The organism is Mucilaginibacter sp. 320_HR (assembly GCF_059691875.1).
Map to the genome: position 1 here is coordinate 288,357 of NZ_JCAWAI010000002.1, position 57,671 is coordinate 346,027.

Sequence of the window (57,671 nt, forward strand, 5' to 3'; positions counted from 1 at the left end):
TACAAAGGCCTTCAACGGCGGGGCATTATGGCGAATAAAAAGAATACGGTTACGATTCATAAAGTACTCCTTAAAAGGACTTTTCTTACCCACCGTCATCGATTCTTTATGATACACCACGGCGTCCCCGCGCACCCAGGCCTGGTAGCCCGCCCTGTTGATACGTTCGCCCCAATCCACCTCTTCATAGTAGATAAAGAAATTGTCGGCCATTAAGCCAGCCTTATCGCATGTTTCCCGTTTAACCATCATAGCACCGCCATGGCAGTAGCCGGTTTGGCCTAAAAAGCTATCGTACTGGCCAACATCTTTCTGATTTTTTCCGATAGCCTGATTACGGCAGGTGTAATAATCAATTAAGGTAAAACCCATATATTGAATTATGCTTCGGTCGAAGTCATACACCAGTTTTGGCGATATGATACCCACCTGTGGGTTTGCGTCTAGTACCTCAACAAGTTTTTGCACCAGCCCTGGTGTAAACTCGGTATCGTTGTTCACCAGGAAATAGTAATCGCCGGTGGCTTTTGCAATACCAATATTATTCCCTCCGGAGAAACCTAAGTTAAGTTCTGAACGTATAAAGGTCACATCAGGGTACTTTGGCAGCCATTTAGGGAGTGGATTTACGGTGCTTCCATTATCAACAACAATAATCTCTATGTTTTCATAGGTGTTTGTTGCGGCAATGGAGTCTAAAAGCTCCTCGGTTATTGTATCCTGGTTAAAATTGATGGTGACTACGGAAACTTTTTTCATGTAATAATATTGATTACTGTTCTACGCTAAAATATAACAAAAGTTGGGGATTTTATCAGCAAATACAACATTGAAGAGTAAACAGGTTAATGACGAGGCAGCCTTACTTGAACTTAAGGCAGATGAATTGGTTAGTTTACTGCAGAAAGGCGTGGTAGATGTAGCGCGTGTGAAAGCCATACAACAAAGAGTTATTATTGCGCTGGACGAGGCATCGTTACCGAAAAAAATTGAAGCTTTTAAAGAAATAGACACCAACGCTGACCGGTTGGATATGCTGAATAGTTTTGAGCAACTACTTTCTCAGCACCAGTTGGATACCGCTGTGTCAAAAAAATATATCACCCGCGAACGGGTAAAAAAAGCCCTGATTGTGGTTATAGGTATTATCATGATAACGCTTGGCATGGCCATGATAATTATGCCGGCTCCGCCATACTTTGAAATGTTTACCATATTCTACTTCAACGATAATGACGGCGTTACAATAATGGATATTATATCGTTGCTTATCGTATTTACGGGCGTATATTTGTTCTTAAGCGCTGTGTTAAAAAAGCAGACGGCTTAACTGAACCTTAATGGCGCAATCCAAAAAAATTTTATTGGTTGACGATAACCCGCTTGTGCTGGAAATGATGGGCAGGGCTTTGTTTAAGGAAGGTTTTGAGTGTATGAAGGCCAACTCCGCAAGCGACGCGCTGAAATTGCTGAAGAATGACAGGCCCGACATTATTTTGTCCGACTATCACATGCCGGAAATAAATGGATTCGAGTTTCGGCAAACGCTTTTATCCTCTCCGGATCTTAGCGACATTCCATTTATGTTCTTAACCAGTGAGGTAGATAATGAGGTAATGCTGGAAGGCATAAACCTGGATGCAGTAGATTATATTTTAAAAGATACGCCTGTAAAGGTGATTGTCACCAAAATAGATAACTTTCTGGCCTCCGTTCGTGAAGAACACGAGCGTACACTTCAGGAACTTAGCAGGCAGGCAATTGCCCTTGGTTTGCGTTCGGTGCCACGGCAAGCGCCAAATATCACCAGTATAGAAGTTGATATCTGGCATAAATCTTTTCAGAATTATCCTGGTGGAGATTTTATTGATTTCATTACCGTTGATGAACAATACACGTTTGCGGTTTTGGGGGATGTGATGGGAAAGAAGTGGGGTGCGTGGTACTTTTCATTCGGATTCTTAAGCTACATACGTGCTGCTGTACGTATCTGCATCGCCGAAGGAAACTTTTCTACCAGGAGCATAATGCAAAAGATCAACTCCGTTGTTTATCATGATCCTGTTGTAAATGATGTGCTTTCGAGCTTATCAATGCTATTGATAGATGCTGTGAATGGCTTAGTAAGATATTCAGGAGCAGGAGACCTGCCTATGCTTTGGTACAATAAGCAGAGCGATACGGTTACCCGCGTGCAGTCGGCCGGGTTGTTGCTGGGTTTGATGCCTGATGGTGATTACGATGAAATTGAAATAAAGTTAAACACCGGCGATCAGTTGTTTGTACTAACAGACGGGTTGATAGACAGTGAGACGGTGGAAGGAAAAAAGACAGACTACAAGTCGTTTGAAAAAGCTGTGCAACCCTTTTGGAGCAGTACGTTTGCAGAATTTAAAAATAGCACATTCCTGAAAGACAAGGCAAACAATCAGGTTGATGATTGCAGCCTCATATACTTAAAAAAAATTAGCTGATGATAGTACAAACAGAAGTTCGAGAATCCGCCACAGTTGCAACCATTTTAGTGAAAGAAGCCAACCTGATGGTTTGTGATCAGTTTAAACAGGAGGTAACGCTATTGCTTGATGGCGGTCAAAAGTATCTGGTAGTTAGTTTTGAAAATGTGATATACGTAGACAGCTCCTTTTTGGGTGCGTTGGTTGCTGCTTTAAAGCACGCCATAGCCCACAAGGCAGATGTGGTTCTGGCCAATCTTAACAAAGATGTCCTGGGATTATTTCAGCTGATAAGGCTTGATAAAGCTTTCAAGATTTACCCATCGGTTGACGACGCACTGGCAGCACAAGTTAAATAATCATCAACTTGGCTTTACATCATTATACCTTTAATAACAAGGCAGAAGAACTGTACCCGCTGGTAACCGAAGTGGAGCAACTTTTGCAGTCGGTGGCTCATGCAAGCAGCGTGGCGGTTTTCCGTGCGAAAGCAGCACTTACCGAACTGCTCACCAATGCTATTAAGCACGCCGGAGATGCAGAGACCACCATCGAAGTTATAGTTGATGATCAGGCTATCCTCATCAAAAAGCTGGACAGGGGAGAACCCCTGGTATTAACTAGTGATGGGTTAAAATACGTATGGCCCTTACCCGGTGTGCATCAGGGAAAAACCATTACTATATACGGCGATGACGAGTTGGTGCTTAAGGCACGGTTCATCAATAACACTGAAATAACTTTTTATACTGAAGAGTTGCTAAACTTACACCCCGACGCCGGCCACCTGCCGGAACACTTCGGATTGATGATAATTGCCAGGGCATGCCTGCACTTTAATTATCAGTTTGACATCGACACCTGTACTAATATCTTCATGGTAAGCATACCTACGGAATAGATTGAAGTAACAGCATATAGGCCCCAGCTAATTCTAATCTGTACTTGCTTTATCAGGGGCAAATTCTTTATTTTTAGCTTCCTTATAAAACACGTGGTCATTACTTTTTTTAACAAACATCGTCAGGTTATTGTATATGGCGCAGCGTTGGCTTTGCTGCTCTTTGTGATGAAGTGGCTCGAATGGCGCTTCCTGATACTTGACCATGCTTTTGAAATATACGCCGGATTGATTGCCCTGATGTTTACAGGCCTGGGCATTTGGCTGGCATTAAAACTTACTACGCCAAAGGTGACCACTATTGTTGTTGAAAAGGAAGTAATAGTAAACAGCCCCGAATTTGTGTTCAACAGGCAGGAACTTGAACGGGTTGGTATAAGCCAGCGCGAACTGGAGGTGCTGCAATTAATGGCCGATGGCTTGAGCAATGCCCAAATTGCTGACAAACTATTTGTATCGCTCAATACCGTTAAAACACATTCGTCAAAAGTTTTTGAAAAGCTGGAAGTGCAAAGGCGTACGCAAGCTGTCGAAAAGGCAAAGCAGATAGGCCTTATACCTCGGTAAACATGGTACTTTCGGGGAATAAAGGCTGTTTATTAAAAATCACCCTAAAGTATGAGCTTGGAAACTTATGTCGTCAGCAACTTTGAGCCATAAACATTAACAAAAAGGTATGAAAAGAAATGTAATTGTGTTTGGGCTGATAAGCGGCTTGCTGATTTCCGCTTTTACGGTTTGTACTATGGCAATGTGCTATAATTCTGGCACGTTGGAAAGCAGCATGGTCATTGGCTTCTCGGCCATGATATTGGCGTTATCGTTGATATTTGTGGCTGTAAAAAACTACCGCGATAAGTATAACGGTGGCGTAGTGACTTTTGGCAAGGCTTTCCAGATTGGATTATTGATCTCGCTTATAGCGTCTACTATGTACACCCTGTCATGGGCCATAGAATACCACGTATTTATACCAGATTGGTTTGATAAATACACTGCCCATGCGTTACGTGACCTTCGTAACAGCGGCAAGGGCGCAACCGAAATAGCAGCCAAAACCCGCGAGCTCAATGAAATGAAAGTAGCTTATCAAAACCCCTTGATATTTGCAGCTTATACCTACTTAGAGATTTTCCCTGTAGGCGTTATTGTGTCCTTAATAGCTGCATTAATATTAAAGAGAAGACAAAGGCCGGCACACTTTGCAACCGCATAACTTAAACATCTATGAAAATAACCATAACAAGCGTGTTGGTTGACAACCAGGACAAAGCACTTAAGTTTTATACTGAAAAACTTGGTTTTGCCATAAAACATAATGTTGATATGGGCGAGTTTAAGTGGCTTACGGTAATATCTCCTGAAGGGCACGACGATGTAGAACTCCTGCTTGAACCAAATGCCAACCCTGCATCAAAAGACTTTCAGGCAGCGCTGTTTCAGCAAGGTATCCCGGCTACTATGTTTAACGTTGAAGACACTAATGCCGAATATGAGCGGCTTAGATTGCTCGGTGTAGAATTTAAGATGCCGCCAACCCAGGCAGGCCCGGTTAAGATTGCGATACTGAATGATACCTGCGGTAACTGGATACAAATTTATCAGCAGTAGTAATAATACTTAGTAAAAGGCGTGTACACCCAACTTATACAAGCGGGGAAGTACACGCCTTTTTTATTGATTTGTGGCACTCAGGCAACCTAAAGCAAGCTAATTATTTGTAATCTTGCACCGCCAATTTACATCCTGTTATGGATTTTACTACCGTTATAAGAAAAGCCTGGGAAGGCTACGATGCTTCAAAAACCATCAGCAAGATTGAGGAGATCAGCGCAATGGTATCTACCAATCATGTATTCCGCATTACCTTTGATGATGACGATATTATCATTGCCAAGCTGTCCAACTTTGGCACTTTTGAGCATTTTAAAGAAGATCACCGGATAATACACTCGCTAAGCAATAACCTGCTTTACCCTTTCGAGAACGTATTAGCCAAGTCGTTGCTGAAGAACAACCGGGTATACATCTATCATTATAAGCAGGGCAGAAGCGATGCCTGGGTTGTTTTTTATAATCCGACCCGTATACTCGACCGCCTCCCGCGCCGGTTGGACGATGAACTGATTAAGCGCCTGGGCCAGCAGATGGGCAAGTTCCATAAGGCATGTTCCAAAATTCGTAATGTGCTGCCAAAGTCATCTAAAACGCTGCGTACAGACATCTACGCGTTACAGCAGCAGCTGGAGAAGAACGAGAAGGATTTTGGTTCTGCCATGCAGGTGGACTTTTTAAAATACCATTGCGACCTGTTCCTGCGCAACCGCTCTAAGTACAACATGAGCTCGTTTGACATTATTCCGGTTTTTATCGATTGGAACATCGGCAATTTTTCGGTAACGCCAAGTTATGAGCTATATTCACGCTGGGATTACGACTGGTTCAGGATGAGCTACCGTGTGCTTGATTTTTATTTCCTGAGCAGGGTAGTGTCAGACGTGGGCGACCGCACAGTATTTAGCTATGTGATCACTACAATGATGGAAGACCGCTTTATCCTCTTTTTGCAAGAGTACCATAAAGTGTACCCGCTTACAGCCGATGAGATCCGTTTTATGAAAGAGGCTTACCGGTTTTTTATCCTCAATTATGTTATCAAGGACGGTAAGCACTTCTTTAGCGAGCAGTACGCTAAGAAGCTGCAGGCGGAGGCCTTTAACGTTTATCTGCCATCAGTAGACCGCGACTTTGACGTTGAAAAAATAGTGGCTGCGCTTGGTTTGAAATAGTCTGCGAAAGGAAAAGTATATTGCTGTTCATATCATTTAAATCATCTCTACCATAGTTACATATGAGGCGCATAGAAGATTTTAGGGAAATAATTGATAATTATGAGGTGGTGTTCTTTGACGCCTTTGGCGTTATAAAAAATTACGGCGGCCTTGTACCCGGTATAGAAAAAACATTTGATTACCTGGAAGAGGTGGGCAAGGAGTATTACATTGTTACCAACGATGCATCCAGGAGCCCTGCGCAACTGGCCGAATCTTACCATAAAAAAGGGCTAACTGCAATAGCTGCCGACAGGGTAATATCCTCGGGTATGCTCACCAAGGAGTACCTGGACCTTAAGGTTGATGAAGGTATAGTAGCTTACCTGGGTACCGAAGATTCTGCGCATTACATTGACAGCTCCGGCCTGCATACCTTACCGGTAAGCGCCATTAACGACGATAATATAGACAGTGTTAACGCGCTGGTGTTTTTGGATGACGAAGGCTTTGACTGGTTTTCAGACCTGAATAGAGCAGTGAACATTTTACGCAGGCGAAACATACCTGCTATCGTCGCAAATACTGATAAGGCATATCCATTATCAGTAAAAGACGTTTCTATAGCGATAGGTGGGCTTGCCGGAATGGTAGAGAACATCGTTGGCAAAAAATTCATTCGCTTTGGTAAGCCTGACTCGCAGATGTTTATGTTTGCTTATGACCTTATACGCGATTACCGGCCCATCAATAAAACTGAAATTGTGATGGTAGGAGATACACTGCAAACCGACATACTGGGAGGTAATAAATTTGGCCTGGATACAGTACTGGTTTTAAGCGGAAACACGCTGCCTGCCGATGCCCACACAAGGATGACCAGCACCGGCATTGTACCCACTTATGTATGCGATACGGCAGTTATTAAATAGAATAATTGTACCTTAGACATCAATCCACCCGGACTAATCAATTATCATTTATATTATGCAAAACATTCTAAAAAACTCAACTTTGTCGTTGGCACTTGCGGGCAGCCTTTTAACTGCGGCTTGTAATCAAAATGCCTCCAAAAGCACAGCTACCATGACAGACAGTACTTCTTCTACAACGGCGGCCGCCACGTTGCCAGCAGCTTCCGGTTTTGAAAAAACTATAGATGGCAAGCAAACTCATTACTTTTTGCTAAGCAACAAAAACGGCTTGAAGGCAGCGGTTACAGATTACGGTGCTCACCTGGTGGGTTTACTTGTTCCGGATAAAGTGGGTAAACTAACCGACGTTGTGCTTGGTTTTGATGATATATCCGGCTTCCAGAAAGCTAAAAGCGCTTACTACGGTGCAACAATAGGCCGTTATGGCAACCGTATTGCCAATGGTAAATTTAAGCTGGATGGCAAGGAGTATACCTTATTTAAAAATAACGGTCCGAATACATTGCACGGCGGTAAGGATGGTTTCGACAGCAAAATTTGGGATGCCAAGCAGATCGACAGCAGCAGCGTGGAGCTTACCTATACCTCAAAGGATATGGAAGAAGGTTTTCCGGGCAACCTTAAAGTAAAAGTGGTGTACACACTTACTGACGACAATGGTATTAAAATCACATATGAAGCTACTACTGATAAGAACACGGTTGTTAATTTAACCAACCACACGTACTTTAATCTTAACGGTGCCGGTAGTGGTACAAACCAGGATCACATTGTACAGATTGCTGCAGACGGCTACACTCCTGTAGACAGCACGTTAATACCGACCGGTAAAATAGAGCCGGTAAAAGGTACACCGTTTGACTTTACAAACGCGACATCCATAGGTAGCCGGATAGGAAATGATGACCAGCAGCTGAAATTTGGCAAGGGATATGATCATAACTACGTGCTGAACAAACACGACATGAATACACCTATTGCAACTGTTATTGGTGACAAAAGCGGTATCCAGATGCAGGTATTCACCGAAGAGCCCGGGCTGCAGTTTTACACTGGTAACTTTATGGATGGCAGCAACACTTTGTTCGGCGGCAAAAAAGACGAGCATCGTACGGCATTTGCTATGGAAACGCAGCACTTCCCTGATTCTCCAAATCAGCCAAACTTTCCAACCACGGTGTTAAAGCCGGGTGCAGTTTACAAAACGCAAACCATTTACAAATTCTCAGTTAAATAATAACAAGAAGGGCTGTTCCGAAAAGAACAGCCCTTCTTGTTTAAAGACAGGTTACTTTCAACCTATTGTGTTCAGCTTAACTCCAAACAGCAATTAACTATCTGCACCGGCAGTTAACAGTTGTTCCACTATTTCGGTATAACCTCGCTCGCTGGCAAAATGCAGCGCGCTGTGGCTGTCATTATCCACTGCATTAACATCTGCTTGGTGTTCTATTAGCAGCGCTGTAAAGTCGTTAAATCCACATTGTGCGGCAACTATGAGCGGTGTTTCACTGTAGCTGTTACGGGAGTTTATTTCAGCTCCGCTATTAATTAATAACTTACCCAAATGATGCTTGCCTATCCCGGCAGCAAAATGCAGTGCGGAATTGCCATTGATCAGATGAAGGTTTACGTCGGCACCGTTTTTAAGCAGAAGCTCTGCCAGGTGTATATTAGAGTTGTTTACCGCCAATATAAGCGGCGTTACACCATCATTATTCAGTTCGTTTACATCTGTATTGCCCTGCTTCAGCAACGCTATAACAGTTTCACTACGATTGTTGTAAACTGCCTGATGTAGGGGCGTATTCCCATGATCATCTTTTTGGGGAGTATCGCTGCCTGGCAGTACCGTAACTAAATCACGGAGGCCGTTTGCTGTTGCATGGTCCAGTATGTTATAGCCGTTATTGTCTTTAACAGTTGTATCTGCACCCAGCGAAATAAGGTAAATCGCCGTCTCGGTCTTATAAGCCAGCACCGCGTAAAATATTGGTGTTTGGCCAATGTTGTTGCTGGTGTTTATATCTGCCCCGGCATCGGTAAGCATCTTTATTATTTCTTTGTTGCCGTTGCGTGCAGCGCAATGGAGTGGCGTTTCGCTCATGTTATTGGCCAGGTTCACATCCGCCCCGGCGTCAATCAGCATCTTTACAATATCCTTGGCACCTTTAGTGCAAACGTAGTACAAAGGAGTATTCCCCATACTGTCGCGTTTGTCTACATTAATGCCTCCTTTTTTTAAGAAAGCCTGTACAACACCTTTTTGGGCACCTTTACAAGCATTTAAAAACATATTATCCATAGCGCATCCGGTTGTATGTTAAGCCGCAGCTTCAATTAATTTCTTTACTACTGCTTCGTTATCTTTTAGCACAGCAATATCCAGCGCAGTTTGTCCGGCATTGTTAATCCGGTCAACCGATGATGGGTCCTTATCCAAAATCAATGATACTATTTTACTCGCAGACATTTTATCCGTGTTGCCTGCCGCGTACATTAAAGCCGTATTGCCGCTGCTGTCAATGTAATTCGCATCAGCATTATTATCCAGCAACAACTCTGCAATGTTGTATTTAGGTTCAATCCCGCGCTCTGCAAAATTTATAAGCGGTGTTTTTCCAAAGGCATTCGGCTTGTTAATGTTGCAACCCGCTTCAATCAGCTCTTCTGCAAGTTTAGTGTTTAAATCGGCAAGGTAACCAGCCATGCATACCGTAGTCAGCGCTGTATTGTTGTCGTTGTCTACAACTGCATCTACATCCAAACCTTGCCGGGTCATTACACGCAACATAGAAATGATGTCCTTTAGATCTTTACTCATTCCCCGGCCGAAGTTGCTTACCGCTTTTGTAAGTAAGTAGTGTACAGCAGTCTCGCCATTGCCGGACCGGAAATTTATATCTGCTCCCCCTTTGGCCAGTAACTCCACCATTGGTAATGATGGATATTCGCATGCCAGCATTAGTGGTGTACGGCGATATTGGTCAGAAACCTCGTTGAGGTCGGCCCCTGCTTTTATAATTGCTTCTACTGCCTCAACATCTCTGTTAAGTACGGCTTCATGTATGGTCATGCCGCCCGTTGCCACATCGCTTTCGTCGCCGGAGAGCAGTGCCGCAATCTCTTTTGCCCCGCTTCGCTGCGCGTAGGTTAAAGGTGTGGTATTAAAAATGTCTTTATCTTCAATGTCAATACCGCCTTTTTCTATCAGGATGCGGACGGTTTGTGTAGCTGCTTCTATAGCGCCGGATATTGTTTTACGGTGAACCAGCTTATCGCATATGGTATGCAAGAGGTTCTTACCTTCTTCCATCGTCGCATCCATCTTTACGTTAGCATCAGCCATGGCTTTAATAAACGGATACATATAAAACAAGCCGGCCTCAAAGTAGGCCAGCTTACCCGAGTCGTTCTTCTTTTTTGGACTAACACCTAACTTTAGCAACTCCTGCGCTGTGTTGTAAATTTTTTCTGACTTGACTTCCAGGTCCGGGCTGCCGAGGTCGAATTTTGTAGTTGCAAGCGCATGTAAAGCGGTGTTGCCGTACTTGTCGCTCGCTGGTTTCAGTCCCGCATTATTCAAAAAAGCAATTCCTTCTACATCAGTAAATCTTGCTGCAAGGTGGTAAAGGTTTTCCTCGCTCTCGTTGATGATGTTGATGTCAGGCAAGGCTTTATAAAGCTCCTGCAGATCAATCCTATCGGCACCGGTGGCAAACATGTTGCGGTAGTAAGCATCCCGTATCTTGTTGTAATCGGCGTTCATAAAGTTATTTTGATCGGGCCGTTGCTAAAGCTTCGGCTATGTTCCTGTAATTTTTATTAGCGATGGGGGTAGCAACTTCAATAACTTTCGCCCAATTGCCAAGCTGTACCCAGCAATCCGTTTTAAGCCTTACAATGTTATCTTTTACCTGCGGGTTGAATTCCGACACATATTTATCTGAAACAGCCTTAAGATGATCATGGGTTTGGTTTTGCTGAGTACGGAGCGCATCGTAAACATAGTCCACCTGAACACTACGATTAGCCGGTTGGGGCGCCAACCCGGCGAAGGCTTTATCGAGACAGGTAACCGCATCATTGTAATTACCAATTTGATAAAAACAAAGCGCCAGATTATACTGTGTGGAAGTTTCGTGTTGTGGCTCTCTTTTTAAAAGAAGGTAAGCTTCAGCATAACGCTGTTGCCCTATAAGCTCGCTTATAAACGCCCCCTGTCGGGCATGTATTTCGGGTGATTTGGTTGATCCTAACAGCATATAAAGTTGTCCTGGTGTCCACGTTTAAAAGCAGAATACCTGAAATTTGTTTGAGCAACCGAAATTGAATTTTACTAAAACCCGTTAGTGCAGCCACATTTACAAGCCATTACAAACATTGCTTTTCCTGCTTCGATGCAGTACTTTTAAGGCGGTTGTTTTAAGAAGTAATAAATTATTAAGTTCCAAATTTTTGTGAAATTAGGCTGTTGAAAACGTGCGGTTTTTAAAGGTAGTTGCATGGTTTTTGGTACGAAAACCTGCTTAACAGTGCTTTTTTAGCGGTTTTTATGAAAATGTAAACAGGTGTTCAAAAACGCAGATAAAGTGATGGATACGAAAAAAGCTGAACACTTTTGAACACCTGAGCTAATTGCGGGCACCTGTATTGTGCCTTATCTTTACCACTGCCCGACAAACTTTGGTGCCAAACGAGGTGTTATCTGCTATATTTACATCACTTTGCTTTTAGATAATCACGGAAGACCGATAAATTACCTCAGGCTTGCTGTAACAGACAGGTGCAACCTGCGCTGCTTCTACTGCATGCCCGAGCATGGCCTGAATTGGCTTAGCCGCGCGGAGCTGATGTCCTACGAGGAGATGCTGCGTACCTGCCGGGTAATGGTGGGTATGGGTATAAATAAAATTCGAATAACGGGTGGCGAGCCGTTCGTCCGTAAGGACATCATGAAGTTGATGGCTGCGATCTCCAACCTCCAAGGCCTGAACGAGTTAACCCTCACCACTAACGGAGTGCTAACTGCACCTTACGTACCGGACCTGAAAAGGATTGGAGTAAGGTCCGTCAATCTGAGCCTGGATACGCTGGATGCCGCCAGGTTTTTTACCATTACGCTTCGTGATGAATTTGCCAGCGTAATGCACACGATGCAAGAGCTGCTAAAGCACGGCATAGATGTTAAGATTAACACAGTTGTGATGGCCGGCAAGAACACACAGGATATCATTTCGCTGGTAAACCTGACCAAAGAACTACCTGTAAGTGTGCGCTTTATTGAAGAAATGCCTTTTAATGGTGATGGCCATGTCTACAGCGGTATGACCTGGGACTACGTTAAAATATTCGAAGAGATCAGAAGTGTTTTTCCGGATATACAAAAACTACCAGACCCGGCTTACTCCACATCATACAACTACAATATTCCCGGGCACAAAGGGTCAATTGGCATAATTGCTGCTTATTCGCGTACTTTTTGCGGTACATGCAACCGCATACGTGTAACCCCGCAGGGTACGCTTAAAACTTGTTTATATGATGACGGCGTACTAAATTTAAAAGACCTGATGCGCAGCGGCGCCGATGATACAATCCTACAAGGTGAATTGCTTAAGGCAATGAGCAACCGGGAAAAGGACGGCTGGATGGCGGAACTTAAAAGTATGCAGAAGCCGGGCAAGAGAGAGTCAATGGCCTCAATAGGAGGGTAATAAAATGATAACGGTAGAACAAGCCGACAGGATTATATTATGTAAGCTTCGTAATTATGGTACTGAACTGGTGCCATTTGAGGAGGCGCTCGGGCGTGTTCTGGCGCAGAATATAGTTGCTGACCGTGACCTGCCACCTTTTAACCGCGCAACTATGGACGGTATCGCCATTAGCTTTGAAGCTTTTTCTAATGGCCTGCGAACGTTCGAAATAGCTGGAACACAAGCTGCAGGTGATACACCTATAGGCATACAACATAGTACTGAATGTGTAGAGATCATGACTGGTGCAGCCCTGTCATCTACTGTTGACACTGTGATACGCTATGAGGATCTCGAGATTACTGGAAGTAAGGCTGTGATTACTGTCAACAATATCAGCAAAGGTCAAAACATCCATTTAAAAGGGAAAGATAAAAAGAAGGATGACGTAGTTGCATCGGCAGGGCAAAAAGTAACTCCCGCAATAGTTGGCCTTGCCACATCTGTTGGAGCGGTAGAACTGCTCGTAAAAAAGTTACCGAAGGTTTTGATTATATCCTCCGGGGATGAGTTGGTAGATGTAAGTGATACGCCAACTGATTATCAGATCCGCAGATCTAACAGCTACACCGTTAAAGCAGCGGTAAGCACGATTGGCTTACAGGTAGATATCCTGCATGTTCCGGATAGTCCTGTTATCATCAAACAACAATTACTTTACTGCCTGCAGTCTTATGATGTGTTGTTGTTGAGCGGCGGGGTAAGCATGGGTAAGTTCGACTATATACCCAAGGCACTCGAAGAATTGGAAGTAACCCAGTTGTTCCACAAAGTGCAGCAGCGGCCGGGTAAACCTTTTTGGTTCGGTAATCATACTGATGGCGCCCTTGTATTTGCTTTTCCGGGTAACCCGGTAGCTACTTTCATGTGCTTGTACCGCTATTTTTTTAACTGGTTAAATGCCACACTCGGGCTGCCTGCTGCAAAGCCGGTTTATGCCTCTTTGGATCGGGATGTCAACTTTTTGCCAACTTTGACTTATTTTCTGCAGGTGAAATTATCATTTTCCGAGGATGGAAGAACACTTGCAACACCCCTTGAAGGCAACGGCTCAGGTGATTTTGCTAACTTAGCAGATACGGATGCTTTTATGGAATTGCCTGCTGAAAGAAATGAATTCAAAGCAGGAGAGGTGTTTCGTTTGTGGAGGTTTTAACAAATCTTCTTAGATCAATCAAACTACAATGCTCAGTCATATAGACGATAAAAATAACCCTACTATGGTTGATGTCTCTGCTAAGCAGATGACGCACCGTACAGCCACTGCGCAAAGCATAGTTGTGCTGCCTGATGCAGTCATGCAATTGATAGAAGGCGAGGAGTTGCAATCAAAAAAGGGTCCGGTGTTTCAAACTGCAATAATAGCCGGCATTATGGCAGCCAAAAAAACCGGCGACTTGATCCCCTTATGCCATCCGCTGGGAATGGAAAACTGTAGCATCAGCATAAAACTACATACAGATAACCAGGTAATTATAGAATGCACTGCAAGCATCACGGCAAAAACAGGTGTGGAGATGGAAGCCCTGGTAGGCGCCTCCCTGGCAGCGCTAACAATTTATGATATGTGCAAAGCAATGAGCCACGACATCATTATAAAAGAAACAAAACTGATAAGTAAAACAGGGGGTAAACGTGACTTCAACCGGGCATAACAAACACGTTGCAATTACAAGACCGGCGTTAGGCAATTTCGCACTTAACGAGTGGGCGATTGTAGGAGGTCCATGCACGGTAATAAAGCTGATTGCTGATAACGTGATCACCAGCCTGACTGCTGATTACAAGTGTGCTTATGCAGATACCTCCCATAATGACGATATTATTGTTGCGCCTGGCAGGCTGGCTAACGGTGCTGCAATGGAGTATACAGATCAATTGAATTATTCTCAGATTAACATCAACTCGAAACTTAGCCCTTTTAAACAGCGGTTCTTATTTGCAGAAATGGACTTAGTGCTGGTAAATGGCAACCATCAGCAGGCAAAAGCGCAGGTAGTGATTATCGATATAAATAAATGCGCTTCTCTCCAAAAAAGAATAGGTGAGCTTACCAATGTTGAATTGATATTATTGGCCGACAATGCTGATGAAGTGTTTGATTTTGTGCAGGAGGCCGTGCCTCTATGGAGGCAACTACCAACGTTTAAAGTTAACGACACTGCAGCAATATCGGATTTTTTCAGATCAAGATTACAACAACGGCAACCAGTCCTTAATGGACTAGTATTAGCCGGCGGGAAAAGCGTTCGGATGGGCCAGGATAAAGGAGCTGTAACCTGGTATGGTAAAGAGCAGCGTTACCATATGGCAGACCTATTGAAAAGCTTCTGTAATGAGGTTTACATATCCTGTAGAGATGCTGTACAGCAGCAGGAGATAGATGAAACTTATAACACCATTACTGATACGTTTACAGATTTGGGTCCATTTGGAGCCATATTATCGGCATTCAGGCAGCAGCCCAACTCAGCCTGGCTGGTTGTTGCCTGCGATATGCCGTTGATAGATGAAGGTATACTACAACACCTAACATTAAACCGCCAGGTCAAAGCCGTCGCAACAACCTATCAAAGCGAAACGACCAATTTTCCGGAACCACTAATTACTATTTGGGAGCCGAAGGCTTATCCTGTACTGTTGCAGTTCCTGGCGCAGGGCTATTCTTGTCCGCGCAAGGTGCTTATCAATGCCAACGTTGCTGTTTTAGATGTACCAGATCAGGAGGCGCTTTCTAATGTAAATACACCCGAAGAAATGGACAGGGTTAGGCATGTTATCGAACAGATATCAAAAAGGCCAAATGGATAAAGATTTATTAAGGTACAGCTGTCAAATGGCTTTGCCGGGCTTCGGCGAATCTGCTCAACGGCTGTTGCAAGCTGCCCGGGTACTTATAGTTGGTGCTGGCGGACTAGGCTGCCCGGCAGCTCAATACCTTGCAGCCTGTGGGGTAGGAACAATTGGAATAGCAGATTATGATGTAGTATCAATTAGTAACCTACACCGGCAAATATTGTATGATCCGGATGATGCAGGTAAAAACAAAGCTATTATTGCTTGTGAGCGTTTGTTACGACAGAATCCCGAGATCCGCCTAGTGCCGCATGTAGATAAGATCACCTCAGCAAATGTGTTGCAAATAACTGACAACTATGATGTTATTGTAGATTGTACCGACAACTTCGACACACGTTATCTTCTTAATGACGCAGGGGTGCTAGGTGACAAGCCCGTTGTCTATGGTGCCATTTACCAGTACGAGGGCCAGGTTGCTGTATGGAATGTAGTTAACCCTGACGGCACCCGCTCGCCTAATTACCGTGATCTTTTCCCGAAAGTTGACGCAAGCCAGGTACCGAATTGTTCGGTGGGCGGGGTTATCCCTACACTGGCGGGGATAATAGGTTGTATGCAGGCTAATGAGGTAATAAAGTACATCACAGGGTCGCCAGATGTCCTTGTGGGGAAAGTACTTGTATTTGATGCGCAAAGCATGCAAAGCAGGATCATTAAAATAGGGGCGACTACCAAAATGAGCATAAAGGAACTTATACAAACTGTTGATGTACAAACGATTTCACCTTTGGAGTTAAAGCGCAGCATTGCAGAAATACAATTAATAGACGTACGTACCTACCAGGAGCGGGATCTGGAGGATATTGGTGGAGAGCACATCCCGTTGGATGCGTTAGAGCAGAATCTTGACAAATTAAGTACCGACAAAAAAGTAGTGTTTTATTGCGCCACAGGCAAACGAAGCACTGAGGCAGTAAAAATAGTAAAGGATAAAATGCAGGCAGTAGATGCGTTTTCTCTACAGGATGGACTCGCAGGCTGGTCGGGATTAGAAGAGCACTGATTAACTGCTAGGGGTGGGCTGCTACCCAGGTTTCACCGTCTTCAAACACTTCTTTTTTCCAGATTGGTACGGTTTGTTTAAGTGTGTCTATTATGTACCGGCAAGACTCGAAAGCAGCATCGCGGTGAGGAGATGATACTGCAATTATTACCGGCACTTCGCCCACCTCCAGAACCCCGGTACGATGATGGACAACTACTTTCAGTAACGGCCATTTTGCAAAAGCTTGCTCAGCTATCTTGATCATCTCCTTAACAGCCATTTGTTCGTAAGCTTCAAACTCGAGTCTTACTACGGCTTTGCCCTTTGTGGCATTGCGCACGGTACCAATAAAAACATCTATGCCACCAGCTTTGGGAGACATTACCTTTTCGATACAGGCAGAGGCGTCTAAAGGTGTTGAATGCAGTTCTACGTTGATGTCCATTTTAACCTCCGCTAACAGGTGGTATAATTGCTACCTCATCACTCATGGTTAAAGCGAGCGTATTGTTAGCATACTCGTTGTTAACAGCAACCATATAGCTGGAAAGCTGCTTCAAACGTGGGTAACGATCTTCCAGTATATTCTTAAGCGCCGCAACATCTGTATTCTCATTAAGGTCGACAGAAATAGTATTGCTGCCGAAGATGTCCTTTGCAATGCCGAATGCCAATATTGTTATCGTCATAGATAAGCAAAGATGCAACAATCCGGCGATACTTGGCAGTATCAGCACTATCTACCTGCGGTTCTCATAGACTTTTAGAAGCTCTTCTACGAGTATACCATTTATTTGCATGCCTGCAATGGTGCAGCCGGATATACTTACGCCGCTAAGGTCACAGTTGGTTAAAGTACTGTTGTTTAAGTCGCAGTTTTCGAACTTTAACGGACGTTGTTTGGCATTAGGGTCATAAAAAGGATGGCCTTCTGGTGGCATACCTATATTGTGGATAAACGCGCCACCTAGTTGAGCACCTTCAATCTCCAGGTCGCTTAGGTTTGCATTGGTGATCTTCACACCCACCAGCGCTACATCCTCAAAGCGGGCATTGTTGAGGCAGGCCATTGTGAACGACGATCCTGCAAGGTTTACTTCAGTTGCCGTTATCTTTTTTTCAGCTTGTGTAATTTCCAGGGTTTCCATTGGTTTTAGATTTCTCAAAGATCACAAGAATTTTCATTATTAATCAGGGGGTAATAGCGACGAAGGAGCATGCTTTTAGCGACTAAATCAGTGTGCCGAAACATAGACAAGGAAGAAAGCTGCTGCTTACACTTGTTAAATGTAGTGCATTAAACCTCTTTAGCTAAGCTCCCCAAGCGGTAATTACGAGCCGCCGCTCGCCGCCATGATCACGGTGTTCGCACAGGTAAACGCCCTGCCATGTACCCAGTGCAAGCCGGCCATTGCGTATCGGTATGGTAACCGAACTGCCAAGCACTGCAGCTTTTAAATGGGCCGGCATGTCATCCGGGCCTTCATAGTTGTGCAGGTAATCCGGATCATTTTCCGGTACTGCTTTATTAAAGTACATTTCAAAATCCTGCCGTACCGTAGGGTCAGCATTTTCGTTAATGCAAAGCGAGGCAGAGGTATGCTGAATAAAAACCTGGCATATACCAGCAGTGATTTGTCCTAACTGCGGAATTGCCGAAACTACTTCTGATGTAATAACGTGAAAACCACGCCTGCGTGCCCTTAGAGAAATACTGTTTTGATAGATGTTCATGATACAGGAACAAACTTAGAGCAAAGAAGTTGGTGTTTCACCCCGTAACGAGTACAATTACCTTTTATAGATCCAACATCCGGGTGGAATACTTAAGAAAACAGCCGACCAACCAGTATTTCAAATTCACTCACTTAACTTACGTTGATACGCCCGGCCAGGCGCGCTCTGCCCACCACTTAACTTATGGACAGAAACCGGCTGTTTAAGTACCATGACGGACGTTTTGGTGTAACTGATACACCCGGATGAAAATAAATTTTTGACTTTTAGGGCAACTATAATTGCTATGGAGGTTACGAACCTTGTATCCTATGGCTTATTGTTTATTTGCAAATCTTGAGAGCTTAAAATTTCTGAAGAGTATTACATAAAACTGACTGCTATAATTAACTCAGATTAGCTAATTACTTTATTTTTGCAGCATAAACTATGGCTGAAAAATCACTCGCGCGCCGCCTGGGGCTTGCACAGGCAACAGCCATAAACATGACCGATATGGTAGGCATAGGCCCCTTCATTACCTTGCCTATGGTAATAGGCATGATGAACGGCCCCTGGTTCTTGTACGCCTGGCTGGCCGGCGCTATTCTTTCCTTTATTGATGCCATGGTTTGGAGCGAGCTTGGTGCCGCTTTCCCGATGGCCGGCGGCTCATACAATTTTTTAAAAGAAACTTACGGCAAAACAAAGCTGGGCAGGCTCATGAGCTTTCTGTTCGTTTGGCAAACTATGATACAGGCACCGCTGGTTATAGCTTCGGCAGCAATTGGGTTTTCTTACTACTTTTCTTTTCTGACGCCACTTACCGGATGGGAATCTAAACTGATGAGCGGAGGGGTAGTTGTGGCTATTGTTGCCTTGCTATACCGAAGAATAGAATCCATCGGGAAAATAAGTGTTGTGCTTTGGGTAGGGGTGCTGGTGACCATGTTCTGGATAATAGGCGGCGGCATAGCCCACGGCAACTTTATGGCGCCAATTAAACACATTAATGATGGTTTAAAAGTTAATTACGCCTTTGTTGCAGCTATAGGTTTTGCCAGTGTCAAAAGCGTTTACAGCTATTTGGGTTATTATAACGTGTGCCATTTGGGCGGCGAGATCATCAATCCTTCTAAGAACATTCCGCGCAGCATGTTCTTATCCATAGCAGGCATAGCACTATTATACCTGTTGATGAACATCAGCGTGGTAAGCGTTATACCATGGCAGCAGGCAAAAGATAGCAAGTTTGTGATAAGTGAGTTTATGCAGTACCTGGCCGGTGACACCGCTGCAAAGGTTGTTACCTGTTTAATTTTACTTGTTGCTTTTTCCTCGGTATTTTCGGCAACTCTTGGTTATAGCCGTATACCATATGCTGCAGCTGCCGACGGTGCTTTTTTTAAGGTATTTGCCAAATTGCACCCTAAAGGCAATTTCCCTTATGTCTCCTTATTGGTGTTAGGTGCCATAGCATTTGTTTTTAGCCTGCTCTTCAAGCTAAGCGATGTGATCAGCGCTATATTGGCCATGCGTATACTAGTGCAGTTTATAGCGCAGGCAATTGGTTTGCTGTTGCTACGTAAGTCCCGAAAAACAAGTCTGTTTCCTTATAAGATGCCATTCTTTCCCGTTCCGGTAATACTTGCCGTTCTCATTTGGCTGGGTATACTCATCTCTACAGGGTTGCACATGGTGGCCGGCGGATTGATAGCTATAGCTGCAGGCACGGTAGTCTACTTTGTAAAAGCAAAGATGAACCAGGAATGGCCTTATCAACCTAAAAACATTGCGGAATAAAAACTCTTAGCATAAAGTTATTTAGCTTACCTGCTGACGAATATTCTTCCTGAAGTTTGATGGGTTTACTCCAACCAATTTCTTGAATAGCTTATTAAAATAAGAGAGGCTTTCAAAGCCAACATCGTAGCAGGTTTCCGTAATGTTCTTGTCTTGCATCAACAGGTTTTTAGCAATATCTATACGGTACTGGTTCACAAAGTCGGTAAAGGTCATCTTGGTCTGCCGTTTAAAATACCGGCAGAAAGCAGCTGTTGTGAGGTTTACCTTAGCTGCCACCATATTCACGTCCGGCTTGCGGTTGTAATTAGCATCTATATACTCGTATATCGCACCCATCCTGATCTTGTCCTTCAGGAAAAATTGCATGCTGATATCATCTTCATTTAATATTAGGTACTCGTTTGATTTTGCTAGCACATTGAATATACGCACGAGCTCTATTAACTGCTCAAATGAGTTCATCTCCTTTAGGTTTTTCAGCCGGGAAGCTATGGTTGCCCTCGTTTCACCGTAAAATGCTATTCCCCCTTTGGCTTTTTTAAACAGCTGATCTATAAGTGCCATTTCCGGTGCCGTACCAATAGCTTTGCCCAAAAAATTTTCCCGTAGCTGAACAACTATCTGGTGGTAATCGCTGCGCAGGCGATAATCAAAATTGAGGTGCGGGATGTTACTGCCAATTAGCACCAGGTCGCTTTGCGTATAGCTGGAGATGTGTGCTCCCACGTGCCTTATGCCGGCATCCGCTTCAACATACACCAGTTCAAACTCAGGGTGGTAATGCCATAAAAAAGTATTTCTCAGCCGCGGAGAAAACAGCTTGAATGACTTGCCCGGTTCGAAGTCTACTTTTTCTAACTGTATTTCGTTCATCTATTATTGATTACAATCTCCAGTTAAAGATAGAATATTGGTCAATACAGAGCAAGTTTCTGTCATTGTAAAGAATATTGAAGGGTAAGGCCAGCTTTACATTTGTATCACAAACCACATTAAACATTATGACTGAGCAAAAAACAATGGCGACAATGACAATGGCCGCCGGACCGAAAAATGCCCATAAGGAAATACCCGGCAATCCGTCTACTGCAAAATCAAGCACGCTTAATCTTAATGACCGCAGTTCCGGAAAGCCACTACACGTGTTAAGTGAAGATGACTGGAAGTTTTGGATAGAAAATGGTTACGTAATAATAAAGAACGCCGTACCTCGCGAACAGGCAGAAAAGCTTGCGGCTTATTTATGGGAATATGAAGATAAAGATGCCAATAATATTAACACCTGGTATAAACGGCCAAACGCACAAATGCAGATGGCTGAATTAAATAATACGGGCATGGTTGAGATATATAATCATCAACTCATGTGGGACAACCGCCAAACACCGAAAGTTCATCAATCCTTTGCTGATGTATGGGGTACGGAAAAGCTTTGGGTTACGATAGACCGTGCCAATCTTAATTTTCCACTGCGGCCAGGGTTTGAGTATAAAGGCTTTATCCATTGGGATTATGATCCGGAAACAAAGCCGCAAAACGTGCAAGGCGTATTGGCACTGGCCGACCAGACTGATGAAGCTATGGGGGGCTTTCAGTGCATGCCTGAATTATACCGCACATACGACACCTGGAAGCTTACACAACCTGCAGACCGCGACCATTACAAACCCGATACTACCGGTTTTGAATTGGTGAAGGTTAAACTGGAGGCTGGTGATCTGTTGATTTTTAATAGCTTGCTGCCACACGGCATACGTGCAAATACAAGCGGTAATAAAGTGCGTATTGCACAGTATATTGCTATGATGCCAGCTCAAGAGGATGACGAGGACCTTGTTAACTGGCGTATAAATAGCTGGAAAAGCCGCGAAGCTATGCAGGGTTATGCGTTCCCCGGCGATCCGCTCGAACGCGAAAAGAAAAACCCGGTAGCTGAGCTTACCGAACTCGGGGAGAAGTTGCTGGGCGTACGCAAGTGGTAAATGCCGATAAGTAAAACAACTAAAGGGAAGGAATAACGCTTCCCTTTAGTTATACTTCATTTATCCACCTTTCGGCGTCGTGGTAATCTGTAAAGAATTGTACAGTAACATTGCCTATACTTACATCCGCACTTTTTTCCGCAGCAAGCCTGGCGAACGCGCTGGGCGAGTAGATCCATGCAAAATACCGTAGCCCGGCTGCCTCCATCATCGGAAACCATTCCTGAGCTGCCCAGTCAGATGCCTCAGACCAATTACCAATAACGTGAGTATTATCGTTAAGTACCCTGCTCACTTTATTATGTTTTAACATGCGCAGCATACGCATTCCGCCAGCCTTTACGCTTTCCAGGTCCTGAAATCCCGTCCAGTCTACATCCAACCGCCTGGCTGCTTCGTTGTAAGTTACGGTAATGGTTTTATCCTTGTAAAACACATCATCCTGATCAATTATTTCTACAGGTTCGTCATTCTGCAATGGAAGGCGGAAGAAGAAGGTGGTGCCCTGTCCTTGACGGCTTTCTATCCAAAAGGTGCCATGGTGGCGTTTTAATATTTCCGAGGAGATGAACAGGCCCAAACCAAGGCCCTCAAAACGCATAGCGGTGTTATCTACGCGGTAATAACGGTCGAAAAGTTTGTCCAGGTGTTCTTCGTCTATTCCAATACCAAAGTCTTCAACGGACACTACCACGCCATTGTCCTGCACCCTGGAGTTGATAAGGATACGCCCACCGTTTGGTGAGTATTTAACAGCGTTGGTTAAAAAGTTGTTCATCACCTGTTCCAGCCTGAGCCTGTCGCCCGTGTAAGTAAGCTCATCTGCACTTTCCAGTATTATCTGATGGTTATCTGCTTTTAACTGCACACTTTCTATCGAGTCGGACAGCATTTGGGTAAAATTAAATGGTTGCAACTCGTAGGTCATTTTGCCGGCGTTTATGCGGGTTACGTCCAGCAAATCACATATTAGTTTTTCCAATCGAAAAATATGGTCAGCCGATTTGCCAATAAATCCATTCAACTTTTCGGGATCTTTTGTGCGCTGCATCAGCTGATTAAAAGCTTTAATGCTGGTTAGCGGCGTTTTTAGCTCGTGACTGGCAATGGATAAAAACTCATCCTTTTTATGCTCATTAGCTTTCTGCAGGTCAATGTTGGTGTTTGTTCCTAGCCATAATGTAACTACGCCGTTTTCCCGGAATGGTACCGCCCTGGCCAGGTGCCAAATGTAGCTGCCATCCTTCATTTTTAAGCGAAACTCGGTTAAGTATGGCGACTCTGTTGTAAGTGCGGCTCGCCATGCATGCATACATCCAGGCAAATCATCGGGATGGATAAATTGCTGCCAGCCATAGCCAACAACTTCGTGCCCCGCAAAGCCGAAATCGTTTGCAACTACATCATTTACATAATCAAGAGCGCCGTCAGGCCTTGCGGTCCAAACCTGCTGTGGTATAGCGTTCAGCATAAAACGGAACCGCTCTTCACTTTGCTCAAGTTTGCGCCGGGCTTCTACCTGCTCAGTCACGTCCTGGCATAGCACCATAACACCGGTTACTGTACCATCAGTTTCGTGATAGGGTTGGTAAGCCAGGTTTAAAAAGCCTTCTATTGTTTTGTCGTCGTTGTATACAAAATAAGGCTGGTCATACAGGTAAAGGGTTTCACCGCTATCGCGCACGCGTTCAATTATAGGGCGGAAGGTTGCTTCGGCTTCCGGGATAATGCTAAACAGCGCCTTGCCCTGCAGTTCATCGGTTGTCCGACCAATGAGATTGCCGTAAATTTTATTTACTACGTCAACCTTAAAGTCTTTTCCCGTAACCAGTATAATACCTATAGTAGCATCGTTAACCAGGTTGCTAAGCCGTTGCTGGGTTGCTGTTAAACCGGCTAATGTTTCGCGGAGGTGCTGCTGCGTTATATTAAGTTCTTCGTTTGTTGCCGCAAGTTCTTCATTGGCAGCCAGCATCTCTTCATTGGCGGCTCTTATTTCTTCATTTAAACCCTGCTGCTCTTCTATGCTTTCTTCCAGTTGTTTTGTACGTTCGGCAACACGGTCTTCAAGCTGGGTGTTTAGTTCTCGTAAGCTGTACTGCGCTTTTTGCAGATCTTCGTTGGTTGAGGTAAGTTCCTCATTTGATGCCTGTAGCTCTTCGTGGATTGCTTGTAGTTCCCCGTAAGCAGCCTTAAGTTGTTCGTTCGCTTCGGATAACTTCTGCTCGTTTAACTCCAGGGTTTTCCTGGCGAGTACATGTTCTGTAATTTCGTATTTAAAGCTAAGCAGCGCATCTATTTCGCCTTTGTCGTTCCTAAGTGGCTGGTAGACACTATTGAAATAATGGTCTATCAGTTTGCCGCCTTTATAAGCTGCCAATGGCACGTAAAGTTCATTTTCGATGTGGGGTTCACCCGTCGAGTAAACTTGATGTAAAACGTCTATTATAGGTTGATTATTCAGTTCGGGTAAAGCAGCCAGTAAAGGCAGGCCTAGTATGTCTCTCCCCGGAAACAACTCCTGCTGATACTGAGGATTTACATAATCAAAAACCATATCCTCTCCGCGAAAAATTGCTATTTGTGCAGGTATATCGTGAAAAAGGCGCTCCATCTGCTCGGCTAGAACCTTCGCCTTTATTGCAGACTTATGCTCATCTTCAAGCGCGTCCTTCAATCTGTTTTCACGCAGCACCTGCTCTGTAACCTCTTTTGTAAGATGGATGATATACTTAAGGTTCCCGTTGGCACCTTTAACGGGTTTATTGGTTGTTTTCCAATATCGCTCTTTTAAGCTGGCAGCTCCCACAGTTTCCGGTGTGTCAAACCGTGTGACAGGCAACTCATGTGCTTCACCGGTGCTGATCACTTTACGGAGAGATTGTTCAATACCCTGATCAATGTTTGGCAGCCATTGTGCATAGGTGGGGAATACATCAAACAGATGCTGTCCGCTCATATCTGTTCGGGTCTTGTGCGTAGTAGTAAGGTAAGCATCGCTTGCCTCTATAATTATCAAGTCCGGAGATAGCAAAAGAATGTTTTGCGGTAAGTTCTTGAAAATTAAAAGTTCTTCCGGATTAAGGTCGTTAGTAAAATTCGGCTGCATCAGACGTTTAGATAGCTTCTTCAGAGTGCAAGGATACTAAACCAATACAACTTGATTAATAAAAAGTTTGCCGGTACAAAAAAATGTGTTTGTTGCAGTGCCTGCTTGTTTCAAATCAAAATAGCTACTTTAGCTTATGATGAACAAGGATGGGAAGAAAAAGATATTCGTGCTGGATACATCTGTGATTCTGTACGATCATAATGCCTTCGAGAACTTTCAGGAACACGATGTTGCCATACCTATTCAGGTGCTGGAAGAATTGGATAATATGAAGAGCGGTAACGACACCAGGAACTTTGAAGCGCGCAGCTTTATCAGACTGATGGACAGGTTTTCTCAAAACTCGCTTATCAACCAGTGGACTCCACTTGACGGAAAAACCAAAGGCAGCTTTAAGGTTATAATGGACGTAAAGAACGCCAGCGCTGATGCTGAAGCTGTTTTTGGTTCCGAAAAGATAGATCACCGGATATTGAATGCGGCGCTGGGCGTACAGTTCGAGCACCCTGATAAAAAGGTCATTCTTGTCTCCAAGGATATTTGCCTGCGACTAAAGGCGAAAGCCCTGAATATTCATGCCGAGGACTATGAAACAGGTAAAGTAAAAAACCTTGATGAGCTCTACAGTGGTAAAACCGTACTTAGTAAAGTAACCGAAAAGCTGCTGGGTAAGCTGAACAAGAGCGACAGCTTGCCGGCCGAGGAATTCAGCATTAAACCAAATGCAGGGAATCACTTTTATATACTCAACAGCAAAAACGGTAACGGCGCAACCGGCTTTTACAACGCAACTACAAAGCAGGTAGAAAAGGTAACAGAGCAACCTGTGCTTAACATTCATCCGCGTAATACCGAGCAAGCGCTGGCGATACATGCGCTGCTGCATCCGGATATAAAGCTGGTTACTATCCAGGGAAATGCCGGTACCGGCAAAACGCTGCTTGCCCTGGCCAGCGCGCTGGAACAACGCAAGTACTATCGCCAGATATTTGTTACCCGGCCCATAGTGCCGCTGAGCAATAAAGACATCGGCTTTTTACCGGGTGATGTAAAGTCAAAGATCGACCCGTATATGGCACCGATATGGGACAACCTTAAGTTTATTAAAGACCAGTTTGCCGACGACGAAAAGATGCGCGCAAAGATAGACGAGCTGGTAACCAACGACAAGATATCCATCACACCGCTGGCCTTCATACGCGGGCGTACGCTGAGCAAGATATTCTTTATTGTCGACGAAGCACAGAACCTTACACCACATGAGGTGAAAACCATCATCTCCCGTGCGGGTGAAAACAGCAAATTTGTGTTCACAGGCGACATTTACCAGATAGATACGCCGTACCTGGATGCGGAAAGTAACGGATTATCCTACCTTATTGACAAAGCTAAGGGTCATCCATTGTACGCGCATATTACCCTGCAAAAAGGGGAGAGGAGCGAACTGGCTAACCTTGCAACTGAGCTGCTGTAGATTAACGAAGGATATTTTCTGTCACTTTGGAAATATCGACGGCTATTTTGTTGATGAAGCCAAGCTGTTCTTTCATGAGCTCATCGTCAATGGAAAGCGGTACAGGCGTCTCCGGTGATTTTGGCGGAGCAGGTTTTTGTATGGTCGGCGCTGGTTCTTCACCGCTTAATTTCTTGCTTGTTTCCTTTAATACGGCAATGCTTCTTTTAACAAGCTTTAACATTTCAGCATGCGGCTTTTGCCTGCCTGTGCGTATCAGTGCAGATGCTATGTTTGCAGTATAAGATGCGAGAATGTGGCTCAGCACAACAAACTTGTGAATGTCTTTTATATGTATCTGCTTGCTTTTAGGCTCCGAGGTCATCCGCTCGAACGTTGCCGACAAGTTGGCTGAGTGTACAAATACATCTTTGCGGGCCAGCTTATATTCGGTAAGCTCAACCATTTCACCGCTAAGACTGTCCCGAACCTTACGCAGGTAATTTGTATTGGCGTTAATCACCGCTTTAAGGTTTTCCTGCACCAACTGGAACTCCCATGTAGGGAAAATAAGGTAGCTGGCGAGAAAGGCGATGGTAGATCCTATTATGGTATCCACAATACGCTCCTGCGCAACATCTATCAAACCTACACCCAAAAACTTGAACAGGATAAGTACATATGGCGTCATGAAGATAACGCTCACTACATAATTGAGGCGCAGGAAGCTGTAAGTACCTACCATAAATACAATAAAGAAGACGAACTGGACCGTGGTATTAGGTATAAAGTTCAGGATGAGTATACCGATAACGCCGCCTGCTATGGTACCAATAAGCCTTTGATAGTTGCGCTGTTTGGACAGGCTGAACCCCGGTTTCAGGATTACAATAATGGTAAGCAGTACCCAGTAGCTATGCCCACCTAACGACACATTTTTTGCCGTGACAAAACCGACTAAACATACCAGCGCTACCCGCAACGCGTGTTTAAACGTTGCGGAATTGAGACTGATGTTGTCCCAAAATATGTGCGGTGCAAAATCCTGGTGGGTAACAAATTTAGAATACTCCACCTCTTTGTCGCTGTTGATCAGCAGTTCCGAAGCCTTTGAGTGGTAGTATTTATAAATGTTTGATATGCTCTTACTGACGTCTCGCAGGTTAATCAAGATCTTCTTCAGAACAAGGTTGCTGGTCTCCCGGTCATCAGCGCCTACAGCATCTATCTTAACTTTTAATTGCTCCAGCCGTTCGTTCAGGCTGCTCAATTTTCGCGGCCGGGTATTGATGAGTACAGCGTAGCCAATGTTGTCCAGATCGTCCGCTACTACATGCAAAAAGCTGGCTATCTCTTCCAGTACGCCTGTGTCTTTAAACTTCTCACGAATGTGCTGGTAATCATAGTGTGTAGCCATAATCTGCTCAAACATATCTACCAGATCGTTAAAGGTTAAAACCAATATCCTGCTGGCACCTGTCGATTCTTTAACCATCAGCCTGCTTTGAAAGAGCATCTCCCGTACGGCATCCTGGTGGTTACTTACCGATATTTGCTGAATCACAAGGCGCTTGTAGTTCTCATCAAAATCGGTGTCAGGCAAATAAAAGTCGGCTTTAATGCGCAGAAAACGGGCAACGTCCGCCACGTTCTCGCCAAGGGTTTGCTGTGCGGCGCGGTATGGCCTTATGCCAAAGAATACCAGGCTGAACACCATATACCAAACACCGCCGGCAAGTATTTCCAGGCAAAATACAGGGAGTTGGGGCGGGGGTATTGCCTTATCCATCATGAATATCATGATGAGTAAAGAGGATGTACCTACTGCCGCCGCCCTGTTGCCATATACAGTCAGCATACTGAACAAAAACGAGAGTAAGGTTATCTCCAGCCCCAGCGTGAACACATTTAGCCTGGCGTAACCGGTAATAAGCGCCACCAAAAACAACAGCAGGTTGCCGGCAGCCATAGCATTGCGTTTGTGCAATACGGGGCCCGGGCTGTCAATAGCGCAAATACAAAGTGCACCCAGCGAGAGGGTTAGCCCAAGATCAAACTTGCCAAATTGCATAGCAACTAACGACGGTATTAATATCCCTGCCGAGATACGTAATCCGTCCGAAAAATACTGGCTGTAAAAAAAGCTCGTTATCTCCCGTTTGTGGTTTTGCATGCAGTTTATCTATATGAATTTAGTACGCTGCAAATTTAAACAAATAAAAGGCGCAAGAGTTGTAATAAGCATTATTGCATTAAAACGGGTTATCTGTTATTAATTATTCATATATTAACATAATTTAGTTTTAGATACCTAAATTCACGCCATCATATACCGGGTAACTGGAGTATGTATTTTACAAAACTGTTTGTTATGCCATCAACCCAAAGGCTCAGCCAGCGCGAAGCTACCTTTAATCACGAAGTTGTAACCCGATTTGACCTGTACAACAGCCTCTTTCAAACGCTGCCGTTTTACCAGGTAAAGGAAATAGGTATTTTGCTGCCGTTCTTTAGCGCGCATTGCGAAAAGGGCGCTGCAACCCAGCTGTCGCCAAAGGAGATCATCGAGTCGTTTTTCGAGAAATATGTTCCTGGTATAGATCACCGCGAGCAGCTAAACCGTCTGTTCCGTTTTATACAATATATAGAGCGGCAAGTGGTATTATTTGATGCTATTGAAGATTCATCGTTTGGTACCCTCGGCCGGTCTGACGATACCGGCCCTTTGCAAAGCATGGTGCAACAGGCAACCTCCAACGAGCAGGCACGGCGCGACATCAGCAAACAGCTTAACGATTTTTCGCTCCGCCTGGTGCTTACCGCGCATCCTACCCAGTTTTACCCGGGTACGGTGCTGGGGATCATGACAGACCTGATAGAGGCGTTGAAAACAAATGATATCCCCAGCATAAACGTGCTGCTGCAGCAGCTGGGTAAAACGCCTTTCTTTAACAAAACTTCGCCAACACCGGTAGATGAGGCGGTTAGCCTGGTATGGTTCCTGGAGAATATATTTTACCATGCGCTCTCCGGCATACAAAGTAAACTGGAAGAAGAATTTGAGATAGATAACGCCCACCAGGTACTGGAGATGGGCTTTTGGCCGGGCGGCGATCGCGATGGTAATCCAAACGTTACTACGGAGACTACCAAATCTGTTTCGTCTCTGCTACGGCAGGTAATCTTCCGCTGCTACTACCGCGATTTTCGCAACCTGAAGCGCCGTATCACCTTCCGCGGCTTTGGCGATAACCTCGGCAAGCTGGAAACCATGTTGTATGATAACGCGTTCAATCCACAGGAAAACGCTAAGGACCTGCAGCCGGAAATGCTAGCCTTGCTGGTAAGCATCCGCGAAACCCTGGTGGCCGATCATGACAGCCTTTTTGTTGATGTAGTAGATAACCTTATTCAAAAAGTAAAACTCTTTGGATCTTACTTCGCTACGTTGGACATAAGGCAGGACAGCCGCATATTGCGGGATGTGTTTGAGTACGGCACACGCAAGATATATACCGGTGTGCCAAAAGGATACGCCGAAATGGATGAGGCTGCCAAGTTAAAGGTGCTGCCTTTTACCGAAGCCGACTTCGTTTGCCCGGATGATGCGGATGAAATGACCAAGGACACGCTGAACACCATTCGCCTGATGCAGCAGATACAAAAGAGCAATGGCGTAAAAGGCTGCCAGCGGTTCATTATCAGTAACTGTCAGCAGGCGACAGACATTCTGCAATTGATAGACCTCTTCTTGTGGAGCGGCTGGAAAAAAGATAAGTTAACTATTGATTTTATGCCGCTGTTTGAGACCGTGAACGATCTTAAACATGCCAGCGGGGTGATGGAGACCTTGTACAATCACCCTTTCTATAAAAAGCACCTTAAGAACCGCGGCAACAAGCAAACCATTATGCTTGGCTTTAGCGACAGTACTAAGGATGGCGGTTATTTAATGGCCAATTGGTCTATCTACAAAGCCAAGATAGAGCTCACAGCCATGGCGCGTAAGTACGGTATCAACCTGGCGTTCTTTGATGGCAGGGGAGGCCCACCTGCACGTGGCGGTGGCAAAACGCACCGTTTCTATGCATCTATGGGCAGCGAGATAGCCAATAATAATATACAGCTTACCATACAAGGGCAAACAGTAAGTTCGCAGTATGGCTCTATCGAAACTGCGCGTTTTAATACGGAGCAGCTTATCAACGCAGGTATTATATCAGCGTTGCACCCCAACCATAAAGACCTGTTGGACGACCGGCACAAGACCTTAATAGCTGATATGGCCGAAGAAAGCCATAAGCTGTTTATGGCTATGCGCCACCACCCGCTGTTTATGGAGTACCTGGAGAAGTTTAGTCCGTTAAAGCTGCTGTCGCAGACAAATATCAGCAGCAGGCCAATGAAACGTAACGCGTCTGCAAAGCTTAAATTGGAAGATTTACGTGCCATTAGTTTTGTAACATCATGGAGCCAGCTTAAGCAAAGCATTCCTGGCTTTTATGGCGTAGGGACGGCGCTTAAGAAAATGAAGGATGAAGGACATTGGAAAGAAGTTTGCGAGTTGTACCAAAACTCAGGTTTCTTTAAAACCATGCTGGATAATTGCATGATGTCCATGTCCAAATCCGACTTTAGGGTTACGGCTCATTTGGCTAACGACAAAAAGTTTGGCGCATTTTGGAAAGGACTGAAAGACGAGTTTGAACTGACAAAAGCATTGCTGCTGGAACTGACCGGTACCACTATGCTGATGGAAGAATCGCCGGTAGAACGCCGCTCGATAGCTTTGCGTGAGCGTATTGTTTTGCCGCTGGTAATTGTACAGCATTATGCTTTGCAATGCCTCAACAAAGAGCATGACGAAGAGCTTACGAGCATCTACAATAAGTTGATCATCCGCACGGTATACGGCATTGTAAACGCGGGAAGAAATTTGGCGTAGAACTTAACCGGGTAACAGGCTCGGCACAATAATAAGTGTCGAGCCTGTTATGTTATTCAACTCCCTTCACCTTCATTTTTAGGGTATAAATAGCTTTGGAGGCTGTAATAAAGAGCAAATCCCTGTTTTTACCACCAAAGCAAACATTTGCGCTCCATGGCTCAGGAATGTCAATATGGGCTATTTGTACCCCTTCAGGATTATAAACCGTGATTCCATTACCCGCCAGGTACAAATTGCCTCGCTCGTCCAGCGTCATACCGTCTGCACCTTTGTTGATAAATACTACTTTACCGCTGAGGCTGCCATCCTTGTTGATAGCATATTTATAGATCTTATTGTCGCCTATATCTGCCACGTAAAGCAGCTTACCATCGGGTGAACCGACGATGCCATTTGGTCGCTTATAATCAGCATCTATCATAACTGCTTCAGATTTGCCCTTTGGTAAGTAGTAGACTTTTTGTCCATCCTGATCTGGCTGCGTGCGTGTCCACCAGGGGCGCTGGTAATACGGATCGGTGAAGTAGATATTGCCATTTGGGTGCACCCAAAGATCATTCGGGCCATTAAGCAACTTGCCTTTGTAGTTAACCATCAGTACCTTCACCTTACCATTAGGTGCTACCTGCCACAGCTGATTGTGTTCATCTGCACAAACTATAAGATTTCCTTTTTTGTCGAAGTAAGTGCCATTTCCACGCCCGGCGCTGTCCATAAATATGGAAAGCTTACCATCTGTGTCATACTTCCATATTTTGTTATTTGGCTGATCGGTAAAAAAAACATTACCCTTTTTATCAACTGCAGGCCCTTCTGTAAACGCGAACTGGTTAGATATCATTACCGGCTTAGCAGTAGTATCGTACAGGTAGGTGCTCTGCGCATTGGCGTAACTGCTTATAAAAAGCGTGCAGCAAACTGCTATCAAAAACAAAGAGGACTGCTTCATAGGTTTCATATTAGATGTTGCTAAAATAGAGTTTTGAGATCTTTCGAGCGCATCTTGAAAAAATTAGTCGGTAAAGCTGATTTCTTTTTATGTTTAAGCCGGAAAGCGCAGTGACTGGAAAATATGTACAGCAAAGAACAGGCATCACAATTAAGGCAGGAGTTTTGGACAACCTTTGGGCAGTATATGAGGCCTGTGTTGTCTGCAGAGGGGCTACGCATCAACTGGATAAATTATAAAACGGGTGTGCGCAACATTGCGTTCAAAATGGATGCTGATAACAAGCTTGCAAGCGTAGCGATAGAGCTAAACCACGCCGACCCGGAGTTGCAGGAGCTATACTTTGAGGAACTGAAAAATTTCAGGACGTTGCTGCATAATACGCTGGAAGAGGAGTGGGACTGGGTGCTCCATACCTCGGATGACTCTGGCAGAACCGTTACGCGCATCTTTACAGAAATACAGTCGGTAAGTATTTACCAAAAGGAAGACTGGCCAAAACTCATCTCCTTCTTTAAACCCCGGATGATTGCCCTGGACGATTTTTGGAGCAATGCTAAACCAGCATTTGAAGCGTAGGAAATTGTTTGAGGGTGTCCCGCTTGACTTCGTTTTTAACTGTCCCGCCATTTGTATCAAATTTGTTTAATTTAGGTATATAGCTTTGTTATACAGTAATTTATACCATTATTGTTAAAGTTTTTGTACTGTCCCGGGGTGTCCCGCTCTGTTGATGTAACTAATTGTTATATAGTTAATTGCAGTTTGTAGGTGTCCCGGGTGTCCCGCTCTCAAAGCGGGACACTTTAAAACAATATAGCTGGTTAGGCATTGTAAAAAGTGGGGGCATTTTGTTTAAGTTTGTCGCCTCAATTGCATCGCCTTGAAAGAACATAAACGGATTATTCTGATATCGCTTGTCACCGGCGCGGTGCTGATGGTGCTTAAGTTTACAGCATACTTTCTCACCAATTCTAACTTTGTACTTACCGATGCTGCGGAAAGCATTGTAAATGTTGTAGCCAGCGCTTTTGCCTTTTACAGCATTTATCTGGCTGCACTCCCCCGCGACGAAAACCATCCATACGGGCATGGTAAAGTGGAGTTCTTTTCGGTGTTCCTGGAAGGCTCGCTCATCGGCATCGCCGGCCTAATTATTATCCTTAAATCGGCTTATAGCTTTTTCTATCCGGAGGTAATTCACGACTTATTAACCGGTGCCATTATTATCGGTGCTACTGGTATTATAAACGGCGCTCTGGGGTATTATATGATCCGAAGGGGTAAAGCTTTGCCATCAATTACCATAGAGGCCGATGGCCGGCATTTGCTTACCGATACGGTAACCAGCACCGGCCTGGTTATAGGTTTGCTGTTGATTTACTTTACAGGTATTTTATGGCTGGATAGTGCGTTATCCATTGCTGTTGGGCTATATATCCTTTTTACAGGTTACAAACTCATCCGCCGATCCGTAGCAGGCCTTATGGACGAAACGGATTTTGGTATTGTAAGCGATGTGGTAAAGGTACTCGGCGAACAGCGCCGGGACGAGTGGATAGATATTCATAACCTTCGTGCTCAAAAGTATGGCAACGAATTACACATCGACTGTCATCTAACGCTTCCAAATTATTTTGACCTAAACCGCGTGCATGAGGAAGTAAAACTTGTAGATAAGTTGGTGAATAAGGAAGCTGGTATCACAACGGAATTTTTTATACATACTGATCCATGCCTGCCGTACTGCTGTCATTACTGCAGTATGCCCAATTGCCCCATTCGGTCTGAGCCAAAGCGGGAGGAAATTGAATGGACAATGGACAAGGTAATGCGTAACAAGAAACACTATGAACAGTAAGCAATTTTTTAACGTGCGCGTTTATGGCTTGCTAATAAACGACAATAACGAAGTACTTATCAGCGACGAGCAGGAGTATGGTATGCAGTTTACTAAGTTTCCGGGCGGCGGGCTGGAGTACGGCGAGGGCCTTACGGATGGCTTAAAGCGCGAGTTTATGGAAGAGTGTGAGCTGGAAGTAGAAGTGCTGAGTCATTTCTATACCACCGATTTCTTTGTGAAATCAGCGTTCAATGATTCGCAGATCATTAGTGTTTACTATATGGTAAAGGCACTCACCGAGCCGAAATTCGCAATTAAAACAAAGGTGTTTGATTTCGAAGGTGAGGGAGATCTGCTGCAATCGTTCCGTTGGGTGAAAGTGACCGACTTGTTACCAGAGCACCTTACTTTTCCTACGGATCAGCACGTTGGTAAACTACTAAATGCACAATCATGACATTATCTGAACGCGATCTTCAGGTTATATGGCACCCTTATACACAGATGCAAACCGCTGCCGCACCAATAGGCATTGTAAGGGGCGAAGGTGCTTGTGTATACGCAGAAGATGGAACTAAGTATATAGATGCGGTATCCAGTTGGTGGGTAAACATCCACGGGCACGCGCATCCGTACATTGCACAAAAAGTCGCCGAACAGCTAATGAAGCTGGAACATGTAATCTTTGCGGGGTTTACTCACCAGGGTGCTGTAGAACTAGCCGAAAGGTTATTGGCGATACTTCCGTCAAATCAAAAGAAAGCATTTTATAGCGATAACGGTTCTACAGCTGTAGAAGTAGCCATAAAGATGTGCCTGCAATACTGGCATAACAAAGGAGAGCAACGCACGAAGATAGTCGCCTTCAAAAATGCCTACCATGGAGATACTTTCGGCGCCATGTCGGTAAGTGGAAGGAGCGCTTTTACAGCAGCGTTCGATAGTTTGCTGTTCGAAGTAGAATTCATTGATCTGCCGGATGCATCAAATATAGCAGAGCTTAAAGCACATATATCAAGCCTCAAATCACAAATTTCCTCCTTCATATTCGAGCCGCTGGTTCAGGGCTCTGCAGGTATGGTAATGTATGAGGCCGCTTATCTCGACCAACTTCTAGCGCATTGCAAAAGCGAGGGTGTACTGATTATTGCAGACGAGGTATTTACGGGCTTTGGCCGTACAGGTAAAAACTTTGCTTGTGACCACCTGCAAACGCAGCCTGATATTATGTGCTTCTCAAAGGGGCTTACCGGTGGCACAATGGCTTTCGGTTTAACTACCTGCACTCAAGGTATCTACAACGCTTTTTTATCTGAAGATAAACTGAAAACACTGTTTCACGGTCATTCATACACCGCAAATCCCGTTGCCTGCGCTGCTGCATTAGCCAGTTTAGACTTGTTTCTGCATCCATCGGTACAAGAGAATATTGACAGGATAGTGGCCGCACATCAAGCTTTTGCCGTTAGAATAAACGGGCACCGTTCAGTTCGTTCTACTCGTCAAACGGGAACGATAATCGCCATAGAATGGGAAACGGGCGACAATACATCGTACTTCAGCAGCCTGCGCGACAAGCTTTACCACTACTTTCTAGAGGCGGGTATAATTCTTCGTCCGTTAGGTAACATCGTTTATATTTTACCACCATATTGCATAACCAACGAGGAGCTAAACTATATTTACAGCAAAATTGAGCAGGCTCTCAACGAGATATAGATCATGGAACTAAGTACTATTCTACCTAAGATAATTGCAGACAACAATCTACATGCTAAGTGGCTAAATACATTATCGCTGATGGAGAACACCGGCGCACGTAAAATATCTGCCAGTGAGGATCCTGCAACGGTTACATACATTATCCTCAAACACGCCGCTGAGGAACATCGCCACGCGTTCTACCTAAAGAAACAGATAGAAAAAACAGGCGTGGATTGTCCAACTTATACAGGTGACTACCTGCTTGCTCCGGCATTTAGCAAGTACTATTTAAACCAGCTGGATATAGATGTTTCTAGGTATTTAAAATACGGGCTGGGCTTGAGTGGTAAAGAACTACGCTTTGCTGCTTATCTACTTGTAACTTATGCTATAGAAGTTCGTGCTGACGAACTGTATCCTATCTATCAGGACGCCCTTGATAATGCATTGAGTAGGGTGAATGTAAAATCTATAATTCTTGAAGAAGAAGGGCATTTGGAGGAGATGATCAACCAGCTTCAACATTTTTCACCTGATTGGGAGCTGCATGCAAAAAAAGCAGTAGACTTTGAAACGGCGTTGTTTAATGGTTGGGTTAACAACTTAGCGTCTTCATTAAACTAAAGCAATCGATAAAAAAGAAGCCCGGGTACCATTGGTTATCCGGGCTTTTATATTTAAGTGTTACCTGGTAATCTAATTAGTTACCGCCGCCACCTAATGATTTCAGATCGTCCATGCTGATCTTTTCAAAATCAGCAGGTACGCTGAATGTTCCGGCAGGTACTTTTTGCTCAACAATGCTCTTGATAGTTACTTCAGAAGCCTGGCCATTTTGGAATGTGGTGTACTGAATAGGGAAGCCGCCTGCACCAGCATATAGTTTAGTAGCTGATGTCTCAGGGATTGACACGTCTTTAGTAACCCAAATGTCGTAAGTTTTGCCTGCTTTTGCATCAGTAGCAACAACTTTTGTACAGTTAAAGCCGTTGATGACCTTTGTTTCTGTGCCTGGTTTAAAAGTAAGTACCGGGAATTTAGAACGCTGTTCTTCAATCTCGGCAGGTGTAGCAATAGCTGCTTTTTTAATTGATGCTACCGGCACGTCAACTAAAATAGCCATGTAGGTGCCTTTGCTGTCAGAAAGTACTTTGATATCAGCAGGGCCTGCGTTGAAAGCCACAGAAGATGAATCGGTACGGAAGTAGCTTTTAGCTTCTATTGCCTGTCCCATTGCATTCATGTTCATGGTAATAACACCTTCTTTGTAAGCCTTTTGAGCGTTAGCGTTAAGTGCTGTTGCAATAAAGGCTGCGCCCATGGCAACGGTAAAAAGTTTAATCTTCATAGTTTTAATTTGATGATACAATGTAGTGCGTGTTTAACTCTTATGCAAATTTTTTGAATAATTACTTGTTAGAGTTTATAGTGATGGATTTGTTACGCTTGAGAGATTGATAATTTACCTGGTTTGCAGTAAGCACTGAAATATAGCGATCTGAATTACTAGCATCCACAATTACTTGTTTGTTTATTAGCGACCTTAGATCAACTGAAGCATTCTCTCTTATATAAATATAATTTAATCTCAATGTCGACGGGATAGACCATGCAGGGGGCTTATGGTTTAAGATCATCAATCTTTTATTTCTAAACTGTACCAATCCACCTCGTTTTAGCAGGTAGTCGTTTTGCAAGTTCTTAACGAAACCGCATATGACATAATTGGTGATGCGGTTACTATCCAAACCCGGCTGTATCGCATATTTAAATACCTTATCTGTATCGCTTACATCAGTTAGCACAACTCCCTTGTTACCGTTCTTAAACACAATTCCACTATGCTTTTTGAGGTTCAGGAAAGTTATCGACTGGGTAGTGTCCGAGTTGATTTTTTTAATGCTGATACTTATAGAAAACAAAAGAATAGCGAATAGAGCTGTTACCAGCGACCACTTTCGGCTCCTGTTGTACAGCCAGTAAAAGAAAGTTACAATTATTAGGTAGAGTAAAAGATGTTCGATATTGGTGAGCCAAATCTTGTTGATGCTAGCGTAAGGAAGATGTTCTATAAAGCCAAGCAGTTTGTTCATAATCAAAATGGACTTCTCGAGAATAAAGCCCAACAAGTTTGAGACGACAGGAATCTGCGGCAGCATCAGCAATAAAAGTCCGGAATACATGATAACCGTTACAGGTATCACAATTATAAGGTTACTGATGAGAAAGTATACGGGCAGTTGATGAAAATAGAAGGCGCTTAAAGGGAAAGTAATTGCTTGTGCTGCGATAGATACCGACGTTGCTTTCCATAGGTAATCTGCTACACGGCTTTTAAATGATGTTAATTGATTGATAATCGGTTCAAAAATTATCAGTCCAGCAACTGCCAGGTAAGATAGTTGGAAGCCTACATCTGTAATCAGAAAAGGATCGTAAAGCAACAAGGCAAATGCAGAACAAGCCAGAACGTTAAGCGGATTTACATATCTGCCCGCGGTTTTGCCTGCAATTAAAAATGTAATCATTAAAGCCGCGCGGCATACCGCAGGCGATAATCCGGTAAGCAGTGCATAAACCCAGATTAAAGTTATAATTACGACAACTCTTATGATCTTGCCTTTTTTATAACCGTTCAAAAAAGATAACGCCCACGCTAATACAACATACAAAATTGCCACGTGTCCTCCTGACACTGATAATATATGTATGGTGCCGGTTCTGGAATACGCCTGCATTACATCATTGCTTAGGTCGGCCTTGTAGCCCAATATCAGTGTGGATGCTACAGCAATAGCCGTGGTGTCATGCATGTTACTGTACAGCTTTCTAACTAATTGCTGCCGTGAGTTTAAAGCTGCAGCTATGAGACCGTTACCAAAGCCGCTCCCGGTTGCTTTGTACTGCTTAGGAAAAAGGTAAGCCTGATGGTACACATTTTTGTGCGCGAGGTATTGTTTATAGTTAAACTCACCAGGGTTAAACGGCGGATCAATTATGGTGTATTTAGCCGGCACAAGCAGCTGTTCGCCATAAAAAAGATTCCTGGCGAGTTCATCCTTGATGGCGATGAGCAGGGTGCCGCTGCTGTTTTGAACTTTATTGTTACCAATAGTTGACGATACCTCTGCTGTAAACCTGGTCCACTCGCCCTTTACAACAGGCTCGCTATTAATATGAACCATCAGGAACTGCGCCTGCTGCTTGCTAAAATGATCTGCTCTGCGCAACTCGTTATGGTGGATGCTGATGAGCCAACCGGCGAGGAATAGTATAGGGTAAATCAGCATCCCGCCAATCCATTTGCTCTTGTAAACGGAAAATTTGCTGTAGCCGAGGTTAAGAAAAACAAAGAAGGAAAATAAAACAGCGGCTGTAATCGCCAAAGCAAGCATATCTACTCCCGGCCAATATAAGCCTGTTGCTATGCCGCCTATAAAAGGCAGTAATAATATAACAACAGGGATTTCGCCTTTGTGCTCAGCTATCATAGTGGTCTACCTGTTGCACAGGCAGGCAATAAGGTTTTATTTCAAAGCACCAAAGTAGCGTTAACGGCAATAGTTTACAACTCGTCGCGTACTTCCAGCAGGAATTTTTTCAGGTTTTCGAGTGAGTCGATCACACGCTGGTTCTCTCGTGTGCCGGTTATATTTGTTTTTAAGTGATCCTTTGCACCTTGCAGGGTAAAGCCTTTGTCGCGAAGAAGGTGGAAGATAATCTTGAAGTTTTCTATATCTTCTGCCGTAAAATAACGGTTGCCCTTTTTATTCTTCTTGGGCTGCAGTACGTCAAATTCCTTTTCGTAAAAACGTATAAGCGATTGATTTACATCAAACATAGTTGATACCTCGCCCATGGTATAATATACTTTGCTGATCTCGCGTTCTTTGTAAGGCATATGCAAAAGTAAACGTTTAGCAGCAAAGTAAATAGTTTCGGGGGTACAAAACATCAACTATGTTAGCCGGCTAACTTCTTGTACAACCCTATCTATCCTTTCGTTAACAGTTGTGTCTCCGTTGATTTCTATCTTCATGCCGCTTGCTACCGTTAACCAGTTCCGGTGCGCTTTTACGTTGCGTCCGTTAAAATCCGGATTGTCGTATTCTGTAGCCCATTCTACAAATTCCCGAAAAAGTTTTGCCCTGAAAGGATCGTTGTAAATCGCATTGCCATAACGTTCTTCTTCCCTTGCGATTAAGCGTTTCATTCGTATTTCAGCAGGAATGTACAAAAAAATCACTAGGTCAAACATCGTACGGAATACATCTCCCCACTTGATTACACTCCCGCCAAGTATCCAGCTTTGATGTTGTGCCATGTCATATAGCAACATCCGGTTACGGATTTCCGGATCGCGTTTAATAGTATAAGGTACTTCGGTCGTTTCCCAAAAGTATTCGTCGGTATCGAAATACGGAATATCAAGCCGCTCTGAAAGCGCTCTCCCCAAGGTGGTAGAACCTGCGCAGGACGCACCCATAATTTGAATCTTCATAGCGTAAAGCAAAATTACAAACTTACCAAATACCATTCGCAGAAACGCTGAATGGTTTTGTATTCTGATAATTCTGGTTCGGCACAATTTTTTACCTTTGCACCCTATGACAGCTACCGAAATACGTAAAGCTTTTCTTGATTTTTTTACATCAAAGGGGCACCTGGTTCTACCAAGCGCGCCTATTGTGGTTAAGAATGACCCTACGCTGATGTTCACCAACGCCGGTATGAACCAGTTTAAGGATATATTTTTGGGTGAGGCAGCACCTAAATCTTCCCGTGTTGCTGACACCCAACGCTGCCTTCGCGTGAGCGGAAAGCACAACGATTTGGAAGAGGTAGGGATTGATACCTACCACCACACCATGTTTGAGATGCTGGGCAACTGGAGCTTTGGCGACTATTTCAAAAAGGAAGCAATTGCCTGGAGCTGGGAATTGCTGACTGAAGTTTACAAACTGCCCAAAGACCGCCTCTACGTTACTTATTTTGAAGGGGACACTAAAGAAGGTTTAGAGACCGACACCGAGACGTACGAACTGTGGAAGCAATATGTTGATGAAGCACATATACTGCCCGGCAACAAAAAGGATAATTTTTGGGAAATGGGGGAAACCGGACCCTGCGGCCCTTGCTCTGAAATACACTACGATGGTCGACCGGACAACGAGCGTGCACAGGTAAATGGTGCAACCTTGGTAAATGCCGATCACGACCAGGTGATAGAGATTTGGAATAACGTGTTCATGCAGTTTAACCGTTTGAAGGATGGTTCGCTGCAGCCGCTGCCCAACAAACATGTTGATACCGGGATGGGATTTGAGCGTTTGGTACGGGTAATGCAGGGTAAAACCTCAAACTACGATACCGACGTTTTCCAGCCAATGATACAGTTCATCGCGGAGAAAAGCGGAAAGACTTACAACAGCGCCGCCAAGCAAGGAGATGCTGATTGGAACGATGCTGTAGCCATGCGCGTACTGGCTGACCATATCCGTGCGATTAGCTTCGCAATAGCGGATGGTCAATTACCAGCAAGCAACAAGGCCGGCTATGTCATCCGTAGGATATTGCGCCGTGCAGTGCGTTACAGCTATCAAACGCTTGGTTTTAAAGATCCGTTCTTTAATCAGTTAGTGCCGCTGCTGGCCGAGCAGTTCAAGGGCGTTTTTGATGAACTGTATGCCCAAAAAGATTTTGTGCAGAAGGTTATTTTGGAAGAGGAGGTTGCATTTTTAAGAACGCTTGGAAAAGGGTTAGCAAGGTTACACGCTTATATGTCCGAACACGCAACACCGGGGTTAGAAGTTGGAAAAACGAAGGAGCAAGGCATTTCTATGCTTCCTAGAATCCCAGGTGAGTTAGCCTTTGAACTTTCAGACACATATGGCTTCCCTATTGACTTGACAGAACTTATTGCAAGGGAAACCTTGTTTATTGTTGACATTGAAGGATACGACTCACTTTTAAAAGAACAAAAGACCCGTTCCCGTGCAGCCACTGCCATTGATACCAGCGATTGGATTATGGTTAAAGATGAAGACGAAGTAGTTGAGTTCACCGGGTATGACGAGACTGAAACTATTGCCCACATTATTAAATACCGTAAGGTAAGCGCTAAAGGCAAAGAACAATACCAGATTGTGCTGGATAGAACGCCTTTCTATGCAGAAAGCGGTGGCCAGGTGGGCGATAAAGGCGAACTGGTATTTCCGAACGGCGATATCATCTATGTAACGGACACCAAAAAAGAGAACGGCCTTATCGTTCACTTTACAGATAAACTGCCGTCTACTCCGGAGGACGCGTTGACGGCCATTGTTGATCCGCAGAAACGCCACAGTACCGAGGGTAATCATACCGCTACGCACTTGCTGCATGCTGCCATGAAGCAGGTACTGGGTAACCACGTTAATCAAAAAGGCTCACTGGTAAACAGTGATTACCTGCGGTTCGATTTTTCGCACTTTGCTAAAGTCACTGACGAAGAATTGGCGCAAATAGAAACTATCGTAAACCAAAAAGTACGAGAGAACATTCCGCTGAAAGAGGAGCGTATGGTGGCTTACCAGGAAGCAATCACCAGTGGTGTAACTGCACTATTTGGCGAAAAATATGGCGAGTATGTACGCGTTATTACTTTTGATGACAACTTTAGCAAGGAGCTTTGCGGTGGCACCCACGTGAAGGCCACCGGGCAAATAGGTTACTTTAAAATTGTTGCAGAAAGCGCTGTTGCTGCCGGAGTTCGCCGTATTGAAGCCATTACCGGTGTTGCTGCTGAAAACTACATCAACGAGCAAACCAAATTGGTACAAGGGGTGAAGGAACTGCTGAAAAATCCTAAAGACATAAACAAAAGTATAGAGGCGTTACTGGAGGAGAACAACCGACTTAAAAAGGAGATAGAAAAAGCTGTACTGGAGAAATCATCAGGGTTAAAGGATGAACTGGCGAAACAAGCACAGAAGATCAACGGCATCAACTTTATTGCGCAAAAGGTAGAACTGCCGAATGCTGACGCGGTGAAGAATCTTGCTTACCAGCTGAAGGATATCGTATCTAACCTGTTCCTGGTGTTGGGCACCGAGAACGACGGCAAACCCGGGCTTACCGTAATGATTGCCGAAAACCTCGTAAAAGAAAAAGGGCTAAACGCGGGCACTATCGTACGCGAACTGGCGAAAGAAATACAGGGCGGCGGCGGCGGGCAGCCTTTTTACGCTACCGCGGGTGGTAAGGACGCGGCAGGTTTAGAGCGTGCGCTGGAAAAAGCAAAAAGCTTCGTAGCTTGATCAAAGTGTCCCGCTTAGAAAGCGGGACACCCGGGACACTGATTTTGTTTAAGCCTTTAATAGTCAAGCGCTTATGGTATTTCAGCGGGACACCCCGGGACAGTACAAAAACTATAACTAAACCTGTTTATACATTTGTAAATCAGCTTGTTGAATTATAATATAATATTTTAAATTTTAGAGGTGGGACGCTTTAAATAAAGCAGTTGGGACAGCGTTTTTGGCGACCTATCTGCAGATAAATGAAAAATGCCCGGTAATCAGCCGGGCATTTTTGCGTATTAGCATTATTGTCTTTAGTGTTTGCCGTGGCCTTTACCGTTGCCGCCACCATGGCCATTTCCTTTTCCGTTACCCCAGCCATTATGGTTGCCGTTATCGTGCTTAACTTTTACAACGCGGGTATTGTTGTTATAGTAATTGTTGCGTACAATAACCTGCTTTTTGTTGCCTTTGTATTTAGCATATTTTACCCTGTCAGTGGTGAAATACCTGTATGCCTGCGGACGGTTCACAGCAACCTTGTAACCGTTGTTTATATTAAATGAACCATAACGCGGAGGAGGCGTATTGCGCCATACCCAATTGCCGCCATCAAGGTAAACATACTGGTGTTTAGGTACATAGTAGTAGCTTTCAATGTCCGGTACGTAGTAATAATCTACGCCCGAGTATTCCGCAGGCGGGTTCCACGTGCCTACATTTAGGTTTACGCTAATTTGCGCATTGGCTTTTGTAAAGAGTGCAAGGGCTAAAATTGATAAGAAACTTGCTCGTAAAATTGTCTTTTTCATCCTAGTGTGAATTTATAGCATCATGAACACGCTGTGCATTGTTTTGTTTGTTGATGCTTACAACCACCGCATAATAGACTACCTGAATACTGGATATTTTCTAAATAATAGCTTCAAGAAATAACTAATACTATTATATTTGGCAGGTTAGATCAATGCCGGTCCATCTGGCAATTTGTAAAATATGACAGTTGTAACAAGCGCCGTGAGCGAAAAATACGAGCTGGTTGTAGGGTTAGAGATACACGCACAATTATCTACGTTAAGTAAATCCTTCTCATCAGATCCGGCTGCTTTTGGCGGTTCTCCCAATAGCCACGTTAGTGTTATATCACTTGGGCACCCCGGCACCCTGCCGCGCATCAATAAGCGCATGGTAGAGTTTGCTGTTAAGATGGGATTAGCCTGCAACTGTACAATTAATCAGCATAATACATTTGCCCGTAAAAACTACTTTTATGCCGATCTGCCAAAAGGTTTCCAAACTACGCAGGATCAGCAGCCTATATGTTTAGGTGGCTTTGTGACCGTAAAGCTGCACGATGGCACAACAAAAAACATTGCTATCCACCACATCCACATGGAGGACGACGCCGGTAAAAGCGCGCACGACCAGCATGATGAGTATTCGCTTATAGACCTGAACAGGGCAGGGGTGCCGCTTATTGAGATCGTCTCTCAACCCGACTTGCGCAGTGCCGAAGAGGCAGGCCAGTTCCTGACCGAGGTGCGTCGGCTGCTGCGTTACCTGGAGATATGTGATGGCAATATGGAAGAAGGCAGCATGCGTTGCGACGCAAACATCTCGGTGCGCTTGAAAGGCGCATTAGTATACGGCAATCGTTGTGAAGTGAAAAACCTTAACTCGATACGTAATGTGCAGCGCGCTATTGAGCATGAGTTTTCCCGTCAGGTAGCCATTATTGAATCCGGCGGATACATAGATCAAAACACCCTCAATTTTAATGCAGATACGGGTGAAACATCGGTACTCCGTTCTAAAGAAATGGCTAACGACTATCGCTACTTTCCCGAGCCTGACCTGCTGCCTGTGGTAATTACCGACGAAACTCTTGCCGGAATCCGTAAGAGTATGCCTGCTTTGCCTGCGGAACTGTTCAAAAAGTATACAGCTGAGTTTGGCCTGTCAGAATACGATGCAGGTGTAATAACAGCCGAAAAGACTTTCGCTTTGTATTTTGAGGAGGTGATAAAATTTACCGGCAACTACAAATCTGCAGCTAACTGGATGATGGGCGCTGTGAGGTCCTACCTTAACGATCATAATCTAACCACTACTGATCTTACGTTAACACCGGAAGCACTTGCCGGGTTGATAAACCTGGTAGATACCGGCAAGGTCAACAACTCTGTAGCCGCGCACAAGATATTCCCGGAAATGCTGAAAAGCAACAATAAAACCGCCGAACAACTTGCTAAAGAACTCAACCTGATCATAAGTGAAGATTCGTCTCAACTAGACGACTTTATAAATGCCGCCCTTGCTAAATTCCCTGATAAGGTAATAGAATACCAAAAGGGCAAGAAAGGCGTTTTAGGCTTGTTTATGGGCGAGATCATGAAGATATCCAAAGGAAAGATCGACCCGAAAAAAACAAACCAGCTTTTAATAAAGCAATTAGAATCTAAATAGTAACATGAAGCTTCGTAAACTTATATTATCCGTATCATTCGCGGCTATTTTTGCCGTATCCTGTAGCGATAAAAACAGCTTTACTATATCAGGAACCATAAACAATCCCGGTAAGGATAAAAAGGTCATGCTGATGGGTACCGATACTACCGGAGTTATCGCGTTGGATTCGGCCATGGTTGATGATCAGGGTAAATTCTCATTTAAGCACAGTACACCTTATGCCAACCTTTTCAAGCTCCGTTACAACGGAACTATATTTGACATTGTGGCCGCTAATGGAGATGATATAAAGATAACTACTGATGCTGCAGATGTTACGCATAGCTATGAGATCACCGGGTCTGATCCTTCTGAAAAAATAAAGGAGTTTAATAAGATTGCCAATGTTTACGGTGAGAAAAACAGTAAACTATCTGACGAGTACACCGCCAAGAGCGAAGCACTGGGCCGTGAGTCGGATTCTCTACTGGCTATTTACATGCCGATGTTTCAAAAGAACATAGCAGATTACAGCCAGGAAGTTTTAAAGTTTGTTGAAGCGAACAAACACTCTCTTGCAGGTTTTTATGCAGCCACATCCCTGGATCAGCAAAAGTACGAACAGCAGCTGGTAAGTTATGCAGACGAGATAAAAGGCGATTTTAAAGATAACCCTGGTGTGCAGATGTTCCGTAGGCAAATGGAAGGTATCAAGCCTATATCTATAGGGCATAAGGCACCGGAGTTCAGCACTGCAGGAATTGACGGTAAGCAAGTTAAATTGTCAGACTATAAAGGAAAGTACGTAATGATTGATTTTTGGGCTTCGTGGTGCCTGCCATGCCGCCAGGAAAATCCTAACGTGTTAAAACAGTACAAAAAGTTTCATGATAAAGGCTTTAACATTCTGGGCATCTCTCTTGATGAGAGCAAACCAGCCTGGCAAGGTGCTATAAATGCCGATAAGCTTAATTGGGCGCACGCATCTGATCTTAAGCGGTTTGAAGGATCAACCGAGCGCTTGTACCGTATAGAGGCTATTCCTTCTAACTTTATAATTGACCCCCAGGGGACTATAGTAGCCAAGAATGTTTTTGGAGCAGATTTAGAGAGTTTCTTAAATAAAACATTTAAGTAAACTAAACTGAACGTTAAGCATTTAGGATAGTTAACAATTTGTTAATATTGTGTTAACCATTAGCTTGAATTAAGGTTATACATTTATGCCAAATATTTAACCTTACATGAGCACTACCGGAAAACAGAAGATCCTGATCGTAGATGACGAGCCCGATATTTTAGAGCTGATAGAATACAACCTTAAAAAAGAAGGTTACCAGGTTTACAGCGCCCGCAATGGGCAGGAGGCAGTAGCTGAAGCAAAAAAAACATTGCCCGACCTGATTGTACTTGATATAATGATGCCTAAAATGGATGGTATAGAGGCATGCCGCATTATGCGTACTATGCCCGAGTTTAAAAACACCTTTATGGTGTTCCTGACAGCACGCAGCGAAGAGTACAGCGAAATTGCTGGCTTTAACGTAGGTGCCGATGACTACATAGCTAAACCTATCAAGCCCCGAGCTTTGGTTAGCCGTATCAACGCCATATTACGCCGCAATGCCCCGCCTGAAGAAGTTACTGACAATAAGCTCGAAATAGGCGACCTCGTTATTGACCGTGAGGCGTACCTGGTTTATAAAAATGGCGTAAAGGTTGTCTTGGCCAAAAAGGAGTTTGAATTATTATACCTGCTGGCATCTAAACCCGGAAAAGTATACACCCGCGAAGTTATTCTCAAGAATATTTGGGAAGATTCGGTAGTGGTAACCAACCGTACTATTGATGTGCACATACGTAAACTGCGCGAGAAGCTAGGTGACGATTGCGTTGCTACGGTAAAAGGCGTAGGTTACAAGTTTGAGAAATAACAAAAAGGCCAGGAAACATTCCGGGCCTTTTTGCTTATGATAGAATTGTGTTGAAAGTTATGCCTTAACAGGGCCTTTTGTAGAACGGGTTTGCTTTGCAGCAACTTTAGGCGCAGCCGCTTTTTTTGTCGATGTTGTTTTATCTGCCTTTGCAGCTTTAGGTGTGGGCGCCGCTTTAGTATCAGCTGATTTTTTATCTTGCGCAACAGCTGGTTTCGCCTTTGCGGTGGTGGCTTTTCCGTCAGCTTTAGCTTTTGTACCTGCTGTTGTTGCCTTGGCCGTTTTTGTTGCCTTTGCTTTAACGTCAGCAGTTTCCTTTTTGGCAGTTGTTGCTTTTGCGTCGGCTTTCTTTGCCAGAGTAGTTTTTACAGTCGAAGCTTTACGGATAGTAGCAGGCTTTTTAGCAGATACCGTTTCCTTAACCTCTTCTATCTTGTCTCCGGCTTTTTCCGTGAGGTCTTCAGCAGTTTCTTTTGTGCCATCCCAAAACTCCTCTATTGTTTCCTTTATCTTCTCAAAAAAGCCTTTTTCTTCGGGCTGTGTACTGTTCTTGCTCATGATGTTTGTTTTTAGGTGATGTTAGTTGCTGTGATTCAAATATTTAACATCTTTTATTTACAATTGTTTCGTCACCGGGTGTCAGCCATGTACATTGCCGTCGTTTAAACAATAAAGCTTATTTTTGCAGGCTAGTTTAAAATAATGAAGATACCCAAATTTGCCGACCTGATTTTGTTTGAAGATGATGACATCATTGTGGTTAATAAACCACCGTTCATCAGTTCGCTTGATGAGCGTGAGGGCGGTGAGATAAATATGCTGCGATTAGCTAAACAATATAGTGAAGACGCACAAATATGCCACCGTTTGGATAAAGAGACCTCAGGCGCGCTAATAATAGCCAAGAACCCTGAAGCTTATCGCCACGTAAGCATGCAATTTGAGAAACGAAAAGTGAAGAAGGTTTACCATGCAGTGATAGATGGCACCCACGTGTTTGATAACCTGTTTATAGATCTGCCTATCCTAAACGTTGGCAAAGGTAACGTTACCATAAGCCGGCAGGAGGGTAAAAGGGCTGAGACATGGTTTCAGTCGTTGAAGTACTTTAAGCATTATACATTGGTAGAGTGCCGCCCTGTTACCGGGCGTATGCACCAGATACGTATTCACCTGGCGTCGCAGCGTGCTGCCATAGCCGGGGATGAGATGTATAAAGGTTTACCCGTTTACCTTTCTAAGTTAAAACGCAAATACCAGTTAGGAAAAGACCAGGAAGAATTGCCCATTATGAAACGCTTTGCGCTTCACGCTTATGAGGTTACCTTCAAGTTACTGAACGGAGAGGATATTACTATTCATGCGCCTTACCCTAAAGATTTCGAGACGCTACTAAAGTTGCTTGATAAGTTTGATTCTTAACTTACAGCATTTGTCAATAAAGCCTTTAGCTTATTTGATGCAAACAAAAAAGCCCCTGTGTTTACACAGGGGCTGAATATTTTATAGCTATACTTACTTAGCAGGCGGTGGAGTAGTATCCTTAGCTACAGTAGTAAATGATGCAGGCGGAGGAGTAGTATCCTTTTTCAAGCGTAAAGCAGACGGAGGAGGAGTAGTGTCCTTTTTAGTTTTTTCTAACTGACCGCTAACTGACCTTTTTGATACAGCTTGGTCCTTTTGGCAAGAGTATACGCCTATAGCGATAACTGCTGCTATTATAAAAGGTAATATTTTTTTCATGAGTGCTGGGTCTAATGTAATAAAATTTTTATAAAGGTATGTACAATATCCGATACTGTCAAGGGGATTTTAATATTTGATTAACAATGTGCAGTTATATTTGTTTTTATAAAAGGCAAATGTAAATTTATGGAAAATATACAGCATGCTCAGAAAGCTCCTAATTGCTTTAAATTTTTTGATTCTTTTTGTGTGCATTTGTAAGGCTGATGGTCTGAAGCAGAGTGCTGTACAATCTGTGCAGCTTAAAATAAACCAGGATACCCTTGCTGACATACTGGAACAAAAAGATTACTTCATCCGGCAAAAAAGATTACTGGTATTTGTAAAAAACTACATTCAGGCTTCCAAACCTGACAAAATGAGTGCTGTTCAGGATACCTTCAACAATGTTTTTAGCAGGTATAATGTAAAAAACAAAGAAGCTTACCAGGCTTTCATGCGGAGTATTGCCCTTTATAAACAAAAATCTTTGAAAGAAGCCGAACGCTATATGACGGCTGCGGCGCAGATGGTCCAGCGTGATAAGGAGCATTATCTGGCCTATCAGTTTCTTACACACCTGGGGTTTATACAAACGGACCGGGGTAATTTTATTGGTGCCATTTACAACTACCGTATGGCCACTAAAGAAGTGGTACAGATTAAAGATAAGTTTAAAGACAATCGTGCCCAGGCCGCTCTTAACATAAACATCTCCGATCTCTACTACAAGACGGGCTTTTACGCCCAGTCATTAAATTACCTTGATAACGCCTGGTCTCTCATCAGTAAAGATGAGGCGAGTAAAAGCTTACTATCAAGTGTAATTTTTTACAATAAGTCAGAGAACTTTTTCAGGCAGAAGAATATAGATTCTCTGCGGGCGTACCACAAAAAGCTTAATGATCCACGTAATAAGAATTATAAGATATACACTTATCGGGAACGTACCGCTTATTACCTGAACCTGTTAAAACAGGAGTATGACGTAGCTATAAAGCAGATACAGGATCTTAAGAAAAGCAAGAACTATGTTCCGAGCGAGTTAGAGGATCAACACCTTGCCGATGCTTACTACGCCAGCGGACAATTAGACTCGTCAAAAAAGATACTGGACAGGCTTATTACCGCTGATAACGAGAACAACCATCCGGAAATTAAATATCACTTGTACGAAATACTGGCCTGGATCTCTGGTAAAAAAGGCGATTATAAGGCATCTGCAGAAAATTTCAAGCTGGCGTTGCAGCAGTCTCAGGAAAACACTACACGGCTCACCCAGGTAGGTAATATCTCATCCCAAATCAAGATAGACGAAACGGAGAACTCTTACATACAACAAACACAGGAATATGAGCGTGAGCGCCTGTGGCTGATATTTATTGTTATAATAGCGGCGCTAAGCCTAATCGCCGTAGCGCTTATTTATCGCAACGTAAAACAGAAGAGACATTACGAAAACCTACTCTACGCAACTAAAAAGGCCGAACTATCCTTTATCAACTCCCACGAAGTGCGTAAGCACCTTACCAACATTCTGGGCATAATGGACATCATCCAGCACAGCGACAACAATAAGGAAGAATACAAACAATGTGAGGAATACCTCCTGAGCTCAGCAAAGAGGCTGGATGAGGCTATAAAGAATATCTCAGATAAGATAAACGAGTAAGACTGCAACTCACAGCCAGCCCGTATATTTAGTTAATTAAAGGTTTATTAAACTTGTTTCCCGCTGAATAATGTCGGCTACGCTGGTTTCCGAAAGGATTTTAAGTGTAGCATCGCGCACTTCTACAAACACGTCGCGTATACCGCAGGTGTGTTCCTGGTGACACTCATCACAGCGATGATAAAAGTTAAGACTTGCGCACGGTACCATGGCGATAGGTCCATCGGTGATACGGAGTATGTTTACCAGGTAAATGTCTTTCGGGTCTTTGTTAAGGCTGTAACCACCGCCCGCACCTTTTTTACTATAAAGATACCCGGCGTTGCGGAGGTCGAGTAGTATCTGTTCAAGAAACTTTTTAGGTATTTTTTCCAGCTCAGCTATCTTTGATATTTGCATGGGTGGTTTGTCCATGTTCTTGCCCATAGCTACCAGAGCCTTAATGGCGTATTTCGTCTTTTTGGAAAGCATTTAAAAAAATAAGCAACAAAGTTACGTAAACAAATCCGTTAAGCTACAGGCTGAATATACGCAATTATTAAGATTTATCAGAATGCCCCAAATTTTTGTCGGGGCTGATCATATTCCTTACTAATTGCTTCAATTCCTTTATTTCAGGAAACCTGCCTTGTTCTTTCCTGTCAAAAATAAGCTTATCTTCTATGCTAATACTATACCTGCCTGCTACTTCGCTTGGTTGTAAAGTTACACCATGCAGTTCATCGCTAAAGGTAGTTAGCAGTTCCTGCGCCATGTAAGCAGCGCGGAGTAACCAATTGCACTTTGGGCAGTATTCTATAGTAATTGTCGGCTTCATAGCTGCAATATTAACATCTATTTACCTCTGAATTTGTATAAATAGGGGGCTTTGTGAGCGCCGCCGCTAAATTTTTTTGATATACGCTCCAATTTGCCTAGTGCCAGCATTTTCCGTTGGAAAGCAGGCCTTAGCAGGTTTTTGTTTAGGATGGTTTCGTACAGGGCCTGTAATTCGGCCATAGTAAATTCCTCCGGCAAAAGATTAAAGCCAATTAGTTTATCGTCCAGCTTTTCCCTTAGGGATTGTAGGGCTTTCTCTACGATGGTGTTGTGATCCTGAATTAATGGTGGCAGTGCTGTTAGGTCACACCATTCGCAGCTGTCAAAAATCTTGTCGGGTGTTGGGCTTACCTTTGTAAAATCTACCAGGGCAAAGTAGCCCACACTGATAAAACGCTGTAACAACCAATGTTTATTTAGATCGTTAGTAGTTGTTTCATTGGCCTCCATAAAGGTAATAAAGGGAGAGGGGTCATGCCGCGATACATCACCAAACACATAAAATTGTTCCAGAAAGATATCTGCCAGGCCCGTACGTTCTTGTGCAACTCGTTTGGCTGCCTGGTTAAGGTCTTCATTATCTCGTACAAAACCTCCGGGGAGCGCATTTAGGCCGGTTTTGCTATAGCGCATTATTAATACTTTCAGTTGGTTGTCATGAAAGCCGAATATGACAGCGTCTATAGCTAAATGCGGGATGAACCCTTTCCCCGCAGGATCACTCTCGTTAGGTTTGGTCGAACTCATTTATGATTGACAAAGAATTTATTTGTTAAAGCCAATTATACAGGTTATTATTGTAACACAATGATACAATAATAATTGTTGTAACCAAATTACAAACTAACACATGAAAAAACTATCTATTATTGTGCTGCTGCAAATTGCCGCCATAAGCGTTTTTGCACAGCCACCAACGCAAGTTAAAACGGTAAACGGCACCGTAGAAGGCGTTACCGAAAAATCGGGCGTTGTTAGCTACAAGGGCATCCCGTTTGCCCAGCCACCAATTGGCGAACTGCGCTGGAAAGATCCGCAACCGGTAAACAACTGGACAGGTGTGCGCAAATGCGATGCGTTTGGCTACAACGCAATGCAGAAAAAGGTATTTGGAGACATGGGCTTCCGGTCCCCGGGTATGAGCGAAGATTGCCTGTATCTTAATGTATGGGTGCCCGCTAAAAAGACTAAAGAAAAGATGCCGGTGCTGGTATATTTCTACGGCGGTGGCTTTGTCGCCGGCGACGGTTCTGAAGCACGCTACGATGGCGAGAGTATGGCAAAAAGAGGCATTATATCACTTACCGTAAATTATCGGCTGGGTGTATTCGGGTTTTTGTCGCATCCTGAACTGAGTAAAGAATCGCCACATCATTCGTCTGGTAATTATGGATTGTTGGATCAGAACGCTGCGCTGAAGTGGGTACAGGCTAATATTGAAGCATTTGGCGGAGACCCTAAGCGAGTTACCATTGCGGGTGAATCTGCTGGTTCTATGTCCGTGTCTGCGCAAATGGTATCGCCATTGTCCAGGAATATCATTAATGGCGCTATTGGTGAAAGCGGTGCCATGTTAGGCCCCTTGGCACCAGCCCCGCTAAGTACCGGCGAAAGCAACGGAGTAAAGTTTGCAGAGAAAATAGGCGCCACAACCTTAACAGCTTTACGCGCGCTTCCGGCAGATCAACTGTTAGACTTGGCATCTAAGCCAGGTAACCCATCTATCAGTTTTATTGTAGATGGTTATTTTTTCACGAAGAAACCTGCAGAAACATTTTCGGCAGGGGAGCAGGCACATGTTCCATTGTTAGTGGGCTGGAACTCTGCTGAAATACCTTTCCAGGCGTTTATGTATGGAAATACCCCAACACCGGAAAACTATGCTAAACAACTGAAAACTATATATGGCGACAAAGCGGACGAAGTGCTTAAACTTTATCCGGGAAGTACAGAGGCTGAAGTAATTAAATCTGCAACTGAACTCGCTAGTGATAGGTTTATAGTTTACAGTACCTGGAAGTGGACAGATGTTCACGCACAAACAAGCGGTCAGCCAGTTTACCGTTATATATTCTCAAAAGTTAAACCACCTATGACCGCTAAAATGGCGGGCGCAACGCCGGGTTTAGCAGGTGGCATGAACAAAAGCGACCCTGCAAAGCCAGCACCGCCAAAAGGACCGGAGCCTTATGCCGGTGCGCCACATGCTTTCGAGATAGAATATGCCATGGGTAACCTGGCAACTAACGAAAGTTATCAGTGGTCGGCAGCAGACTACAAGGTATCAAACACTATGGAAACCTACTTTGCCAACTTCGTGAAAACTGGTAACCCTAATGGTAGCGGCGTTCCTAAGTGGATTGCAAACACTAAAGGTAGCCCGGTGCATTTCATTAACCTGGATGTGAAAACTGTTCTAGAGAAGGAAAGTCCTCAGTTAAGGGGCAGGTACGTATTCCTGGATAAAGAATACACCAAATAACATTACTTATAGAAAAGGTCCGCTGATTAACTCAGCGGACCTTTTTTTATAATAGTAAAGTTCAAACTAGTTTCCTGACTAATATAAACGCCACAGAACCTGATACAAGTAAGGTAGATGCAACAAGAAGTGGGTTTATTGATTTTTCGGGTACATACTGTACGCCTTTCCTGTTCGCTTTTGCAGGCTTATGTACATATCTTCCGTTAGATGGTACCGCGTCTGCGTCAAAGTTATCTATTAGCTCGTCCAAGCCTTTTATTAACTCTTCACCATACATAGGTTTACCGTGCCCGGTTGCGGCAATAGCAGGTGCTAATCCGCGTAATTTCAACACTGACTTTTTTGCTGCAGGCCAGTTGTAAGTGAAATACCTTGGCGGACCCGAAATAACTTTCTTTTGTGTAGCTACTGCAAACGCAGACTCCTGCCTGGTGCTTACAAAAGCATCTCCACTTATCAGCAACCTGTCTTTCTCTCTGAATAACGAAATATGCCCCGGAGCATGCCCTGGTGTATGTATATACTTCCAGTCGGTTAAGAATGGCAAGTGCTCTCCTGAGTCTAGCTGGTGCACCCTGTTGCCCAGGTTTATTGGTTTGTACGGATAAGTTACAGAAAGCAAACTCATTAGTCCACCACCCGAGGTAGGATCAGGAGGTGGGTAGGCCGACCCGCCTGTAACATATGGAAGTTCTAACGGATGTACAAATACAGGTACATCCCAGTTCTTAAGTAACGTTTCTATATTACCTACATGATCGAAATGACCATGAGTTAAAATTATAGCCTTGGGTGGATTATTACCAAAAAGCTCGTTAGCCATAGTTAGTATTTTATCTGCTGATCCTTTAAGGCCGGCATCTACCAATACCCACTCGTTTTTGTTTATGGCGATCATATACAGGTTTACAAAAACCGTTTTTAATCCCCAAACTCCTTTTGCGACCTCAAAGTGGTCGGTCTTCGGTCCGTCTGCCGCTAATACATTCTTCATTATTTCTCCTTTCACTTTTCCACAGCTTAATCAATGAATATTTATTTTTTCGAGATCTGCACGCGGCGGACCTGTTAAAACTTTTCCGTTTAAATCAAAGCGGCCGCCGTGACATGGGCAATCCCAGCTTTTTTCTGCGTCGTTAAACGCCACTATACATTTAGCATGTGTACAAACCGGGTTAAGGCATGTTACTTTTCCTTCAGCATCTTTGTAAACAGCAAGTTTCTCTCCCTCATATTTCACTATTGTGCCGGTATCAGCCTTTAGCTCTTTAAAAGAATCAATCGTGTCTGCTGATAAACGGTCCGCAATAAAGCGATAAGCCACATCAGCATTCTCTCTAACAAATTCGGTAAAGCCTGCCACAGGTTTTACCCTGGCCGGGTTAAATAGTGAAGTGTACTTGTTTTCTTTACCCAGAATTGCATCACTGAGCATCTTGCCGGATATAGTGCCGAACATCATTCCGTTACCATTATAGCCCGTAGCTATGTAAAGGTTGTTATATCCGCCAGGTAAATGACCTATAAACGGCAATCCGTCAGAAGATGTGTAGTATTGCGCCGACCATTTGAAGCTGACTTCAGAAACGTTGTAATACAAGCGTACATAATCCTCTAATCGCTGGAAAGATTCTTCAGGGCTATCATGACCGGTTTTATGATCTTCACCGCCTACCAGCAGGTATTTCTTTCCGTCAACAACGTGTGTACGAAAGTAGTGGTATGGTTCCTTGCTGTCATAAGATAGTGCATCAGGGTAGGCCGATTCATCGGTTAGCCTGAAACCCATAACGTAACTGCGGTAAGGGGCGCAGTAAAAGTCCATAAGGTTTAACCCTGGAGGCAGGTGCGTGGCATATACCAGGTTGCGGCTTTTAATATTTACATTATCAGCTTTAGCTTTATGTGTGTTGTCCTGGTAGCTGGTTTCACGAATGAATGTATTTTCGAGAATGATCCCACCGGCAGCTACAAATTGTTCGGCGAGCGCAAAAATGTACTTAATGGGATGGAACTGTCCCTGGTTTTTTAAAACGATTGATTTCTTAAACGGAACTGAAACACCGTTAGTATCCGCTTCTTCAGCAGCTATCCCGGCACGCTTTGTTGCGTCAAGTATCTCATCCAGCACCTTTACCTCTTCGTCCGTTTCAGCGTACACATAGCCGTCTTTATAAGCCAGGTCGCAGTCTATGTTGTATTCTTTTACCAGTTGCTCAATAAGGCCAAATGATTCTTTGCCGCATTCAGCCAGCAACTTTGCGCTTTCTTCGCCAAAGTCCTGTTCTACCTCGGGGTAGGTGGTGTCAAAAAAGGTATTAAGGTGCGCGCTTGTACCGCCTGTGGTACCAAAGCCTAGTGTGTAGGCTTCGGCAATAATGCACTGTTTGCCTTGTTTTTGCAACAGTAGGGCAGTAGTTATACCGGTTATGCCTCCGCCGACAATTAAGGCATCGTATATAACATCGCTGTTAAAGGCTCCTGACTTATTTTCGAAAGAAAAAGGCCCTTTTTGCCAGATGCTGCGGGTTTTGCTGTCGCGTAATATTTTCTTGCGTTCTGTAGCGGTTGAGTTTTCCATGGTTTTTCAGGTAAATAAAAAAGCCGCTGCGTTTATGGCAGCGGCCTTTGTTTAAAGGCATCGTGTTTAAAACAAATGTGATGCCATCCTGTAACCAGGCGTTACAATATTTTCTTAATATTATAAATGTATCACTTCACCGTAAGCATCAGCGGCTGCTTCCATCACCGCTTCACTCATGGTTGGGTGAGGGTGTACAGACTTGATGATCTCATGACCGGTAGCTTCCAGCTTGCGGGCGGTCACCACTTCGGCTATCATCTCGGTAACGTTATAGCCCAGCATGTGCGCCCCAAGAAACTCGCCGTATTTAGCGTCAAATATTACTTTAACAAAGCCATCCTTTGCACCGGCAGCGCTAGCCTTACCAGATGCTGAGAAAGGAAACTTACCTACTTTTATCTCATAGCCCGCTTCTTTCGCAGCTTTTTCGGTGTAACCTACAGATGCAACTTCTGGCGAGCAGTAGGTACAGCCCGGTATGTTATTGTAGTTTAGAGGCTCAGGGTTGTGGCCTGCAATTTTTTCTACGCAGATAATGCCTTCAG

56 protein-coding genes (2 of these 56 cut by a window edge) are annotated in these 57,671 nt (G+C 44.0%); 31 read left to right on the forward strand and 25 right to left on the reverse strand.

The features are described 5' to 3' along the window. A protein-coding gene (locus tag AC59GT_RS06850; RefSeq protein WP_497236930.1) for a glycosyltransferase family 2 protein crosses the window boundary here: on the reverse strand, positions 1 to 759 show its 5' portion. It extends 165 nt beyond the left edge of the window; 759 of the gene's 924 nt are visible here — the first part of the coding sequence; the start codon lies at positions 757 to 759; the stop codon falls past the left edge of the window. A gap of 70 nt (positions 760 to 829) precedes the next feature. On the opposite strand from AC59GT_RS06850, the gene AC59GT_RS06855 reads away from it, so the two are divergent. The 10 genes from AC59GT_RS06855 to AC59GT_RS06900 all read left to right on the forward strand — a co-directional run bounded on the left by AC59GT_RS06855 (position 830) and on the right by AC59GT_RS06900 (position 8,300). Beyond that, positions 830 to 1,330, forward strand: coding sequence for a hypothetical protein (locus tag AC59GT_RS06855; protein WP_497236931.1), 501 nt, complete (start codon positions 830 to 832; stop codon positions 1,328 to 1,330). A gap of 10 nt (positions 1,331 to 1,340) precedes the next feature. After that, positions 1,341 to 2,474, forward strand: a complete 1,134-nt coding sequence (locus AC59GT_RS06860; RefSeq protein WP_497236932.1) for a SpoIIE family protein phosphatase — start codon at positions 1,341 to 1,343, stop codon at positions 2,472 to 2,474. Next, entirely contained in the window at positions 2,474 to 2,815 is a 342-nt protein-coding gene (locus tag AC59GT_RS06865) for an STAS domain-containing protein (protein WP_497236933.1), read from the forward strand. Before AC59GT_RS06860 ends, AC59GT_RS06865 begins: the two co-directional genes overlap by 1 nt. Positions 2,816 to 2,823: 8 nt before the next feature. After that, positions 2,824 to 3,357, forward strand: coding sequence for an ATP-binding protein (locus AC59GT_RS06870; RefSeq protein ID WP_497236934.1), 534 nt, complete (start codon positions 2,824 to 2,826; stop codon positions 3,355 to 3,357). A gap of 93 nt (positions 3,358 to 3,450) precedes the next feature. Continuing rightward, positions 3,451 to 3,924 (forward strand): helix-turn-helix transcriptional regulator, encoded by a 474-nt coding sequence (locus tag AC59GT_RS06875; protein ID WP_497236935.1) that lies wholly within the window; start codon positions 3,451 to 3,453, stop codon positions 3,922 to 3,924. Positions 3,925 to 4,033: 109 nt separating this feature from the next. Beyond that, on the forward strand, positions 4,034 to 4,573 hold the full coding sequence (locus tag AC59GT_RS06880; RefSeq protein ID WP_497236936.1) for a DUF4199 domain-containing protein: 540 nt from the start codon (positions 4,034 to 4,036) through the stop codon (positions 4,571 to 4,573). Positions 4,574 to 4,584: 11 nt separating this feature from the next. Continuing rightward, entirely contained in the window at positions 4,585 to 4,968 is a 384-nt protein-coding gene (locus tag AC59GT_RS06885) for a VOC family protein (protein WP_497236937.1), read from the forward strand. A gap of 140 nt (positions 4,969 to 5,108) precedes the next feature. Continuing rightward, entirely contained in the window at positions 5,109 to 6,146 is a 1,038-nt protein-coding gene (locus tag AC59GT_RS06890) for an aminoglycoside phosphotransferase/kinase family protein (RefSeq protein WP_497236938.1), read from the forward strand. Positions 6,147 to 6,208: 62 nt separating this feature from the next. Continuing rightward, positions 6,209 to 7,060 carry an HAD-IIA family hydrolase gene (locus AC59GT_RS06895; protein ID WP_497236939.1) on the forward strand — a complete coding sequence of 284 codons (852 nt, stop codon included), beginning with the start codon at positions 6,209 to 6,211 and terminating at the stop codon, positions 7,058 to 7,060. Between the two features lie 55 nt (positions 7,061 to 7,115). Further along, positions 7,116 to 8,300 (forward strand): aldose epimerase family protein, encoded by a 1,185-nt coding sequence (locus tag AC59GT_RS06900; protein ID WP_497236940.1) that lies wholly within the window; start codon positions 7,116 to 7,118, stop codon positions 8,298 to 8,300. A gap of 93 nt (positions 8,301 to 8,393) precedes the next feature. Here the strand turns inward: AC59GT_RS06900 and AC59GT_RS06905 are convergent, their stop codons facing one another. Genes AC59GT_RS06905 through AC59GT_RS06915 form a run of 3 tightly spaced genes read right to left on the reverse strand, consistent with a single transcriptional unit; the run spans position 8,394 to position 11,328 of the window. Continuing rightward, complete coding sequence (locus tag AC59GT_RS06905; protein ID WP_497236941.1) at positions 8,394 to 9,368, reverse strand: ankyrin repeat domain-containing protein; 975 nt, start codon at positions 9,366 to 9,368, stop codon at positions 8,394 to 8,396. 18 nt (positions 9,369 to 9,386) lie between these two features. Further along, positions 9,387 to 10,832: an ankyrin repeat domain-containing protein gene (locus AC59GT_RS06910; RefSeq protein ID WP_497236942.1), complete on the reverse strand. Its 1,446-nt coding sequence runs from the start codon at positions 10,830 to 10,832 to the stop codon at positions 9,387 to 9,389. 4 nt (positions 10,833 to 10,836) lie between these two features. After that, entirely contained in the window at positions 10,837 to 11,328 is a 492-nt protein-coding gene (locus AC59GT_RS06915; RefSeq protein WP_497236943.1) for a hypothetical protein, read from the reverse strand. A gap of 390 nt (positions 11,329 to 11,718) precedes the next feature. On the opposite strand from AC59GT_RS06915, the gene moaA reads away from it, so the two are divergent. From moaA to AC59GT_RS06940, 5 genes are read left to right on the forward strand one after another with little or no spacing between them, the layout of a single operon-like run. Next, entirely contained in the window at positions 11,719 to 12,780 is a 1,062-nt protein-coding gene (moaA, locus tag AC59GT_RS06920) for a GTP 3',8-cyclase MoaA (RefSeq protein ID WP_497236944.1), read from the forward strand. Between the two features lie 4 nt (positions 12,781 to 12,784). Beyond that, positions 12,785 to 13,978 carry a molybdopterin molybdotransferase MoeA gene (locus AC59GT_RS06925; protein WP_497236945.1) on the forward strand — a complete coding sequence of 398 codons (1,194 nt, stop codon included), beginning with the start codon at positions 12,785 to 12,787 and terminating at the stop codon, positions 13,976 to 13,978. A 28-nt stretch (positions 13,979 to 14,006) separates the two neighbouring features. Next, the gene (gene moaC, locus AC59GT_RS06930; protein WP_497236946.1) at positions 14,007 to 14,477 is read left to right on the forward strand and encodes a cyclic pyranopterin monophosphate synthase MoaC; all 471 of its coding nucleotides are present in this window, start codon (positions 14,007 to 14,009) and stop codon (positions 14,475 to 14,477) included. Continuing rightward, positions 14,458 to 15,633, forward strand: coding sequence for an NTP transferase domain-containing protein (locus AC59GT_RS06935; protein ID WP_497236947.1), 1,176 nt, complete (start codon positions 14,458 to 14,460; stop codon positions 15,631 to 15,633). Before moaC ends, AC59GT_RS06935 begins: the two co-directional genes overlap by 20 nt. Continuing rightward, positions 15,626 to 16,684, forward strand: coding sequence for a ThiF family adenylyltransferase (locus AC59GT_RS06940; RefSeq protein WP_497236948.1), 1,059 nt, complete (start codon positions 15,626 to 15,628; stop codon positions 16,682 to 16,684). Before AC59GT_RS06935 ends, AC59GT_RS06940 begins: the two co-directional genes overlap by 8 nt. Before the next feature lie 7 nt (positions 16,685 to 16,691). Here AC59GT_RS06940 and AC59GT_RS06945 read toward each other — a convergent pair whose 3' ends face one another. From AC59GT_RS06945 to AC59GT_RS06960, 4 genes are all read right to left on the reverse strand, one after another. After that, positions 16,692 to 17,111, reverse strand: a complete 420-nt coding sequence (locus AC59GT_RS06945; protein WP_497236949.1) for a molybdenum cofactor biosynthesis protein MoaE — start codon at positions 17,109 to 17,111, stop codon at positions 16,692 to 16,694. 1 nt (position 17,112) lies between these two features. Further along, positions 17,113 to 17,355 carry a MoaD/ThiS family protein gene (locus AC59GT_RS06950; RefSeq protein ID WP_497236950.1) on the reverse strand — a complete coding sequence of 81 codons (243 nt, stop codon included), beginning with the start codon at positions 17,353 to 17,355 and terminating at the stop codon, positions 17,113 to 17,115. Positions 17,356 to 17,406: 51 nt separating this feature from the next. Then, on the reverse strand, positions 17,407 to 17,814 hold the full coding sequence (locus tag AC59GT_RS06955; protein ID WP_497236951.1) for a pentapeptide repeat-containing protein: 408 nt from the start codon (positions 17,812 to 17,814) through the stop codon (positions 17,407 to 17,409). Between the two features lie 163 nt (positions 17,815 to 17,977). Continuing rightward, complete coding sequence (locus AC59GT_RS06960) at positions 17,978 to 18,400, reverse strand: secondary thiamine-phosphate synthase enzyme YjbQ (RefSeq protein ID WP_497236952.1); 423 nt, start codon at positions 18,398 to 18,400, stop codon at positions 17,978 to 17,980. Between the two features lie 432 nt (positions 18,401 to 18,832). Between AC59GT_RS06960 and AC59GT_RS06965 the strand changes: the two genes are divergently transcribed. After that, positions 18,833 to 20,185 carry an APC family permease gene (locus tag AC59GT_RS06965; protein WP_497236953.1) on the forward strand — a complete coding sequence of 451 codons (1,353 nt, stop codon included), beginning with the start codon at positions 18,833 to 18,835 and terminating at the stop codon, positions 20,183 to 20,185. Between the two features lie 21 nt (positions 20,186 to 20,206). On the opposite strand, the gene AC59GT_RS06970 is transcribed toward AC59GT_RS06965, so the two are convergent. Beyond that, positions 20,207 to 21,061: a helix-turn-helix domain-containing protein gene (locus AC59GT_RS06970; RefSeq protein WP_497236954.1), complete on the reverse strand. Its 855-nt coding sequence runs from the start codon at positions 21,059 to 21,061 to the stop codon at positions 20,207 to 20,209. A 128-nt stretch (positions 21,062 to 21,189) separates the two neighbouring features. On the opposite strand from AC59GT_RS06970, the gene AC59GT_RS06975 reads away from it, so the two are divergent. Next, a complete protein-coding gene (locus AC59GT_RS06975) occupies positions 21,190 to 22,170 on the forward strand; it encodes a phytanoyl-CoA dioxygenase family protein (RefSeq protein ID WP_497236955.1) in 981 nt (326 codons plus the stop codon). Between the two features lie 49 nt (positions 22,171 to 22,219). On the opposite strand, the gene AC59GT_RS06980 is transcribed toward AC59GT_RS06975, so the two are convergent. After that, the gene (locus AC59GT_RS06980) at positions 22,220 to 25,279 is read right to left on the reverse strand and encodes a PAS domain-containing protein (RefSeq protein WP_497236956.1); all 3,060 of its coding nucleotides are present in this window, start codon (positions 25,277 to 25,279) and stop codon (positions 22,220 to 22,222) included. A 136-nt stretch (positions 25,280 to 25,415) separates the two neighbouring features. Here AC59GT_RS06980 and AC59GT_RS06985 point away from each other — a divergent pair, with 136 nt between their 5' ends. Continuing rightward, on the forward strand, positions 25,416 to 26,756 hold the full coding sequence (locus tag AC59GT_RS06985) for a PhoH family protein (RefSeq protein ID WP_497236957.1): 1,341 nt from the start codon (positions 25,416 to 25,418) through the stop codon (positions 26,754 to 26,756). Between the two features lies 1 nt (position 26,757). Here AC59GT_RS06985 and AC59GT_RS06990 read toward each other — a convergent pair whose 3' ends face one another. Continuing rightward, entirely contained in the window at positions 26,758 to 28,908 is a 2,151-nt protein-coding gene (locus AC59GT_RS06990) for an FUSC family protein (RefSeq protein WP_497236958.1), read from the reverse strand. 198 nt (positions 28,909 to 29,106) lie between these two features. Here AC59GT_RS06990 and AC59GT_RS06995 point away from each other — a divergent pair, with 198 nt between their 5' ends. Continuing rightward, positions 29,107 to 31,680: a phosphoenolpyruvate carboxylase gene (locus tag AC59GT_RS06995; RefSeq protein ID WP_497236959.1), complete on the forward strand. Its 2,574-nt coding sequence runs from the start codon at positions 29,107 to 29,109 to the stop codon at positions 31,678 to 31,680. Positions 31,681 to 31,732: 52 nt separating this feature from the next. On the opposite strand, the gene AC59GT_RS07000 is transcribed toward AC59GT_RS06995, so the two are convergent. Continuing rightward, entirely contained in the window at positions 31,733 to 32,632 is a 900-nt protein-coding gene (locus AC59GT_RS07000; RefSeq protein ID WP_497236960.1) for an SMP-30/gluconolactonase/LRE family protein, read from the reverse strand. A gap of 123 nt (positions 32,633 to 32,755) precedes the next feature. On the opposite strand from AC59GT_RS07000, the gene AC59GT_RS07005 reads away from it, so the two are divergent. The 5 genes from AC59GT_RS07005 (at position 32,756) to AC59GT_RS07025 (ending at position 36,803) form a co-directional block, all read left to right on the forward strand. Continuing rightward, positions 32,756 to 33,211: a DUF4268 domain-containing protein gene (locus AC59GT_RS07005; protein ID WP_497236961.1), complete on the forward strand. Its 456-nt coding sequence runs from the start codon at positions 32,756 to 32,758 to the stop codon at positions 33,209 to 33,211. Between the two features lie 304 nt (positions 33,212 to 33,515). After that, complete coding sequence (locus AC59GT_RS07010; RefSeq protein WP_497236962.1) at positions 33,516 to 34,493, forward strand: cation diffusion facilitator family transporter; 978 nt, start codon at positions 33,516 to 33,518, stop codon at positions 34,491 to 34,493. Next, a complete protein-coding gene (locus AC59GT_RS07015) occupies positions 34,483 to 34,932 on the forward strand; it encodes an NUDIX domain-containing protein (protein ID WP_497236963.1) in 450 nt (149 codons plus the stop codon). The genes AC59GT_RS07010 and AC59GT_RS07015 overlap by 11 nt, the downstream gene beginning before the upstream one ends. Further along, positions 34,929 to 36,194, forward strand: coding sequence for an adenosylmethionine--8-amino-7-oxononanoate transaminase (bioA, locus tag AC59GT_RS07020; protein WP_497236964.1), 1,266 nt, complete (start codon positions 34,929 to 34,931; stop codon positions 36,192 to 36,194). Before AC59GT_RS07015 ends, bioA begins: the two co-directional genes overlap by 4 nt. Positions 36,195 to 36,197: 3 nt before the next feature. Continuing rightward, a complete protein-coding gene (locus AC59GT_RS07025; RefSeq protein WP_497236965.1) occupies positions 36,198 to 36,803 on the forward strand; it encodes a hypothetical protein in 606 nt (201 codons plus the stop codon). A 76-nt stretch (positions 36,804 to 36,879) separates the two neighbouring features. Here the strand turns inward: AC59GT_RS07025 and AC59GT_RS07030 are convergent, their stop codons facing one another. The 4 genes from AC59GT_RS07030 to AC59GT_RS07045 form a co-directional block, all read right to left on the reverse strand. Beyond that, the gene (locus tag AC59GT_RS07030; protein WP_497236966.1) at positions 36,880 to 37,527 is read right to left on the reverse strand and encodes a DUF4412 domain-containing protein; all 648 of its coding nucleotides are present in this window, start codon (positions 37,525 to 37,527) and stop codon (positions 36,880 to 36,882) included. A 61-nt stretch (positions 37,528 to 37,588) separates the two neighbouring features. After that, a complete protein-coding gene (locus tag AC59GT_RS07035; RefSeq protein WP_497236967.1) occupies positions 37,589 to 39,670 on the reverse strand; it encodes a ComEC/Rec2 family competence protein in 2,082 nt (693 codons plus the stop codon). A gap of 74 nt (positions 39,671 to 39,744) precedes the next feature. Beyond that, the gene (locus AC59GT_RS07040) at positions 39,745 to 40,080 is read right to left on the reverse strand and encodes a MerR family transcriptional regulator (protein WP_117381871.1); all 336 of its coding nucleotides are present in this window, start codon (positions 40,078 to 40,080) and stop codon (positions 39,745 to 39,747) included. A gap of 57 nt (positions 40,081 to 40,137) precedes the next feature. Next, entirely contained in the window at positions 40,138 to 40,680 is a 543-nt protein-coding gene (locus tag AC59GT_RS07045) for a shikimate kinase (protein WP_497236968.1), read from the reverse strand. Positions 40,681 to 40,786: 106 nt separating this feature from the next. On the opposite strand from AC59GT_RS07045, the gene alaS reads away from it, so the two are divergent. Beyond that, positions 40,787 to 43,477, forward strand: coding sequence for an alanine--tRNA ligase (alaS, locus tag AC59GT_RS07050; RefSeq protein ID WP_497236969.1), 2,691 nt, complete (start codon positions 40,787 to 40,789; stop codon positions 43,475 to 43,477). 296 nt (positions 43,478 to 43,773) lie between these two features. On the opposite strand, the gene AC59GT_RS07055 is transcribed toward alaS, so the two are convergent. Further along, positions 43,774 to 44,271, reverse strand: a complete 498-nt coding sequence (locus AC59GT_RS07055; RefSeq protein WP_497236970.1) for a hypothetical protein — start codon at positions 44,269 to 44,271, stop codon at positions 43,774 to 43,776. A 184-nt stretch (positions 44,272 to 44,455) separates the two neighbouring features. Between AC59GT_RS07055 and gatB the strand changes: the two genes are divergently transcribed. From gatB to AC59GT_RS07070, 3 genes are all read left to right on the forward strand, one after another. Continuing rightward, a complete protein-coding gene (gatB, locus tag AC59GT_RS07060; RefSeq protein WP_497236971.1) occupies positions 44,456 to 45,925 on the forward strand; it encodes an Asp-tRNA(Asn)/Glu-tRNA(Gln) amidotransferase subunit GatB in 1,470 nt (489 codons plus the stop codon). 4 nt (positions 45,926 to 45,929) lie between these two features. Next, entirely contained in the window at positions 45,930 to 47,045 is a 1,116-nt protein-coding gene (locus tag AC59GT_RS07065) for a redoxin domain-containing protein (protein WP_497236972.1), read from the forward strand. 106 nt (positions 47,046 to 47,151) lie between these two features. Continuing rightward, positions 47,152 to 47,841 (forward strand): response regulator transcription factor, encoded by a 690-nt coding sequence (locus AC59GT_RS07070; protein ID WP_117381865.1) that lies wholly within the window; start codon positions 47,152 to 47,154, stop codon positions 47,839 to 47,841. 57 nt (positions 47,842 to 47,898) lie between these two features. On the opposite strand, the gene AC59GT_RS07075 is transcribed toward AC59GT_RS07070, so the two are convergent. Next, the gene (locus AC59GT_RS07075) at positions 47,899 to 48,399 is read right to left on the reverse strand and encodes a hypothetical protein (protein WP_497236973.1); all 501 of its coding nucleotides are present in this window, start codon (positions 48,397 to 48,399) and stop codon (positions 47,899 to 47,901) included. Between the two features lie 144 nt (positions 48,400 to 48,543). Between AC59GT_RS07075 and AC59GT_RS07080 the strand changes: the two genes are divergently transcribed. After that, a complete protein-coding gene (locus AC59GT_RS07080) occupies positions 48,544 to 49,263 on the forward strand; it encodes an RluA family pseudouridine synthase (RefSeq protein WP_497236974.1) in 720 nt (239 codons plus the stop codon). 93 nt (positions 49,264 to 49,356) lie between these two features. On the opposite strand, the gene AC59GT_RS07085 is transcribed toward AC59GT_RS07080, so the two are convergent. Next, entirely contained in the window at positions 49,357 to 49,584 is a 228-nt protein-coding gene (locus tag AC59GT_RS07085; RefSeq protein ID WP_497236975.1) for a hypothetical protein, read from the reverse strand. Between the two features lie 238 nt (positions 49,585 to 49,822). Here AC59GT_RS07085 and AC59GT_RS07090 point away from each other — a divergent pair, with 238 nt between their 5' ends. Continuing rightward, positions 49,823 to 51,238: a tetratricopeptide repeat protein gene (locus AC59GT_RS07090; protein ID WP_497236976.1), complete on the forward strand. Its 1,416-nt coding sequence runs from the start codon at positions 49,823 to 49,825 to the stop codon at positions 51,236 to 51,238. Between the two features lie 36 nt (positions 51,239 to 51,274). On the opposite strand, the gene AC59GT_RS07095 is transcribed toward AC59GT_RS07090, so the two are convergent. The 3 genes from AC59GT_RS07095 to AC59GT_RS07105 form a co-directional block, all read right to left on the reverse strand. Beyond that, entirely contained in the window at positions 51,275 to 51,709 is a 435-nt protein-coding gene (locus AC59GT_RS07095) for an RrF2 family transcriptional regulator (protein WP_117381860.1), read from the reverse strand. Positions 51,710 to 51,776: 67 nt separating this feature from the next. After that, positions 51,777 to 52,055, reverse strand: a complete 279-nt coding sequence (locus AC59GT_RS07100) for an Rdx family protein (protein WP_497236977.1) — start codon at positions 52,053 to 52,055, stop codon at positions 51,777 to 51,779. 17 nt (positions 52,056 to 52,072) lie between these two features. Beyond that, positions 52,073 to 52,804 (reverse strand): NUDIX hydrolase, encoded by a 732-nt coding sequence (locus AC59GT_RS07105; protein WP_497236978.1) that lies wholly within the window; start codon positions 52,802 to 52,804, stop codon positions 52,073 to 52,075. A 103-nt stretch (positions 52,805 to 52,907) separates the two neighbouring features. Here AC59GT_RS07105 and AC59GT_RS07110 point away from each other — a divergent pair, with 103 nt between their 5' ends. Continuing rightward, the gene (locus tag AC59GT_RS07110; protein ID WP_497236979.1) at positions 52,908 to 54,539 is read left to right on the forward strand and encodes a carboxylesterase/lipase family protein; all 1,632 of its coding nucleotides are present in this window, start codon (positions 52,908 to 52,910) and stop codon (positions 54,537 to 54,539) included. A 61-nt stretch (positions 54,540 to 54,600) separates the two neighbouring features. Here AC59GT_RS07110 and AC59GT_RS07115 read toward each other — a convergent pair whose 3' ends face one another. From AC59GT_RS07115 to lpdA, 3 genes are all read right to left on the reverse strand, one after another. Then, positions 54,601 to 55,536: an MBL fold metallo-hydrolase gene (locus AC59GT_RS07115; RefSeq protein ID WP_497236980.1), complete on the reverse strand. Its 936-nt coding sequence runs from the start codon at positions 55,534 to 55,536 to the stop codon at positions 54,601 to 54,603. A gap of 30 nt (positions 55,537 to 55,566) precedes the next feature. Continuing rightward, entirely contained in the window at positions 55,567 to 57,123 is a 1,557-nt protein-coding gene (locus AC59GT_RS07120) for an FAD-dependent oxidoreductase (RefSeq protein WP_497236981.1), read from the reverse strand. Positions 57,124 to 57,243: 120 nt separating this feature from the next. Continuing rightward, on the reverse strand, positions 57,244 to 57,671 hold the 3' portion of the coding sequence (gene lpdA, locus AC59GT_RS07125) for a dihydrolipoyl dehydrogenase (protein ID WP_497236982.1). The gene runs 961 nt beyond the window's last position; only the last 428 of its 1,389 coding nucleotides appear in the window; its start codon lies beyond the right edge, outside the window; its stop codon occupies positions 57,244 to 57,246.

Excerpts from the sequence above, each read along its gene's own strand:
- AC59GT_RS06925 (WP_497236945.1), top strand. The coding sequence starts at position 12,785 with ATGATAACGGTAGAACAAGCCGACAGGATTATATTATGTAAGCTTCGT.
- AC59GT_RS06910 (WP_497236942.1), bottom strand. The coding sequence starts at position 10,832 with ATGAACGCCGATTACAACAAGATACGGGATGCTTACTACCGCAACATG.
- AC59GT_RS07000 (WP_497236960.1), bottom strand. The coding sequence starts at position 32,632 with ATGAAGCAGTCCTCTTTGTTTTTGATAGCAGTTTGCTGCACGCTTTTT.
- AC59GT_RS07115 (WP_497236980.1), bottom strand. The coding sequence starts at position 55,536 with ATGAAGAATGTATTAGCGGCAGACGGACCGAAGACCGACCACTTTGAG.
- AC59GT_RS06965 (WP_497236953.1), top strand. The coding sequence starts at position 18,833 with ATGGCTGAAAAATCACTCGCGCGCCGCCTGGGGCTTGCACAGGCAACA.
- AC59GT_RS06890 (WP_497236938.1), top strand. The coding sequence starts at position 5,109 with ATGGATTTTACTACCGTTATAAGAAAAGCCTGGGAAGGCTACGATGCT.
- AC59GT_RS06860 (WP_497236932.1), top strand. The coding sequence starts at position 1,341 with ATGGCGCAATCCAAAAAAATTTTATTGGTTGACGATAACCCGCTTGTG.
- AC59GT_RS06980 (WP_497236956.1), bottom strand. The coding sequence starts at position 25,279 with ATGCAGCCGAATTTTACTAACGACCTTAATCCGGAAGAACTTTTAATT.
- AC59GT_RS07040 (WP_117381871.1), bottom strand. The coding sequence starts at position 40,080 with ATGCCTTACAAAGAACGCGAGATCAGCAAAGTATATTATACCATGGGC.
- AC59GT_RS07030 (WP_497236966.1), bottom strand. The coding sequence starts at position 37,527 with ATGAAGATTAAACTTTTTACCGTTGCCATGGGCGCAGCCTTTATTGCA.
- AC59GT_RS06985 (WP_497236957.1), top strand. The coding sequence starts at position 25,416 with ATGATGAACAAGGATGGGAAGAAAAAGATATTCGTGCTGGATACATCT.
- AC59GT_RS07110 (WP_497236979.1), top strand. The coding sequence starts at position 52,908 with ATGAAAAAACTATCTATTATTGTGCTGCTGCAAATTGCCGCCATAAGC.
- gatB (WP_497236971.1), top strand. The coding sequence starts at position 44,456 with ATGACAGTTGTAACAAGCGCCGTGAGCGAAAAATACGAGCTGGTTGTA.
- AC59GT_RS07055 (WP_497236970.1), bottom strand. The coding sequence starts at position 44,271 with ATGAAAAAGACAATTTTACGAGCAAGTTTCTTATCAATTTTAGCCCTT.
- AC59GT_RS07100 (WP_497236977.1), bottom strand. The coding sequence starts at position 52,055 with ATGAAGCCGACAATTACTATAGAATACTGCCCAAAGTGCAATTGGTTA.
- moaC (WP_497236946.1), top strand. The coding sequence starts at position 14,007 with ATGCTCAGTCATATAGACGATAAAAATAACCCTACTATGGTTGATGTC.
- AC59GT_RS07045 (WP_497236968.1), bottom strand. The coding sequence starts at position 40,680 with ATGAAGATTCAAATTATGGGTGCGTCCTGCGCAGGTTCTACCACCTTG.
- AC59GT_RS06945 (WP_497236949.1), bottom strand. The coding sequence starts at position 17,111 with ATGGACATCAACGTAGAACTGCATTCAACACCTTTAGACGCCTCTGCC.
- AC59GT_RS06970 (WP_497236954.1), bottom strand. The coding sequence starts at position 21,061 with ATGAACGAAATACAGTTAGAAAAAGTAGACTTCGAACCGGGCAAGTCA.
- bioA (WP_497236964.1), top strand. The coding sequence starts at position 34,929 with ATGACATTATCTGAACGCGATCTTCAGGTTATATGGCACCCTTATACA.
- AC59GT_RS07025 (WP_497236965.1), top strand. The coding sequence starts at position 36,198 with ATGGAACTAAGTACTATTCTACCTAAGATAATTGCAGACAACAATCTA.
- AC59GT_RS06905 (WP_497236941.1), bottom strand. The coding sequence starts at position 9,368 with ATGGATAATATGTTTTTAAATGCTTGTAAAGGTGCCCAAAAAGGTGTT.
- AC59GT_RS06915 (WP_497236943.1), bottom strand. The coding sequence starts at position 11,328 with ATGCTGTTAGGATCAACCAAATCACCCGAAATACATGCCCGACAGGGG.
- AC59GT_RS06990 (WP_497236958.1), bottom strand. The coding sequence starts at position 28,908 with ATGCAAAACCACAAACGGGAGATAACGAGCTTTTTTTACAGCCAGTAT.
- AC59GT_RS07105 (WP_497236978.1), bottom strand. The coding sequence starts at position 52,804 with ATGAGTTCGACCAAACCTAACGAGAGTGATCCTGCGGGGAAAGGGTTC.
- AC59GT_RS06995 (WP_497236959.1), top strand. The coding sequence starts at position 29,107 with ATGCCATCAACCCAAAGGCTCAGCCAGCGCGAAGCTACCTTTAATCAC.
- AC59GT_RS06880 (WP_497236936.1), top strand. The coding sequence starts at position 4,034 with ATGAAAAGAAATGTAATTGTGTTTGGGCTGATAAGCGGCTTGCTGATT.
- alaS (WP_497236969.1), top strand. The coding sequence starts at position 40,787 with ATGACAGCTACCGAAATACGTAAAGCTTTTCTTGATTTTTTTACATCA.
- AC59GT_RS06895 (WP_497236939.1), top strand. The coding sequence starts at position 6,209 with ATGAGGCGCATAGAAGATTTTAGGGAAATAATTGATAATTATGAGGTG.
- AC59GT_RS07035 (WP_497236967.1), bottom strand. The coding sequence starts at position 39,670 with ATGATAGCTGAGCACAAAGGCGAAATCCCTGTTGTTATATTATTACTG.
- AC59GT_RS07085 (WP_497236975.1), bottom strand. The coding sequence starts at position 49,584 with ATGAAAAAAATATTACCTTTTATAATAGCAGCAGTTATCGCTATAGGC.
- AC59GT_RS06865 (WP_497236933.1), top strand. The coding sequence starts at position 2,474 with ATGATAGTACAAACAGAAGTTCGAGAATCCGCCACAGTTGCAACCATT.
- AC59GT_RS06940 (WP_497236948.1), top strand. The coding sequence starts at position 15,626 with ATGGATAAAGATTTATTAAGGTACAGCTGTCAAATGGCTTTGCCGGGC.
- AC59GT_RS07005 (WP_497236961.1), top strand. The coding sequence starts at position 32,756 with ATGTACAGCAAAGAACAGGCATCACAATTAAGGCAGGAGTTTTGGACA.
- AC59GT_RS07120 (WP_497236981.1), bottom strand. The coding sequence starts at position 57,123 with ATGGAAAACTCAACCGCTACAGAACGCAAGAAAATATTACGCGACAGC.
- AC59GT_RS07075 (WP_497236973.1), bottom strand. The coding sequence starts at position 48,399 with ATGAGCAAGAACAGTACACAGCCCGAAGAAAAAGGCTTTTTTGAGAAG.
- AC59GT_RS06900 (WP_497236940.1), top strand. The coding sequence starts at position 7,116 with ATGCAAAACATTCTAAAAAACTCAACTTTGTCGTTGGCACTTGCGGGC.
- AC59GT_RS07015 (WP_497236963.1), top strand. The coding sequence starts at position 34,483 with ATGAACAGTAAGCAATTTTTTAACGTGCGCGTTTATGGCTTGCTAATA.
- AC59GT_RS06975 (WP_497236955.1), top strand. The coding sequence starts at position 21,190 with ATGACTGAGCAAAAAACAATGGCGACAATGACAATGGCCGCCGGACCG.
- AC59GT_RS07080 (WP_497236974.1), top strand. The coding sequence starts at position 48,544 with ATGAAGATACCCAAATTTGCCGACCTGATTTTGTTTGAAGATGATGAC.
- AC59GT_RS07095 (WP_117381860.1), bottom strand. The coding sequence starts at position 51,709 with ATGCTTTCCAAAAAGACGAAATACGCCATTAAGGCTCTGGTAGCTATG.
- AC59GT_RS07070 (WP_117381865.1), top strand. The coding sequence starts at position 47,152 with ATGAGCACTACCGGAAAACAGAAGATCCTGATCGTAGATGACGAGCCC.
- AC59GT_RS06885 (WP_497236937.1), top strand. The coding sequence starts at position 4,585 with ATGAAAATAACCATAACAAGCGTGTTGGTTGACAACCAGGACAAAGCA.
- AC59GT_RS06960 (WP_497236952.1), bottom strand. The coding sequence starts at position 18,400 with ATGAACATCTATCAAAACAGTATTTCTCTAAGGGCACGCAGGCGTGGT.
- AC59GT_RS06950 (WP_497236950.1), bottom strand. The coding sequence starts at position 17,355 with ATGACGATAACAATATTGGCATTCGGCATTGCAAAGGACATCTTCGGC.
- AC59GT_RS07065 (WP_497236972.1), top strand. The coding sequence starts at position 45,930 with ATGAAGCTTCGTAAACTTATATTATCCGTATCATTCGCGGCTATTTTT.
- AC59GT_RS06955 (WP_497236951.1), bottom strand. The coding sequence starts at position 17,814 with ATGGAAACCCTGGAAATTACACAAGCTGAAAAAAAGATAACGGCAACT.